42 protein-coding genes and 2 tRNA genes (1 of these 44 running past the window's edge) are annotated in these 57,671 nt (G+C 71.6%); 14 read left to right on the forward strand and 30 right to left on the reverse strand.

The features are described from left to right. Positions 1-199 precede the first annotated feature (199 nt). The 4 genes from ACZ7LY_RS27125 to ACZ7LY_RS27140 all read right to left on the reverse strand — a co-directional run bounded on the left by ACZ7LY_RS27125 (position 200) and on the right by ACZ7LY_RS27140 (position 8,209). Positions 200-1,528: a phospholipase D-like domain-containing protein gene (locus tag ACZ7LY_RS27125; RefSeq protein ID WP_471627339.1), complete on the reverse strand. Its 1,329-nt coding sequence runs from the start codon at positions 1,526-1,528 to the stop codon at positions 200-202. Between the two features lie 219 nt (positions 1,529-1,747). Next, positions 1,748-6,088: an Rne/Rng family ribonuclease gene (locus ACZ7LY_RS27130; protein ID WP_471627340.1), complete on the reverse strand. Its 4,341-nt coding sequence runs from the start codon at positions 6,086-6,088 to the stop codon at positions 1,748-1,750. Positions 6,089-6,345: 257 nt separating this feature from the next. After that, positions 6,346-7,131 (reverse strand): TIGR03936 family radical SAM-associated protein, encoded by a 786-nt coding sequence (locus ACZ7LY_RS27135; RefSeq protein WP_471627341.1) that lies wholly within the window; start codon positions 7,129-7,131, stop codon positions 6,346-6,348. 154 nt (positions 7,132-7,285) lie between these two features. Continuing rightward, positions 7,286-8,209 carry a hypothetical protein gene (locus ACZ7LY_RS27140; RefSeq protein WP_471627342.1) on the reverse strand — a complete coding sequence of 308 codons (924 nt, stop codon included), beginning with the start codon at positions 8,207-8,209 and terminating at the stop codon, positions 7,286-7,288. A 156-nt stretch (positions 8,210-8,365) separates the two neighbouring features. On the opposite strand from ACZ7LY_RS27140, the gene ACZ7LY_RS27145 reads away from it, so the two are divergent. Next, positions 8,366-8,950 carry a TerD family protein gene (locus tag ACZ7LY_RS27145; RefSeq protein WP_471627343.1) on the forward strand — a complete coding sequence of 195 codons (585 nt, stop codon included), beginning with the start codon at positions 8,366-8,368 and terminating at the stop codon, positions 8,948-8,950. Positions 8,951-9,029: 79 nt separating this feature from the next. Here the strand turns inward: ACZ7LY_RS27145 and ACZ7LY_RS27150 are convergent, their stop codons facing one another. The 10 genes from ACZ7LY_RS27150 to folC all read right to left on the reverse strand — a co-directional run bounded on the left by ACZ7LY_RS27150 (position 9,030) and on the right by folC (position 21,887). Continuing rightward, the gene (locus tag ACZ7LY_RS27150; RefSeq protein WP_471627344.1) at positions 9,030-10,991 is read right to left on the reverse strand and encodes a TIGR03960 family B12-binding radical SAM protein; all 1,962 of its coding nucleotides are present in this window, start codon (positions 10,989-10,991) and stop codon (positions 9,030-9,032) included. A gap of 41 nt (positions 10,992-11,032) precedes the next feature. Continuing rightward, positions 11,033-12,628, reverse strand: a complete 1,596-nt coding sequence (locus tag ACZ7LY_RS27155; protein ID WP_471627345.1) for a CYTH and CHAD domain-containing protein — start codon at positions 12,626-12,628, stop codon at positions 11,033-11,035. 53 nt (positions 12,629-12,681) lie between these two features. After that, positions 12,682-13,827, reverse strand: a complete 1,146-nt coding sequence (gene rodA / locus ACZ7LY_RS27160) for a rod shape-determining protein RodA (protein WP_471627408.1) — start codon at positions 13,825-13,827, stop codon at positions 12,682-12,684. Between the two features lie 63 nt (positions 13,828-13,890). Next, entirely contained in the window at positions 13,891-16,074 is a 2,184-nt protein-coding gene (mrdA, locus tag ACZ7LY_RS27165) for a penicillin-binding protein 2 (protein ID WP_471627346.1), read from the reverse strand. A gap of 99 nt (positions 16,075-16,173) precedes the next feature. Then, positions 16,174-16,848 (reverse strand): rod shape-determining protein MreD, encoded by a 675-nt coding sequence (gene mreD, locus ACZ7LY_RS27170; RefSeq protein ID WP_471627347.1) that lies wholly within the window; start codon positions 16,846-16,848, stop codon positions 16,174-16,176. 17 nt (positions 16,849-16,865) lie between these two features. Beyond that, the gene (gene mreC / locus ACZ7LY_RS27175) at positions 16,866-17,804 is read right to left on the reverse strand and encodes a rod shape-determining protein MreC (protein WP_471627348.1); all 939 of its coding nucleotides are present in this window, start codon (positions 17,802-17,804) and stop codon (positions 16,866-16,868) included. Between the two features lie 131 nt (positions 17,805-17,935). Beyond that, a complete protein-coding gene (locus tag ACZ7LY_RS27180; RefSeq protein ID WP_471627349.1) occupies positions 17,936-18,955 on the reverse strand; it encodes a rod shape-determining protein in 1,020 nt (339 codons plus the stop codon). A gap of 333 nt (positions 18,956-19,288) precedes the next feature. After that, positions 19,289-19,702 carry a nucleoside-diphosphate kinase gene (gene ndk / locus ACZ7LY_RS27185; RefSeq protein WP_471627350.1) on the reverse strand — a complete coding sequence of 138 codons (414 nt, stop codon included), beginning with the start codon at positions 19,700-19,702 and terminating at the stop codon, positions 19,289-19,291. A 326-nt stretch (positions 19,703-20,028) separates the two neighbouring features. Then, positions 20,029-20,352, reverse strand: a complete 324-nt coding sequence (locus tag ACZ7LY_RS27190; protein WP_471627351.1) for a DUF4233 domain-containing protein — start codon at positions 20,350-20,352, stop codon at positions 20,029-20,031. 5 nt (positions 20,353-20,357) lie between these two features. Beyond that, the gene (folC, locus tag ACZ7LY_RS27195; RefSeq protein WP_471627352.1) at positions 20,358-21,887 is read right to left on the reverse strand and encodes a bifunctional tetrahydrofolate synthase/dihydrofolate synthase; all 1,530 of its coding nucleotides are present in this window, start codon (positions 21,885-21,887) and stop codon (positions 20,358-20,360) included. Positions 21,888-22,021: 134 nt separating this feature from the next. Here folC and ACZ7LY_RS27200 point away from each other — a divergent pair, with 134 nt between their 5' ends. Further along, a complete protein-coding gene (locus ACZ7LY_RS27200) occupies positions 22,022-23,032 on the forward strand; it encodes a rod shape-determining protein (RefSeq protein WP_471627353.1) in 1,011 nt (336 codons plus the stop codon). 411 nt (positions 23,033-23,443) lie between these two features. Here the strand turns inward: ACZ7LY_RS27200 and ACZ7LY_RS27205 are convergent, their stop codons facing one another. After that, entirely contained in the window at positions 23,444-26,074 is a 2,631-nt protein-coding gene (locus ACZ7LY_RS27205) for a valine--tRNA ligase (RefSeq protein WP_471627354.1), read from the reverse strand. A 115-nt stretch (positions 26,075-26,189) separates the two neighbouring features. Here ACZ7LY_RS27205 and ACZ7LY_RS27210 point away from each other — a divergent pair, with 115 nt between their 5' ends. Next, positions 26,190-27,137: a hypothetical protein gene (locus ACZ7LY_RS27210; protein WP_471627355.1), complete on the forward strand. Its 948-nt coding sequence runs from the start codon at positions 26,190-26,192 to the stop codon at positions 27,135-27,137. A gap of 72 nt (positions 27,138-27,209) precedes the next feature. Here ACZ7LY_RS27210 and clpX read toward each other — a convergent pair whose 3' ends face one another. The 5 genes from clpX to ACZ7LY_RS27235 all read right to left on the reverse strand — a co-directional run bounded on the left by clpX (position 27,210) and on the right by ACZ7LY_RS27235 (position 32,210). Continuing rightward, a complete protein-coding gene (gene clpX / locus ACZ7LY_RS27215; protein WP_471627356.1) occupies positions 27,210-28,496 on the reverse strand; it encodes an ATP-dependent Clp protease ATP-binding subunit ClpX in 1,287 nt (428 codons plus the stop codon). A 194-nt stretch (positions 28,497-28,690) separates the two neighbouring features. Continuing rightward, positions 28,691-29,350 carry an ATP-dependent Clp protease proteolytic subunit gene (locus ACZ7LY_RS27220; RefSeq protein ID WP_471627357.1) on the reverse strand — a complete coding sequence of 220 codons (660 nt, stop codon included), beginning with the start codon at positions 29,348-29,350 and terminating at the stop codon, positions 28,691-28,693. Positions 29,351-29,414: 64 nt separating this feature from the next. After that, positions 29,415-30,020 carry an ATP-dependent Clp protease proteolytic subunit gene (locus ACZ7LY_RS27225; RefSeq protein WP_471627409.1) on the reverse strand — a complete coding sequence of 202 codons (606 nt, stop codon included), beginning with the start codon at positions 30,018-30,020 and terminating at the stop codon, positions 29,415-29,417. A 615-nt stretch (positions 30,021-30,635) separates the two neighbouring features. Next, positions 30,636-31,994: a trigger factor gene (tig, locus tag ACZ7LY_RS27230; protein WP_471627358.1), complete on the reverse strand. Its 1,359-nt coding sequence runs from the start codon at positions 31,992-31,994 to the stop codon at positions 30,636-30,638. A gap of 139 nt (positions 31,995-32,133) precedes the next feature. Next, positions 32,134-32,210: transfer RNA gene (locus ACZ7LY_RS27235), tRNA-Pro, on the reverse strand. A gap of 232 nt (positions 32,211-32,442) precedes the next feature. Here ACZ7LY_RS27235 and ACZ7LY_RS27240 point away from each other — a divergent pair. Then, positions 32,443-32,513, forward strand: a tRNA-Gly gene (locus tag ACZ7LY_RS27240). A gap of 175 nt (positions 32,514-32,688) precedes the next feature. Here ACZ7LY_RS27240 and ACZ7LY_RS27245 read toward each other — a convergent pair. Beyond that, a complete protein-coding gene (locus ACZ7LY_RS27245; RefSeq protein WP_471627359.1) occupies positions 32,689-32,883 on the reverse strand; it encodes a hypothetical protein in 195 nt (64 codons plus the stop codon). Between the two features lie 579 nt (positions 32,884-33,462). Here ACZ7LY_RS27245 and ACZ7LY_RS27250 point away from each other — a divergent pair. Continuing rightward, the gene (locus ACZ7LY_RS27250; RefSeq protein ID WP_471627360.1) at positions 33,463-34,584 is read left to right on the forward strand and encodes an acyltransferase family protein; all 1,122 of its coding nucleotides are present in this window, start codon (positions 33,463-33,465) and stop codon (positions 34,582-34,584) included. Positions 34,585-34,741: 157 nt separating this feature from the next. Here the strand turns inward: ACZ7LY_RS27250 and ACZ7LY_RS27255 are convergent, their stop codons facing one another. Continuing rightward, complete coding sequence (locus tag ACZ7LY_RS27255; protein WP_471627361.1) at positions 34,742-37,201, reverse strand: ABC transporter permease; 2,460 nt, start codon at positions 37,199-37,201, stop codon at positions 34,742-34,744. After that, on the reverse strand, positions 37,201-38,022 hold the full coding sequence (locus ACZ7LY_RS27260) for an ABC transporter ATP-binding protein (protein ID WP_471627362.1): 822 nt from the start codon (positions 38,020-38,022) through the stop codon (positions 37,201-37,203). The genes ACZ7LY_RS27255 and ACZ7LY_RS27260 overlap by 1 nt, the downstream gene beginning before the upstream one ends. 276 nt (positions 38,023-38,298) lie before the next feature. On the opposite strand from ACZ7LY_RS27260, the gene ACZ7LY_RS27265 reads away from it, so the two are divergent. Beyond that, positions 38,299-39,480, forward strand: coding sequence for a cation:proton antiporter (locus ACZ7LY_RS27265; RefSeq protein WP_471627363.1), 1,182 nt, complete (start codon positions 38,299-38,301; stop codon positions 39,478-39,480). A 436-nt stretch (positions 39,481-39,916) separates the two neighbouring features. Here the strand turns inward: ACZ7LY_RS27265 and ACZ7LY_RS27270 are convergent, their stop codons facing one another. Then, the gene (locus tag ACZ7LY_RS27270; protein WP_471627364.1) at positions 39,917-41,089 is read right to left on the reverse strand and encodes a SpoIIE family protein phosphatase; all 1,173 of its coding nucleotides are present in this window, start codon (positions 41,087-41,089) and stop codon (positions 39,917-39,919) included. Positions 41,090-41,229: 140 nt separating this feature from the next. Here ACZ7LY_RS27270 and ACZ7LY_RS27275 point away from each other — a divergent pair, with 140 nt between their 5' ends. Beyond that, positions 41,230-42,459, forward strand: a complete 1,230-nt coding sequence (locus ACZ7LY_RS27275; RefSeq protein ID WP_471627365.1) for a GNAT family N-acetyltransferase — start codon at positions 41,230-41,232, stop codon at positions 42,457-42,459. A gap of 45 nt (positions 42,460-42,504) precedes the next feature. Here ACZ7LY_RS27275 and ACZ7LY_RS27280 read toward each other — a convergent pair whose 3' ends face one another. Together ACZ7LY_RS27280 and ACZ7LY_RS27285 are read right to left on the reverse strand one after the other, a co-directional pair. Next, positions 42,505-43,323, reverse strand: coding sequence for an Fpg/Nei family DNA glycosylase (locus ACZ7LY_RS27280; protein ID WP_471627366.1), 819 nt, complete (start codon positions 43,321-43,323; stop codon positions 42,505-42,507). A 215-nt stretch (positions 43,324-43,538) separates the two neighbouring features. Further along, entirely contained in the window at positions 43,539-44,027 is a 489-nt protein-coding gene (locus tag ACZ7LY_RS27285; RefSeq protein WP_471627367.1) for a ribose-5-phosphate isomerase, read from the reverse strand. Between the two features lie 159 nt (positions 44,028-44,186). On the opposite strand from ACZ7LY_RS27285, the gene ACZ7LY_RS27290 reads away from it, so the two are divergent. Then, positions 44,187-45,650, forward strand: a complete 1,464-nt coding sequence (locus tag ACZ7LY_RS27290) for an amino acid permease (protein WP_471627368.1) — start codon at positions 44,187-44,189, stop codon at positions 45,648-45,650. A gap of 89 nt (positions 45,651-45,739) precedes the next feature. Here ACZ7LY_RS27290 and ACZ7LY_RS27295 read toward each other — a convergent pair whose 3' ends face one another. Continuing rightward, positions 45,740-46,318, reverse strand: a complete 579-nt coding sequence (locus tag ACZ7LY_RS27295; RefSeq protein ID WP_471627369.1) for a biotin transporter BioY — start codon at positions 46,316-46,318, stop codon at positions 45,740-45,742. Positions 46,319-46,582: 264 nt separating this feature from the next. Here ACZ7LY_RS27295 and ACZ7LY_RS27300 point away from each other — a divergent pair, with 264 nt between their 5' ends. The 4 genes from ACZ7LY_RS27300 to ACZ7LY_RS27315 all read left to right on the forward strand — a co-directional run bounded on the left by ACZ7LY_RS27300 (position 46,583) and on the right by ACZ7LY_RS27315 (position 50,758). Then, positions 46,583-47,986: an amino acid permease gene (locus tag ACZ7LY_RS27300; RefSeq protein ID WP_471627370.1), complete on the forward strand. Its 1,404-nt coding sequence runs from the start codon at positions 46,583-46,585 to the stop codon at positions 47,984-47,986. Between the two features lie 191 nt (positions 47,987-48,177). After that, on the forward strand, positions 48,178-49,614 hold the full coding sequence (locus ACZ7LY_RS27305) for an amino acid permease (RefSeq protein WP_471627371.1): 1,437 nt from the start codon (positions 48,178-48,180) through the stop codon (positions 49,612-49,614). 137 nt (positions 49,615-49,751) lie between these two features. After that, positions 49,752-50,402: a superoxide dismutase gene (locus ACZ7LY_RS27310; RefSeq protein WP_471627372.1), complete on the forward strand. Its 651-nt coding sequence runs from the start codon at positions 49,752-49,754 to the stop codon at positions 50,400-50,402. A 134-nt stretch (positions 50,403-50,536) separates the two neighbouring features. After that, entirely contained in the window at positions 50,537-50,758 is a 222-nt protein-coding gene (locus ACZ7LY_RS27315; protein ID WP_471627373.1) for a hypothetical protein, read from the forward strand. A gap of 13 nt (positions 50,759-50,771) precedes the next feature. On the opposite strand, the gene ACZ7LY_RS27320 is transcribed toward ACZ7LY_RS27315, so the two are convergent. Beyond that, positions 50,772-51,404, reverse strand: coding sequence for a mycothiol-dependent nitroreductase Rv2466c family protein (locus ACZ7LY_RS27320; RefSeq protein WP_471627374.1), 633 nt, complete (start codon positions 51,402-51,404; stop codon positions 50,772-50,774). Between the two features lie 157 nt (positions 51,405-51,561). Here ACZ7LY_RS27320 and pepN point away from each other — a divergent pair, with 157 nt between their 5' ends. Then, entirely contained in the window at positions 51,562-54,141 is a 2,580-nt protein-coding gene (pepN, locus tag ACZ7LY_RS27325; RefSeq protein ID WP_471627375.1) for an aminopeptidase N, read from the forward strand. 260 nt (positions 54,142-54,401) lie between these two features. Continuing rightward, a complete protein-coding gene (locus tag ACZ7LY_RS27330; RefSeq protein WP_471627376.1) occupies positions 54,402-55,514 on the forward strand; it encodes a hypothetical protein in 1,113 nt (370 codons plus the stop codon). Between the two features lie 85 nt (positions 55,515-55,599). Here ACZ7LY_RS27330 and ACZ7LY_RS27335 read toward each other — a convergent pair whose 3' ends face one another. Both ACZ7LY_RS27335 and ACZ7LY_RS27340 read right to left on the reverse strand, forming a co-directional pair. Continuing rightward, the gene (locus ACZ7LY_RS27335; RefSeq protein WP_471627377.1) at positions 55,600-57,369 is read right to left on the reverse strand and encodes a TIGR03767 family metallophosphoesterase; all 1,770 of its coding nucleotides are present in this window, start codon (positions 57,367-57,369) and stop codon (positions 55,600-55,602) included. 190 nt (positions 57,370-57,559) lie between these two features. Next, positions 57,560-57,671, reverse strand: the final stretch of a protein-coding gene (locus ACZ7LY_RS27340) for an NUDIX hydrolase (RefSeq protein ID WP_471627410.1). The gene runs 356 nt beyond the window's last position; only the last 112 of its 468 coding nucleotides appear in the window; its start codon lies beyond the right edge, outside the window; it ends in the stop codon at positions 57,560-57,562.

A 57,671-nucleotide genomic window follows, 5' to 3' on the forward strand; every position in this document is an offset into this window, starting at 1 on the left:
TCAGAAGGGTCAAACCGGCCCCCTGACCTGGGTAGGTGGGTGGCTCCGGCCGCTGGATTTCCTCGACTCTCGTCGTGGCTGGTCGCGCAGTTCCCCGCGCCCCTGGAGGGGCGCGGGGAACTGCGCGGCCGGCCCGCCACCCGGCGAAAGGTGAACGACGACCCCAGGGGGCAGCCCGCAGACCGGTCCGCCCCGGCCGTCAGGGCGCCGGCTCACCGTCCGGCGGGAGCGTCTTGACGCCCTTGCACAGGTTGGTGTTGTCGTTGACCCCCGGGTACGCGACGCCCCACACCTGGTCGAAGTGCGCCCGATAGGTGTCGTGCACGGAGTCGTCGTCGATCTTGACGTACGCCTCGTCGTTCTCCCGCAGCGCCGGGCCCGAGGCGTTGTGCGAGCCGGTGAAGGTGATCTTGTTGCGGGCGCCGTCGTACATGCCGTCGATCGCCACGTACTTCGTGTGGATGATGTAGGGCGTCGCCAGCTTGGAGCCCGGCCGCAGCGGGTCGCGGTCGTCGTTGAGGCAGCGCACCGGCGGGGCGCCCGTGGCGTGCAGCGACTTCCATGTGCCGGCGTCCCCGGACGCGTACTCGACCTGGACCGTGCAGCCCGCCTTCTTCAGCGAGACGAGCTTGTCGGCGATGGCCTGCCGGGTGATCTGGAAGATCGCGGCGCGCACGATGGTCCTTTTCGTGGTGCCGGTCGCCGGGTCCTTGTAGGTGCACGCCACGTTGTTCAGGACGGAGTGGAGCGTGTCCGTGGAGTTGGTCGTGCCGGCGCGCGGGAAGAAGTACGCCTTGTAGCGGCCGTTGCTGACGGTGCGGTAGTCCCAGTTCGCCCAGTCGTGCTGGACGAGGTCGTCGAAGTAGTCCGCGTACGCGCCGTACAGGACGCGGTTGTTGGGCAGTTGGAGCGCGTCGTTGTAGAACTTCGTGCTCGCGGACGGCGTCGAGTTCGACGTGGTCTGCACGACGATGTTCGTGGCGCCCTCGACGGCGGAGAACAGCCAGAACTTGTTGTGCATGATCGACTTGCCGAACTTCGGGTCGCCCAGGCACGACTTGTCCGTCGGGCACATCGTCACGAACGACGAGGCCGCGCGGTTGGTGCCGAGCGCCGCCTTCAACTGGCCGTAGACCGGATTGGTCGGCCGGTCCTTGAGGCTGGACGAGTCGAGGACCACCTGCACGTGGACCCCGCGGTTCTTCGCGGCGACGAGCGCGTCGGAGACGGAGGTCTCCCACACGTGGTAGACGGCGACCTTGATGTACGAGCCGGGCAGGGCCGCGTTGGTCAGGTCGAGCAGGCGCGTGCGTATCGCGTACTGCTGGTCGACCGTGCCCTTCGGGTTGTTGAAGATCGGGCCCTCGGTCCACGCCTGCGGCGCTTCGGCCGACGCGGTGCTCGCGGACACCCCCGCCTGCACACCGGCGGCCGACAGGACGGTGGCGAGCGCGACGGCCTGCTTGCCGCCCTTGGCCGGTTTCACGGCGCGGTGACGCCCGGTCGCTCTGAGACGCACGTGCGCCATGTGGTTCCTCCCCCGGTGCGGCCCCGAATCTCCCCAGCGCGGACCGCACCTTTTACTTGTACGACTACATGAGTTTTACAGGTAGTTGACCTGGACCCAAGGGGCGGGGGCGGTTTTCAGCCGTACGAGGGAGCCGCACGGGCCCGGCCTTGACGCGCGACGCCCCGCACAGCGGGTGCTGTGCGGGGCGTCGCGGTGCCCGGTGACCGGGCCGGTGGCTCAGGACTCGTCGCTGCTGGAAGCCGCCGCGGTCTTCTTCGCGGTCGTCTTCTTGGCGGGAGCCTTCTTCGCCGTGGCGGCCTTCTTGGCCGTCGTCTTCTTCGCCGCCGTCTTCTTGGCGGCGGTCTTCTTGGTGGCCGCCTTCTTCGCCGTCGCCTTCTTGGCCGTCTTACGGGCCGTCTTCTTGGCGGCGGGCGCCTCCTCGGTCTCCGGGGCCTCGGCGCCCTCGGGAGCCTCCGTGGCGGCCTCGGGGGCCGTCTCCGCGGGCGCGGCGACGACCACGACGGCCGCCTCCTCGGACGCGGTGGGCGCGGTGGCCTTGCGGACCGCACGGCGGCGCGGGCGCGCCGGGGCGGCCGCCTCCGTCACGGCCTCGGCCTGCGGCGCGGGCTCCGCCTCGGCGGCGGGCGCCGCGACGGGCTCGGCCACGGGCTCCACGACGGTCACCACGGCGTCCTCGGAGGACGCCTTGGGCGAACCGGCGGGCGCCGTCGCCTTCCGCGTGGCCCGGCGGCGCTGACGCGGCGCGGGCGCCGCCTCAGGCTCGGCCTGCGCGGCGGCGGGCTCGGCCTGCTCCGGCGCCTCGGCGGCCGGCTCGGGCGCGGGCGTTTCGACGGCCTGCGGCTCCTCGGCCTCCTCCGCACGGGCGGCGGCCTCGGCGCGGGCGGTCTCGGCACGAGCGGCACGGCCGCCCCTGCCGCCCTTGCGGGACTTCTCGCCGCGCTCGGACCGGCCGCCCTTGTCGGCCGCTTCCACCTCGTCGGACCGGTCGGCCTGCTCAGCCTGCTCGAACCGCTCAGCGCGCTCGGCCTTGTCGGCCTTCGGCGACCCGGCGGGCGCCGTGGCCTTGCGGGTGGCGCGGCGGCGCGAACGCCCCCGGCCCGCGGCGGCCTCGGCCTCTGCGGCGCTGGAGTACAGCTCCTCGTCGGGCGTGAAGTCGGGCTCGGGCAGCGCCACCGGGGCGGCGGCCTCCGCGGCGACCTCGGCCTCGGTCTCCGGCTCGGTGTCGCTCTCCGCGCCGGTGTGCGCCGACTCGTGCTCGTGGTGGTCGTGGTCGTGCTCGTGCCCGTTGCCGCCGCGGCCGCGCTTCTTGCGCTTGCCGCCGCCGCCCGCGGACGACGCCTGCTCCATGTGCACGATGACCCCGCGGCCGTTGCAGTGCACGCAGGTCTCGGAGAACGACTCCAGCAGGCCCTGGCCGACGCGCTTACGGGTCATCTGGACGAGCCCGAGCGAGGTGACCTCGGCGACCTGGTGCTTCGTACGGTCGCGGCCCAGGCACTCCAGCAGGCGCCGCAGCACGAGGTCGCGGTTGGACTCCAGGACCATGTCGATGAAGTCGATGACGACGATGCCACCGAGGTCGCGCAGCCGGAGCTGGCGCACGATCTCCTCGGCCGCCTCCAGGTTGTTCCTGGTGACGGTCTCCTCGAGGTTGCCGCCCTGACCGGTGAACTTGCCGGTGTTGACGTCGATGACGATCATCGCCTCGGTCTTGTCGATCACGAGGGAGCCGCCCGAGGGCAGCCACACCTTGCGGTCGAGCGCCTTGGCGAGCTGCTCGTCGATCCGGTACGTGGCGAAGACGTCGACCTCGCTGGTCCACCGCTGGAGGCGGTCGGCCAGGTCGGGCGCGACGTGGTTGACGTAGCCGTGGATGGTCTCCCACGCCTCGTCACCGCTGACGATGACCTTGGAGAAGTCCTCGTTGAAGATGTCGCGTACGACACGGACGGTCATGTCCGGCTCGCCGTACAGCAGGCTCGGCGAGGACGTCGAGATCTGCTTGGACTTCTTCTGGATGTCCTCCCACTGGCCCTGCAGACGCTCGACGTCGCGGCGCAGCTCGTCCTCGCTCGCGCCCTCGGCGGCGGTGCGCACGATGACGCCCGCGTCCTCGGGGACGATCTTCTTGAGGATGGTCTTCAGGCGCGCGCGCTCGGTGTCGGGCAGCTTGCGGCTGATGCCGGTCATCGAGCCCTCGGGCACGTAGACCAGGTAGCGGCCGGGCAGCGAGACCTGGCTGGTCAGGCGGGCGCCCTTGTGGCCGATGGGGTCCTTGGTGACCTGGACGAGGACGGACTGGCCGGACTTCAGGGCGTGCTCGATGCGGCGCGGCCCGTTGGCCATGCCGAGCGCCTCGAAGTTGACCTCACCGGCGTAGAGCACGGCGTTGCGGCCCTTGCCGATGTCGATGAAGGCGGCCTCCATCGACGGGAGCACGTTCTGGACCTTGCCCAGGTAGACGTTGCCGACGTACGAGGTCGACTGCTCCTTGTTGACGTAGTGCTCGACGAGGATGTTGTCCTCAAGGACGCCGATCTGGGTGCGCTCGCCGCTCTGGCGGACGACCATCACGCGCTCGACGGCCTCGCGACGGGCGAGGAACTCGGCCTCGGTGATGATCGGCACGCGGCGCCGGCCCTGCTCGCGGCCCTCGCGGCGGCGCTGCTTCTTCGCTTCGAGGCGCGTGGAGCCCTTGATGGACTGCACCTCGTCGGCGGACGTCGACTTCTCGACGTCCTTCTTGCGCGGCTCGCGGACCTTGACGACGGTGCGCTCCGGGTCATCCCCGGCGACCGGCTCGGCCTCGCCGGAGGCGTCCCCGGCGCGCCGGCGGCGGCGACGGCGACGGCGGCTGCTGCTCGAACCCGAGCCGTTGCCCTCCTCGCGCTCGTCGGCGTGCGCCTCCTGCTCGTCGTCCGTGTCGGAGTCGGCGTCGGCGTGCGCGTCCTCGTCGGAGTCGGCGTCGGACTCGGCGTCGTGGTCCGTGTCGTTCTCGGCGTCGGGCGCGTCCCCGCGCCGGCGGCGACGGCCGCCCCGGCGACGGCGGCGGGACGGGCGGTCGCCCTGCTCGTCGTGGTCGTCGTGCTCGTCGTGCTGCTCGTCCAGGTCCTCGGCGTCCTCGGCCTCGGGCTCGGCGGCGCTCTCGGCGGGCTTGCGCGACTCGGCGGCCTGCCGCTGCGCGGGCGCCTGACGCTGCTCGGCCTGCTCGTCACCGGCGCGGCGACGACGGCGGCGGCGCGGCGACTGGTCCTCGGCGGCCGGCTCCTCGTCGGCGGGCGCGGAGGCCGCCGACGCGGAAGCGGGCCCGGAGGCGGCCTCGGCGGCGGCGATGGCGGCAGCGCGCTCGGGCGTCTGGAACATCGGCTCGCTGAACACGGGCGCCTGGAACACGGCGACGGACGGCCGCTTCGGGCGGTTGCCGTCCGCGTCGTCGCCGGACGCCGAGCGGGCGGAGCCGCGCCCGGAGGTCTTCGGCTCGGTGAAGCCGCCGGCGGCCTTACGGGTGGCGCGGCGGCGCGAGCGGCGCGGGCCCTCCTCGGCGGCGGCGTCCTGCTCCTCGGCGGCCTGCGGCGCGGGGGTCTCCCGCGCGGGCTGCTCGGCGGCGAGGGCGTCGGCGACCTCCGGCGGGGCCGGGGTGGACGTGCCACGGGTGGCGCGGCGGCGCGAACGGCGCGGGGCCTCGTCGGCGGGAGCGGGGTCCTGCTGCTCGACGGCGTCCTGGGCGGCGGTCTCGGGCGCTTCGGCGACGGCGGGCTCGGCGCCGGCCTCGGCGGAGGGCGCGGTGGTGGCGCGGGTCGCGCGGCGACGACGGCGCGGGGCCTCCGGCTCGGCGGCCTGGGTCTCGGCGACGGGGGCCTCGGCGGCCGGGGCGTCGGCGCTGTCGGCCACGGGCGTCTCGGCTGCGGCCTCGGCCTGCTCGGCGGCCGGCGCGGTCACGGACCGCGTGGCGCGGCGGCGCCGGCGCGGGGCCTCGGGCTCGGCGGCGGCCTGCGCGTCGGCGTCCTGGGGCTTTTCGGCGCGGGCGGGAGCCGTCTCGGCGGTCTCGCTCACGGCGGTCTCGGCGCTCGGCGCGTCGGCGGCCGGCGCGGTCACGGAGCGGGTCGCGCGGCGGCGACGGCGCGGCGCGGCGGCCTCGGCGGCCGGCTCGGCGCTCTCGGCGGCCGGGGCCGCGGGCTCGGCGGCGGCGGGCGCGGGCTCGCTGACGACGGTCCCGGCCTGCGCGGGCGCGCCGGAGGGCGTCCCGGCGGGCGCGGAGACGCGGCGCGTGGCGCGACGGCGCGGGCGGGCCGGGGCGGCGTTCTGCGCCTCGGCGGGCGCGGTCTCCTCGGCGGAGTCGACGGCGTCGGCGGTCTCGACGGCGTCGAGGTCGGTCTCGTCGGACTCGGTGTCCGTGGCGGCGTCGGCGCTGGCCGGTATGGCCGGCGCGGCCTGCTCCGCGGCGGTGGCCTGGGGCGGGCCCGCGGGGCGGGACGCGGCGCGGCGCCTGCGGCGCGGCGGCAGCGTGTCGCTGGGGCTGTCCAGCTCAGGCGTGTTCTGTTCGGTCGGCTCGGGCATGCGGGTGGATCTCCCGTCGGGCCCCCGGGCGCCGCGCCTGTTCCACGACCGGTGACGTCCGCGGCTCGCCGCGCCGGCCTGAAGGGCCGTGCGCGGTGCCGCCGGTCCGGGGCGCGGGCGCCGCACGGGGGCTTCTCTGTCTGTTCTCGCCGGTTCCGGTACGCGATGTACGTACGGCCTGGCGAAAGTCCTTGGGTGGGTGCGCTGCCCGACCCAGGTGGCTCCCGAGTACGAGGGCGGCGCTACGGCGACCGTCCTTACGCGGAACCTTCCACGGCAAGCGGCGTCGCGGCGGCGGTACCGGGGGCCTCCGTTTGTGGGGCGGCCTCGGCTGCCTCGCGGTCGGGCGCGAGCGGGTCGGTCACCGTGCCGGTCTCTTCATCGAAAGGCCCCTGCGCCAGCCTGGTCACCGCAGCGGGGACCGGCGGCGCCAGGTCGGCCACGGCGCGGAGACCGGACAGGACGTCGTCGGGTCGAACGGCGGGCGTCACGTGCCGAACAACCAGCCGCAGTATCGCACAAGCCCTGTCGCCGGGCCTATCAGCCGGGGCATCCGTGGCTTCGAGGCTGACGACGGCCTCGCGGGCGTCGAACGTGCGGATGCCGTTCTTCGTCCGGCGCTGGACCTCCACGCTCCCGGCCGCGCGGAACGCCTCGGCGGCGCGCGCGGCCTCCTCGACGCTCACTCCGTCGAGCCGCAGCTCCCACACGGAGGCGGTGAGCCGGTCGGCGAGGCCGGAGGTACGGGCCTCGACGGCGTCGACGATGTCGAGGCCGAGGGGCATCGACTCGTCGAGCAGGGCGCGCAGGGTCTCGGGGTCGCGCTGTGCGGTCAGCGCGATCTCCAGGTACTCGGCCTCGCTGCCCGTGCCGGTGGGTGCGGCATTGGCGTAGGAGACCTTGGGGTGCGGCGTGAACCCCGCCGAGTACGCCATCGGCACCTCGGCGCGGCGCAGGGCCCGCTCGAAGGCGCGCTGGAAGTCTCGGTGGCTGGTGAACCGGAGGCGGCCGCGCTTGGTGTAGCGCAGGCGGATGCGCTGCACCGCGGGTGCGGGCGGCGGGCCTACGGGCTGTCGCTTGCCCAGGGGAACTTCTCCTCGTGTACACGTCCCCGGTACCGGGTCCGCGCGGGCGGGAGCATGCTCCGGACCCACGTCCGACCGGTGCCTTGGGGAACCATCCCCGTGTCGGCGGCGATCATCGCGCCTGACTCTTCTCCTCCAGGGTACGCGCTCCGCGTGTCGCGCCCGCCCGCCGGTCCCGCTCCCCCGGCGCGTACGCGGCCCGCAGCACCCCGCGTACGGCCGTGAGGGCGCGGCGTGTCTCGTCGCGCAGGGCACGGGCGGCGCGGGCGGCGGGCCGCCACAGCAGGTCCCGTACGAGGTGCCCGAGCGGGCGCAGCAGGGTGCGGTACGCCCAGCGGGCGGGCTCCACGAGCAGCAGGACCAGCGCCCGTACGAGGAAGCGCCCCACGGCCCTGGACACGTACCCGGCGATCCGCCAGGCGTGCCCGAGCGCGGCGCCGGCCTCCCGACCGACCGGCACGAGCACGCGCCTCCAGAGCCACAGCACCGGCACCCCGACCAGATTCCGCCCCACCCACACCACCGGCAGGACGACGAGCACGCCCACGACCCACAGAAGCCCCCGCCCGACGGGCACCAGCACATAGCGCCCCACCCACACCACCGGCACGACGACCAGATTCCGCCCCGCCCAGACGAGCCCCCGCCCCACCCACACCACCGGCACCACCACAAACACCCGCCCCAGCCACACCAGCCCCCGCCCGGCCGGAACGAGCACGTACGTCCCGAACCACACCACCGGCACCACGACCAACGTCCGCCCCAGCCACCCCAAGCCCCGCCCCACCGGCACCAGCACGTACGCGCACACCCACACCACCGGCACCACGACCAGCACCCGCCCGAGCCACCCCAGCCCCCGGCCGAGGGGGACGAGGGCGGTGCGCCACAGGAGGCGGGTGCCCGCGGTGAGGGCGTCCCAGGCGAGGCGGACGGGGAGCACGAGGACGAGGGCGATGATCCGCAGCGGCAGCCGTACGGCCGTCACGAGGCAGCCTTCGGCGCGTGCGGGCGGCTGTGCGTCGAGGTCCATATACCGCAGGACGCGGGAGAGCGCCGCGCGGATGCGGGTGCCGGTGCCTCATTTCCGGCCGCTGAACGCCCTGTTCCGACCCCGCGTGGACGAAAACCCTCGCGTATAGGCACACTTTGCGCAGCACACGCCAGCCACCAGGAGGGGGAGCCAGTCATGATCACGCTCACGAAGGAAGACGGCCCGGCGGACCTGGACGGGGTGACGCACCTGTCCATCGGGGTCTCGTGGGACCCGACCTCCGGCGCGAGCGGCGGCGTTCTCGGCGCGCTGCGCCGCAAGCAGGGCACCGACCTCGACCTGATCGCCATCGCGATGCAGGGCGGGGACCCGGTCCGGCTCGCCGGTCTGGACTCCCTGGACCCGATGGGCAACGGTTCGCTGATCCACAGCGGTGACAACCAGACCGGCAAGGGCGCGGGCGACGACGAGACGGTCACCGTCGAGTTCGCGCGCGTCCCGCAGAACATCACGTCGATCGTGTTCGTCGCCGCCGCCTACAAGAAGGGCAGTTCCTTCCAGAAGGCCCGCAACATCAGCTTCAAGGTGTACGACGCGACGGGCGGCAGCAGCCAGCAGGTCGCCGACATCTGGCCGAGCCTGCTGACCGCCGACAACGGCTGCGCGGTCGCCAAGGCCCTGCGCGTGGGCGGCGCGTGGAAGCTGGAGGTCATCAACCAGACCGGCAAGATCAAGCAGGGCGACGAGCACGCCCTGATGCGCTTCGCCGCGAGCAAGTAGCGGCCGCCGACAGGCGCGGGGTACGGCGAAGGCGCCCGGAGCGGGGATGCTCCGGGCGCCTTCGGCTGGTCGGGCGCGGTCAGGAAGGCTGCTTGACCGTCAGCGGGAGCAGCTTCTTGCCGGTGGGGCCGATCTGGATGGTCGTGTCCATCGCCGGGCAGACACCGCAGTCGAAGCACGGCGTCCAGCGGCAGTCCTCGACCTCCGTCTCGTCGAGCGCGTCCTGCCAGTCCTCCCAGAGCCAGTCCTTGTCGAGACCCGAGTCCAGGTGGTCCCAGGGCAGGACCTCCTCGTAGGTGCGCTCACGCGTCGTGTACCAGTCGACGTCCACGCCGTGCGGCGCGAGCGCCTTGGCGGCGCAGCTCATCCACCGGTCGTACGAGAAGTGCTCGCGCCAGCCGTCGAACCGGCCGCCGTCCTCGTACACGGCGAGGATCACGTCACCGATGCGGCGGTCGCCGCGCGAGAGCAGGCCCTCGACGATGCCGGGCTTGCCGTCGTGGTAGCGGAAGCCGATCGAGCGGCCGTACTTCTTGTCGCCGCGGATCTTGTCGCGCAGCTTCTCCAGGCGCGCGTCGGTCTCCTCGGAGGAGAGCTGCGGCGCCCACTGGAACGGGGTGTGCGGCTTGGGCACGAACCCGCCGATGGAGACCGTGCAGCGGATGTCGTTGGAGCCGGAGACCTCGCGGCCCTTCTGGATCACGTTCATCGCCATGTCGGCGATCTGCAGGACGTCCTCGTCGGTCTCGGTGGGCAGGCCGCACATGAAGTACAGCTTCACCTGCCGCCAGCCGTTGCCGTAGGCGGTGGCGACCGTACGGATGAGGTCTTCCTCGCTGACCATCTTGTTGATGACCTTGCGCATGCGCTCACTGCCGCCCTCGGGGGCGAAGGTGAGGCCGGAGCGGCGGCCGTTGCGGGTCAGCTCGTTGGCCAGGTCCACGTTGAACGCGTCGACGCGGGTCGAGGGGAGGGACAGGCCGATCTTGTCCTCCTCGTAGCGGTCCGCGAGACCCTTGGCGATGTCGCCGATCTCGGAGTGGTCCGCCGAGGAGAGCGAGAGCAGGCCGACCTCTTCGAAGCCGGTCGCCTTGAGGCCCTTCTCCACCATGTCGCCGATGCCGGTGATGCTTCGCTCCCGCACGGGGCGCGTGATCATGCCGGCCTGGCAGAAGCGGCAGCCCCGGGTGCAGCCGCGGAAGATCTCCACGGACATCCGCTCGTGGACGGTCTCCGCGAGCGGCACGAGCGGCTGCTTGGGGTAGGGCCACTCGTCGAGGTCCATGACGGTGTGCTTCGACACCCGCCACGGCACGCCCGACTTGTTCGGTACGACACGGCCGATGCGCCCGTCGGGCAGGTACTCCACGTCGTAGAACGCGGGAATGTACACATTGCCCGTCCTGGCGAGGCGGAACAGCACCTCCTCGCGCCCGCCCGGGCGGCCCTCGGCCTTCCACGCGCGGATGATCTCCGTCATGTCGAGCACGGCCTGCTCGCCGTCGCCGATGATCGCCGCGTCGATGAAGTCCGCGATCGGCTCCGGGTTGAAGGCCGCGTGGCCGCCCGCGAGGACGATCGGGTCCTCCAGGGTGCGGTCCGCCGACTTCAGCGGGATGCCCGCGAGGTCGAGCGCGGTCAGCATGTTCGTATAGCCAAGCTCGGTGGAGAAGCTGAGGCCGAACACGTCGAACGCCTTGACCGGGCGGTGGCTGTCCACGGTGAACTGCGGCACACCGTGCTCGCGCATCAGCGCTTCCAGGTCGGGCCAGACGCTGTAGGTGCGCTCGGCGAGCACACCCTCACGCTCGTTCAGGACCTCGTAGAGGATCATGACGCCCTGGTTGGGCAGCCCGACCTCGTACGCGTCCGGGTACATCAGCGCCCAGCGGACGTCGCAGGACTCCCACGGCTTGACCGTGGAGTTGAGCTCTCCGCCGACATACTGGATCGGCTTCTGCACATGCGGGAGCAGCGCTTCGAGCTGCGGAAACACAGACTCGACCGCTTGGGGCGCCGCGGCGACGGCATCGGCAGGCATAACCGTGGACCTTTGTGAGCTGACAGGGGTGACCCTCAAGCCTAACCCCCCGCGAGGCCCCTCTTCGCCGCCCGGTGCCACACCCCGGGCAGGGCCCGCTCCCCCGCCTCGGCGCGCGCCTGCTCCCTCCCGTACAGCAACCCCCAGGTGAAGGCGCTCTCCCCGGCCGCCTGCGCCTGTACGGCGATCTCGCGCAGCGCCTGCCGGGCGACCACGGAGTCCTGGTGGTCGCCGAGCAGCGACTGCACCTTCTTCACGCGCCGCGCGAACTTCTTCGCCGGTTTGCCGAGCGCGCCCTTGGCCGTCTCCCCCGCGTACCGGGCGCGCTTGGCGGCCTTGCGGGCCTCGTGCAGCGCCCGGTCCCGCTCCGGCCCGGGGTCGAGCGCGAGGGCGTGGTCGACGCGGGCGGCGAGGCGGGCCAGGTCCTTGCGGGCGGCGCGGGCCAGGACCCGGGGCGCGGGCTCGGCGGCCTTGTCGGTGAGCGGCGGGGCGGCGAGCAGCGCGTCGAGGGCGTCGAGCAGGTCCACGTAGCGGGCCGTGTCGAGCGCGGCGACCGTCACCCGGCGGGCGCCCACGCGCCGGGCCACGCTCCAGGCGTCGAGGCGGGCCCGCACCGGCCCGAGCAGCAGGGTGTCGGGCAGGTCGTCGAGGTGGGCGGTGAGCCGCGCGGTCAGCACCTCGCGGTCGCGCTCCACGCCCAGCTCCCCGCCGAGCCACTTCAGCTCCCGCCCGAGCGGCCCGGTGACGTCCGGGTCGAGGAGCTTCTTGTACGTCTTGAACGCGCAGCGCAGGCGGCGGGTGGCGACCCGCATCCGGTGCACGGAGTCGGGCAGGTCGCGGCGGACGGCGGGGTCGAGGGCGACGAGGACGTCCCGCTGGGCGCGCACCCGGGCCAGCACGTGCGCCCCGGCGCTGTCCTTCGGCTGCGGCTCCGGTCCGCCCCCGACCGCGCCGGGCCCCGGCCTGTCCTCCCCGGCGACCGCGCCCCCGGGCTCGGCGGGAGCGGCCCCCGCCCCGGCGACCGCGGCCCCCGTCTCCGCGAGGGCGCGGGCCAGCTTGGAGGGGGACGCGGCACGCTCGACGCCCGCTTCCCGCAGCCGCTCCTCGACCGCGTCCAGCAGGGCCCGCTCGCCGCCCCGGGCCAGTTCGACCTCGATCTCCGTCCAGTGCGCGCGGCGGCCCCCGTCGGCGGACTCGGCGCGCACCTCGTCGGCGCTGACCTCGGCGAGGGGTGTGCCGTCGGCGCAGGTCAGCCGGTGGACGCGGCGGCGGGAGAGGATTCGTACGACGGGCACGAGGGCGGCGCCGCGCACCCGGGAGCGGACGAGCGCGGCCAGTTCACCGGGAACGCCCGGCGCGCTCAGCGGGGCGCGGATCTCGTCGCGGGCGTCGGCGTCCGCGTCGACCGGCAGCTTCAGGTGCCAGCCCTCGTCGGGGCCGCCGGTGCGGCGGCGCAGGGTGATCCGGTCGGCGGCGAGGCGCTGGTCGGCGGTGTCGAAGTAGACGGCGTCGAGGTCGCTGACGCCCTCGTCGGTGACGTCCGCGACCCCGGGCACGCCCCGCAGCAGGTCCGGCAGGTCGAAGGGGCCCGCCGGGGCGTCGTACTTCCGCTCGATCTCGCGCTCGGTGTCCGCCATGACCCGAATCTAGGGCCTCGGACGGCACCCCGGAAGGACGCGCGGCGCGCCCCTCACGCCGACATCGGCCGCTGCACTCTGATCGACTGCAACAGGCCCACCGCGACCCACACGGCGAACATCGACGATCCTCCGTAGGAGACGAACGGCAGCGGCAGACCGGCGACGGGCATGATGCCGAGGGTCATGCCGATGTTCTCGAACGCCTGGAAGGAGAACCAGGCGATGATGCCGGCGGCGACGATCGTGCCGTACAGCTCGCTGGTCTCGCGGGCGATGCGGCACGCCCGCCACAGCAGCACGCCGAGCAGCAGCACGATCGCGCCGGCGCCGACGAAGCCCAGCTCCTCGCCCGCCACCGTGAACACGAAGTCCGTCTGCTGCTCGGGCACGAACTGGCCGGTGGTCTGCGAGCCGTGGAAGAGGCCCGCGCCGGTCAGTCCGCCGGAGCCGATGGCGATGCGGGCCTGGTTGGTGTTGTAGCCGACGCCGGCCGGGTCGAGCGCCGGGTTGGCGAAGGCCGCGAACCGGGCGATCTGGTAGTCGTCGAGCACCCCGAGCTTCCACACCGCGACCGCGCCCGCCGCGCCCACGCCGATCAGTCCGAGTACCCAGCGGTTGGAGGCGCCCGAGGAGAGCAGCACCCCGAGCACGATCATCACCATGACCATGACGGACCCGAGGTCCGGCATCAGCATGACGACCATCATCGGGACGGCGGCGAGACCGAGGGCCTGCATGACCGTGCGGTGGTCGGGGTGTTCACGGTCGCCCGCGTCGACGCGCGCCGCGAGCAGCATCGCCATGCCGATGATGATCGTGATCTTGACGAACTCGGAGGGCTGGAGCGAGAAGCCGCCGCCGATGATGATCCAGGCGTGCGCGCCGTTGACCGTGGCGCCGAGCGGGGTGAGCACCAGCAGCACCAGGAAGACGGAGATGCCGTACAGGATCGGCACGGCCGTGCGCAGGGTGCGGTGCCCGAGCCAGATCGTGCCGACCATCAGGCCGATGCCGATGCCGGTGTTGAGCAGGTGCCGGAAGAGGAAGTAGTACGGGTCGCCCTGGTTCAGCTCGGTGCGGTTGCGGGTCGCGGAGTACACGAGCGCGGCGCCGATCAGGGAGAGCGCGATGGCGGACAGGAGTATCGGCCAGTCGAGCCGGCGCAGCATCGAGTCGCGGGCCATGAGCCGCGACATCGTGGACCGCTGTTGGGGCCCGTATCCGGAGACGGAGAAGCCGTTGTTGCCGGCGACCACGGGTCAGTCCCTCCTCGAACCGAACGCGGAGGCGGGCAGCGCCGCCGCCAGCTCCTGCTGCGCGGGCGGTTCCTGCTTGTTCGGCTCGTACGGCTTGATCTGCGGCGACTCGATGGAGCCGTCCTTCTCGATCTTCGGCAGGGCCTGCTGGGGCGTGGGCAGGAGGGCCTTCTTGCGGTCCTGCTTGCCGGAGCTGTCGAGGCCGTAGATCGCGTCGTAGATCTTGCGGACGGCGGGGCCCGACGCGCCGGAGCCCGTACCGCCCTGGGAGATCGTCATGACGACCGAGTAGTCCTTGGTGTAGGTGGCGAACCACGAGGTGGTCTGCTTGCCGTAGACCTCGGCCGTACCGGTCTTCGCGTGCATCGGGATCTTGTCCTGGGGCCAGCCGCCGAAGCGCCAGGCCGCCGTGCCGCGGGTCGCCACTCCCGCCAGTGCCTGGTCTATCTGGTCGCGGGTCCTGGCGGACATGGGCAGCTTGCCGTTGACCTTGGGCTCGATCGCGGAGACCTGCTTGCCGTCGGGGCTGATGATGGCCTTGCCGACCTCGGGCCGGTGCAGGGTGCCGCCGTTGGAGATCGCCGCGTAGATGGACGCCATCTGGATCGGCGTGACGAGGGTGTCGCCCTGGCCGATGGAGTAGTTGACGGCGTCACCGGCGCGCATCAGGTTGCCTTCCAGGCAGTTCTCGTACGAGAGCCGCTGGACGTAGTCGCCGTTCTTCTTGCCGACCTTGCACCAGGCGTCCTTGTTCGCCTTCCAGAACCGCTGCTTCCACTGGCGGTCGGGGACGCGGCCGGAGACCTCGTTGGGCAGGTCGACGCCGGTCTCCTTGCCGAGGCCGAACTGGCGGGCGGTCTTGTAGAACCAGTCGTGCGGGCCCTTGCCGGGGTGCAGGCCGCCGTCCTTCTTCCACTCCTCGTGCGCGAGGCGGTAGAAGACGGTGTCGCAGGAGACCTCGAGGGCGCGGCCGAGGCTGATCGGGCCGTACCCCTTGGTCTCGAAGTTCTTGAAGACCTGGCTGCCGATGGAGTACGAGCTGGAGCAGTCGTAGTTCCCGTTGAACGGGTAGCCGGCGTTGACCGCGGCCGTCGTCGGGATGACCTTGAAGATGGAGCCGGGGGCCGCCTGGCCCTGGATCGCGCGGTTGAGCAGCGGGTAGTTGGAGTTCTTCCCGGTGAGCTTCGCGTAGTCCTTGCCGGAGATGCCGCCGACCCATGCGTTCGGGTCGTAGGTCGGGTTGGAGGCCATGGCCACGACACGGCCGGTCTTGGCCTCCATGACGACGACGGCCCCCGAGTCGGCCTTGTAGTTGCGGCCGGTGTTCTTGTCGAACTCGTGCCGGGCGGCCTTCATCGCCTGGTCGAGTTCGTGCTCGGCGACGGCCTGCACGCGCGCGTCGATCGAGGTGACGACGTTGGCGCCGGGCTCGGCCTTGTCGGCCTTGGCGCGGCCGATGACACGGCCGAGGTTGTCGACCTCGTAGCGGGTGACACCGGCCTTGCCGCGCAGCTCCTTGTCGTACGTGCGTTCAAGTCCGGAGCGGCCGACCTGGTCGGAGCGCAGGTACGGCGAGTCGGTGTCCTTCGCCTTCTCGATCTCCGCGTCGGTGACCGGCGAGAGGTAGCCGAGGACCTGCGCGGTGTTGGAGTTGCCGGGGCCCGCGTAGCGGCGGACGGCGGTGGGTTCGGCGGTGACGCCGGGGAAGTCCTCGCCGCGTTCGCGGATCTGGAGGGCCTGCTTGGGCGTGGCCTCGTCGGTGATCGGGATGGGCTGGTAGGGCGAGCCGTTCCAGCAGGGCTGCGGGGTCTTCGCGTCGCAGAGCCGGACCTTCTCCTCGACGTCCTTGGGCTTCATGTGCAGGACACCGGCGAGCTTGGTGAGGACGGCCTTGCCCTTGTCGGGCATCTTCATCAGGTCGGTGCGCGAGGCGGAGACGACGAGCCGGGTCTCGTTGTCGGCGAGGGGCACACCGCGCGCGTCGAGGATCGAGCCGCGTACGGCCGGGGTGACGACCTGCTGGACGTGGTTGCCCGACGCCTCCTTGGCGTACTCGTCGCCGTTGCGGATCTGGAGGTACCAGAGCCGGCCGCCGAGCGTGAGCAGCAGGGACAGGACGAGGATCTGCAGGACGACGAGCCGGATGCGGACGCGTGGGGTCCGGCCCGTCTCGGGGATGTTGGTCACGGTTCTCCCCCTGTCAGTGCGCGCGCCGGGACGCGCACGGGCGCCGGTGCGGGTACGCGTAGGTGTACACGCCGAAGCTGTGCGTCGACTGCCGTGGCGTCACAGGCGCTTGACCCCCTTGATGCGGCCGGCGCGGGCCGCGCGGGCCTTCGCCGTCTTCACGCGCAGGCCGCCGCGCTGGCCGCCGATGCGCAGGCCGGTGCCCGAGGAGAGCCAGCCGGCGGAGACGTCGGCGCCGCTCGGGCCGCCGCCGGAGCTCTCGGACAGCGGGTCGTTCTCCGCGCGTCTGGCGAGGGCCATGACGCCGGGCACGACGAACGGGGCGAGCAGCAGGTCGTAGAGCGCCGCCGTGAACAGCAGGCTGCCGAGGCCGACATGGCGGGCCGCGGTGTCGCCGACGAGCGCGCCGACGCCCGCGTACAGCAGGGTCGTGCCGATGGCCGCGCCGACGACGACGAGCATCGGGCCCGCGGCCGAGCGCAGCCGCCCGGTCTCCGGCTTGGCGAGGCCCGCGAGGTAGCCGATGAGGCAGAGCACCAGCGCGTAGCGGCCGGCGGCGTGGTCGGCGGGCGGGGCGAGGTCGGCGAGGAGGCCCGCGCCGAACCCGATGAGGGCGCCGCCGACGTGTCCGTACACGAGGGCGAGGCCCAGCACGGTCAGCAGCAGCAGGTCGGGGACCGCGCCGGGCAGTTGGAGCCGGGCGAGGACGCACACCTGGATCACCAGGGCGACGACGACGAGGACGGTGGACAGCAGCATCCGGTTGAAGCGCATGGTCGTTGCTCCTCCTGCTACTGCTGCGGGGTCGTGCCGGCGCCGGCCGACGGGGTGACGGTGACGGTCACCGTGGGCGCGGGCTTCGGCTTGGCGGGCTTGGCGGGCAGCACCTCGTCGCGCGGATCGGTGCGCGGGGCCTGCACGACGACACCGACGATGTCGAGCTTGGTGAACCCGACGTACGGCTCGACGTAGACCGTACGGGTCAGGTCGCCGCCGGACGGATCGACGCGGACGACGCGGCCCACGGGCACGCCGGGCACGAACGGCTTGTCGGACTGCGAGCCGAAGGTGACCAGCCGCTCGCCCTTGCGGACCTTGGCCTTGCCGTTGAGCAGTTGGACGCGCAGCGGCCGGTCGCCCTGGCCGGAGGCGAAGCCGAGTTCGTCGGTCTTCTCCATGCGGGTGCCGACGGTGAAGTCCGGGTCGTTGGCCAGCAGCACGGTCGCGGTGTCGGGCCCGACGGTGGTGACGCGGCCGACCAGCCCGTCCCCGTTGAGTACGGTCATGTCGCGCTGGATGCCGTCGTGGGCGCCGGCGTCGATGGTGACCGTCCAGGAGAAGCCCTGCGCGGACCCTATGGCGATGACCTGGGCGCCCTTGATGCCGTACTGACCGGCGCCCGCCGTCTTCAGCATGGAGTCGAGCTGGCGGACCTTGCTGCGGTTGCGGTCGTCGCTGCCGAGCTTCGCCTTCAGCGCGGCGTTCTCCCGCTCCAGGGTGCTGATCCGGTCGTGGCGGCGGCCCGAGTCGCGGACCGCGCTTATGGCGTTGCCGACGGGGTCGACCGCGCCCGAGACGCCGTTCTCCACCGGGCCGAAGACCTTGGCGGCGGCGACGCGGGCACCGTCGACCGGGGAGTCCTCTCCGCCGCGGATGTCCACCGTGATCAATGCGAACGCGATGGCGATCAGCAGCACCAGGAGCAGCCGGCTCTCTCGTGTGTCCCTCACGTGCGGCGGCCGTGCCTTCCTCAATCGTTACTGCGGAGGATTACTTGTGCCTTGCCTCTATATCAACGATCCGCCGTACGAAGTGGCAGGCACTCGTACGGCGGACCCACCTTTTCAGGTGTGAGCCTCGCTCATCTGCGCGGCTGGGAGTCCAGCACCTGCTGGAGCGCCTCGAACTCCTCGACGCACTTGCCGGAGCCCAGCGCCACGGAGTCCAGCGGGTCCTCCGCGATGTGGATCGGCATGCCGGTCTCCCGGCGCAGCCGCTCGTCGAGGCCGCGCAGCAGGGCGCCGCCACCCGTGAGAACGATGCCGCGGTCCATCACGTCACCGGACAGCTCCGGCGGGCACTTGTCGAGGGTGGTCTTGACCGCGTCCACGATCGCGTTGACCGGTTCCTCGATGGCCTTGCGGACCTCGGCGGCGGAGATGACGACGGTCTTGGGCAGGCCGGACACGAGGTCGCGGCCGCGGATCTCGGTGTGCTCGTCGGAGTCGAGGTCGTACGCGGAGCCAATGGTGATCTTGATCTGTTCGGCCGTCCGCTCACCGAGGAGGAGCGAGTACTCCTTCTTGATGTGCTGGATGATCGCGTTGTCCAGCTCGTCGCCGGCCACGCGGATGGACTGTGCCGTGACGATTCCGCCGAGCGAGATCACCGCGACCTCGGTCGTGCCGCCGCCGATGTCCACCACCATGTTGCCCGTGGCCTCGTGGACCGGGAGGCCGGAGCCGATGGCGGCCGCCATGGGCTCCTCGATGATGTGCACCTGGCGGGCACCGGCCTGCGAGGAGGCCTCGATGACCGCGCGGCGCTCGACGCCGGTGATGCCCGAGGGCACGCAGACGACGACGCGGGGGCGGGCGAGGTAGCGCCGCTTGTGGATCTTCAGGATGAAGTAGCGGAGCATGCGCTCGGTGATCTCGAAGTCGGCGATCACGCCGTCCTTCAGCGGGCGCACCGCGACGATGTTGCCGGGGGTGCGACCGATCATCTTCTTGGCTTCGGCGCCGACCGCGAGGATGCCACCGGTGTTGGTGTTGATAGCGACCACGGACGGCTCGTTGAGTACGATCCCGCGGCCCCTGACGTACACCAGCGTGTTGGCGGTCCCGAGGTCGACAGCCATGTCACGGCCGATGAACGACATTGAGTTCCCCATCAGGATTCGTCTGGCCTTCCCAAGTGGAGCGTTTGATTGCTTGTCAGGTAGGCGAGAGGTGGACGCGGTGCGCGTGGAGGCTTCCATCGTAGTCTCGCCTGCACGATCACGGCGCGAGGGTCTTCGCCATTGTCAGCAGATGATTCCCCGCCCCGCTAATGGGGACGGGCAGACGGAGGGTCGCGTTCCCCCGATCGGGGCGCATATGCCAAAGAGCGGCCCGTTTCATCGGGCCGCCCCTGGTCACTGACGCGGCGTGACTGACATGGCGTCAGAAAAAACCGCCGGTGTGTCTCACGCGCTGAGACGGACGGGTGAGGCTCAGGCGGCGTCCGGGAAGAACAGCTTCAGCTCGCGCTCGGCGGACTCCTCGGAGTCGGAGGCGTGGATCAGGTTCTCGCGGACGATGACGCCGAAGTCGCCGCGGATGGAGCCGGGGGCGGCGGCGATCGGGTCCGTGGGACCGGCCAGCTGACGTACGCCCTCGATCACGCGCTCGCCCTCGACGACCAGGGCGACGACCGGGCCGGACGACATGAACGCGACCAGCGGCTCGTAGAACGGCTTGCCCTTGTGCTCGCCGTAGTGCTGCTCCAGCGTGTCCTGGGTCAGCGTGCGCTGCTCCAGGGCGGTGATCGTCCAGCCGGCCTTGCGCTCGATACGGCCGATGATCTCGCCGATCAGGCCGCGGCGGACCGCGTCGGGCTTGAGCAGGACGAGCGTGCGCTGGGTCATGTTGGCGGAACTCCTTGTGCGGCCTGTTTGTGCGGTGGGCCCGAGATTACAGGGGCCCCGCCCCCTATGGACCCCGGGGCCCCGGGCGCGGGCGGGGTCCGGGTGAGCGGGCGGCTCCGGCCGGAGGTCTTCCCCGACTCGCGTCTGGCTCTGCCGGTGGGTCTCCTCGACTTTCGTCGTGGCTGGTCGCGCAGTTCCCCGCGCCCCTGGAGGGGCGACTGCGTCGCACCCTCCCCCTGGGGAGCTGGGGCGGAGCCCCGCTCCCTCAGGGGCGCGGGGAACTGCGCAGGCGCGGTCACTTCAAGGTGCCGGCACTGGAGAACCCGTTACGCCCAGCTCGCCTTCGCCACGTCGATCTTCCGCCCGAAATGCACGGACGCCCACCAAAGCCCCCCGAAACACACCCCGAGGAAAAACATCAACGGCACCCAGAACCCGCTCAAAATCAACGCGATCTGCAACGCCCACCCGAGCTGAACACCCCCGGGCCGCGTCACCATCCCGCACAACAAAACGCACAGCGCCATAGCGACCCCGCACACCGCCCACACCACACCCCCGGAAAGATCCGGGTCCTTCATGGCGACGAGCCCGGCGAACCCGATGATGAAGAACTCCCCGATCAGCGTCGAGGCACACAACGTCCGCACAGTCCTCAGCCCTTCCCCAGCAGCAGCCGGGCCTCGCCGACCGTGATCACCGACCCGGTCACCAGCACCCCGGCCCCGGCGTACTCCCCCTCTTCCTCCGCGAGGGTGATCGCCGCCTCCAGCGCGTCATCGAGCCGCGGCTCGACCTGCACCCGGTCCTCCCCGAACACCTCGACGGCCACAGCGGCCAGCGCGTCCGCGTCCATCGCCCGATGGCTGGAGTTCTGCGTGACGACGATCTCCGTGAAGATCGGCTCGAACGCTTCGAGGAGCCCCCGTACGTCCTTGTCGCCGCTCGCGCCGACGACCCCGACGAGCCGGCTGAAGTCGAAGACCTCGCTGATCGCCTCGGCGGTGACCCGCGCCCCCGCCGGGTTGTGCGCGGCGTCCAGGACGATCGTCGGCGAGCGCCGCACGACCTCCAGCCGCCCCGGCGAGGTGACGGAGGCGAACGCGGTGCGGATCGTGTCGATGTCGAGCAGGCGCGCGTGCTGCGAGCCGATGCCGAAGAACGCCTCGACCGCGGCCAGGGCCACCGCCGCGTTGTGCGCCTGGTGGGCGCCGTGCAGGGGCAGGAAGACCTCTTCGTACTCGCCGCCGAGCCCGCGCAGCGTGACGAGCTGCCCGCCGACCGCGACCTGGCGGGAGACCACGCCGAACTCCAGGCCCTCGCGGGCCACGGTCGCGTCCCGCTCGACGGCCGCCTTCAGGATGACCTGCGCCGCGTCCACCGGCTGCTGCGCCATGATCACGGTCGCGTCCTGCTTGATGATCCCGGACTTCTCGCCCGCGATCTCGCCGGGCGTCGAGCCGAGCCGGTCGGTGTGGTCGAGGTCGATGGGGGTGATGACGGCGACCGACGCGTCGATCACGTTCGTCGCGTCCCAGCTTCCGCCCATGCCGACCTCGACGACCGCGACATCGACCGGCGCGTCGGCGAACGCCGCGTACGCCATGCCGGTGAGCACCTCGAAGAAGGAGAGCCGGAACTCCTCGCGGGCGTCGACCATCTCCACGTACGGCTTGATGTCGTGGAACGTCTCGATGAAGCGCTCGTGGTCGATCGGGCGGCCGTCGAGGCTGATGCGCTCGGTGATCGACTGGACGTGCGGCGACGTGTACCGCCCGGTGCGCAGCTCGAACGCGCCGAGCAGCGCCTCGATCATGCGGGCCGTGGACGTCTTCCCGTTCGTCCCCGTGATGTGGATCGAGGGGTACGCCTTCTGCGGCTCGCCCAGCACGTCCATCAGCGAGGCGATGCGCGCGACGGACGGCTCCAGCTTCGTCTCGCCCCAGCGCGTGGCGAGGTCCGCCTCGACCTCGCGCAGCGCCTGCTCCACCCGCGGGTCCTCGGGGCGCGCGGGGATGCCGTCGCCCTGCGGCGGGCCGCCCTGGGTCCGCAGGGTGCGGCTGCCCGCCTCGATGACCGCGAGGTCGGGGTCGCGGTCGGTCGCGGCGCCGACGATGTCCTCGAAGGCGTCGGCGTCGTCGGCGGGCTCGTGGTCGCTGCTGTCGCGCGGAGGGAGGTCACTCACGTACGCCAGTCTACGGAGCCCCACCGACAGCGGCGCCGACGCCACCCACCCCTCGTGTTCGGGACTTTCGGCCTGTCCGTTTCGGGACCTTGGTCCTGCCGCACGGGCCTCCCGCCCCTGCAAACTTGGCGATCATGGACATAGGCATCGATCTCGGCACCGCCAACACTCTTCTGTACGTACGCGGTCAGGGCATCGTGCTGAACGAGCCGTCGGTCGTCGCCGTCAAGGACGGCGGACGCGGCTCGGTGCTCGCCGTCGGCACCGAGGCGAAGGAGACCATCGGCCGCACGCCCGGTTCGATCACCGCGATCCGTCCGCTGCGCGACGGTGTGATCAGCGACTACGAGGCGGCCGAGGAGATGATCCGGCACTTCGTGCGCAAGGCCGTCTCCGGCCGCCGGCCGCGGACGCGGATGGTGGTGTGCGTACCGAGCGGCGTGACGCCCGTCGAGCGGCGGGCCATCGTGCACGCGGCGCAGCGGGCGGGGGCGCGGGCCGTCCATCTCATCGAGGAGCCGATGGCGGCGGCGATCGGGGCGGGGCTGCCGGTCGCGGAGCCGCGCGGCTCCATGGTCGTCGACATCGGCGGCGGCACGACGGAGGTCGCGGTGATCTCGCTCGGCGGGGTCGTCACCGCGCAGTCCCTGCGGGTGGGCGGCGACCGGCTCGACGAGGCGATCACCGACTACGTACGCAAGGAGCACGGGCTGCTCATCGGGGAGCGCACCGCGGAGGACCTGAAGGTCGCCATCGGGTCGGCGTGGCCGGTGCCCGGGGAGGACGCGTTCGAGATGCGGGCGTTCACCGTGCGGGGGCGGGAGAAGGTCGCGGGCCTGCCGAAGACCGTCGAGCTGACCGTACGGGAGATCAGGGCGGCGCTCGATGAACCCGTCGAGGCGATCATCACTGCCGTGAAGGCGACGCTGGAGGAGTGTCCTCCGGAGCTGTCCGGGGACGTCATGGAGCACGGGATCGTGCTGACGGGCGGGGGTGCGCTGCTGCCCGGGCTGGATCTGCGGATCGCTTCCGCGACGGGGATTCCGGTGTTCGTGGCGGAGGAGCCGTTGGACAGCGTGGCGCTGGGGTGCGGGAAGTGTGTGGAGGACTTTGATTCGCTTCAGCGGGTGATGTCAGCGGCGTGACCCTGGCGGGCTGCCCCGGGTTCTCAGGGTGAGCGGGGCTGCCCATGGGTTTGTCGTCTGACGGTCCGTCGTGGCTGGTCGCGCAGTTCCCCGCGCCCCTGGGTGGGTGGGCCTGCCTGTGGTTGTTCGTCCTCGACTCGCGTCGTGGCTGAGCGCGCAGTTCCCCGCGCCCCTGGGTGGGTGGGCCTGCCCGTGGTTGTTCGTCCTCGACTCGCGTCGTGGCTGAGCGCGCAGTTCCCCGCGCCCCTGGAGGGGCGACTGCGTCGCCGCCTCCCCCCAGGGAGTGGGGCGCAGCCCCACTCCCTCAGCCACCGCCCCTGGGAGCTGGGGCGAAGCCCCGCTCCTCAGGGGCGCGGGGAACTGCGCAACCTCAGCTGCAAGCAGCCCGCGCTGGGGAACTCCCCGGGGGTGTCAGGACTGCGGGAGGCGGGCCAGTTGGGACTGGAGGCGGGTGATGTCCTCGTCCGCCTTGGCCAGGCGGCCCTTGATCTTGTCGACGACATGATCGGGCGCCTTGGCGAGGAACGCCTCATTGTTCAGCTTGCCCTCGGCCGCCGCCTTGTCCTTCTCCGCCGCCGCCAGATCCTTGGCGAGCCGCTTCCGCTCGGCGGCGACATCGATCGCGCCGGACAGATCGAGCGCGACCTCCGCCCCGGCGACGGGCAGCGTGGCGCTGGCCGCGAACCCCTCGCCCTCCGGCTGGAGCTTGAGGAGCTGACGGATCGCCGGCTCGTGCGGGGCGAGCGCGGTGCCCTCCACGCTGAGCCGCGCGGGCACCCGCTGGCCCGCCTTGAGGCCCTGGTCGGCCTTGAAGCGGCGGACCTCGACGACGACCTGCTGGACCGTACGGATCTCCTGCTCGGCCGCCTCGTCGCGGAAGCCGGAGTCCTTCGGCCAGTCGGCGACGACGACGGACTCGCCGCCGGTCAGCGTCGTCCACAGCGTCTCCGTGACGAACGGCACGATCGGGTGCAGCAGCCGCAGCGTCACGTCCAGGACCTCACCGAGGACCCGGCCCGACACCTTCGCCGGCTCGCCGCCCGCCATGAACGTCGTCTTCGACAGCTCGACGTACCAGTCGAAGACCTCGTCCCACGCGAAGTGGTACAGCGTGTCGGAGAGCTTGGCGAACTGGTAGTCGTCGTAGAAGGCGTCGACCTCCGCCACCGTCTTGTTCAGACGGGAGAGGATCCAGCGGTCCGTCGCCGTCATCTCGGAGACGTCCGGCAGCGGGCCCTCGACCGTCGCCCCGTTCATCAGGGCGAAGCGGGTCGCGTTCCAGATCTTGTTGGCGAAGTTGCGGGATGCCTGGACCCAGTCCTCGCCGATCGGGACGTCCGTGCCCGGGTTGGCGCCGCGCGCCAGCGTGAAGCGCAGGGCGTCCGACCCGTAGGAGTCCATCCAGTCGAGCGGGTCCACCACGTTGCCGAAGGACTTCGACATCTTCTTGCCGTTCTCGTCGCGGACGAGACCGGTCAGGGCGACCGTCTTGAAGGGGACCTCGCCGTCCATCGCGTACAGGCCGAACATCATCATCCGGACGACCCAGAAGAAGATGATGTCGTGGCCGGTGAGCAGGACGTCGGTCGAGTAGAACTTCTCCAGGTCCGGCGTCCGCTCGGGCCAGCCGAGCGTGGAGAACGGCCACAGGCCCGACGAGAACCACGTGTCGAGGACGTCCTCGTCCTGCTTCCAGCCCTCGGCCTCGGTGCCCGGCGGCTCCTCGTCGGGGCCGACGCAGACGACCTCGCCGTTCGGCCCGTACCAGACGGGGATGCGGTGGCCCCACCAGAGCTGGCGCGAGATGCACCAGTCGTTGAGGTTGTCGACCCAGTCGAAGTACCGCTTCTCCATCTCCTTGGGGTGGAGCGTGACGCGGCCGTCGCGCACGGCGTCACCGGCGGCCTTGGCCAGCGTCTCGACCTTGACCCACCACTGGAGCGACAGGCGCGGCTCGATGGTCGTCTTGCAGCGCGAGCAGTGGCCCACGGCGTGGACGTACGGGCGCTTCTCGGCGACGATGCGGCCCTGCTCGCGCAGCGCCTCGACGATCGCCGAGCGCGCCTCGAAGCGGTCCAGGCCCTCGAACGGGCCGGGGACCGTGATGACCCCGCGCTCGTCCATGATCGTCAGCGTCTCCAGGTCGTGGCGCTGGCCGATCGCGAAGTCGTTCGGGTCGTGGGCGGGGGTCACCTTGACGGCGCCCGTGCCGAACTCCGGGTCGACGTGCGTGTCCGCGACGACCGGGATCGTACGGTCCGTCAGCGGCAGCTTGATGCGCTTGCCGATGAGGTGCGCGTACCGCTCGTCGTCGGGGTGGACGGCGACGGCCGTGTCACCGAGCATCGTCTCGACGCGGGTGGTCGCCACGACGACGCTCTCGGCGCCCTCGCCGTACTTGAGCGAGACCAGCTCGCCGTCGTCGTCCTGGTAGTCCACCTCGATGTCCGAGATGGCGGTCAGGCAGCGCGGGCACCAGTTGATGATGCGCTCGGCGCGGTAGATCAGCTCGTCGTCGTAGAGCCGCTTGAAGATGGTCTGGACGGCCTGCGAGAGGCCCTCGTCCATGGTGAACCGCTCGCGCGACCAGTCGACGCCGTCGCCGAGGCGGCGCATCTGGCCGAGAATCTTGCCGCCGTACTCGTTCTTCCACTGCCAGACGCGCTCGACGAACTCCTCGCGGCCCAGGTCGTGCCGCGACTTGCCCTCCTCGGCGAGCTGCTGCTCCACCTTGTTCTGCGTGGCGATGCCGGCGTGGTCCATGCCGGGCAGCCACAGCGCCTCGAAGCCCTGCATGCGCTTGCGGCGCGTGAGGGCGTCCATCAGCGTGTGCTGGAAGGCGTGGCCCAGGTGCAGCGAACCCGTCACGTTCGGCGGGGGGATGACGATCGTGTACGGAGGCTTCTCGCTCTTGGCGTCGGCGGTGAAGTAACCCCGGTCCACCCAGCGCTCGTACAGCGCCCCCTCTACCTCGGCCGGCGCGTACTGGGTCGGCAGTTCGGTGGTGGGCGCTGAGTGCTGCTGCTGAGAGTTCTCGGTCACGGGCCCAGTTTAGGGGGGTCACAAGGCTGTACTGAAACTGATTCCGGTGGCCCGATCCGCACGTGCGTACGTCAGGATGTCAAAAGCACATAAGCATCGGGAGGGAACCCCACCAATGAGCTACAACCAGCCGGGCCCGTACGGAGGCCAGCAGCCCCAGCAGCCCGGGCCGTACGGCCAGCAGCCGCAGCAGCCTGGCCCCTACGGTCAGCAGCCCCCGGCCCAGCCCGGCTACGGCTACCCGCAGCAGGCGCCGCAGGGCGTCCCGCCGCAGCAGCCGTACGGCCAGCCCGGCGGCTACAGCCAGCCGCAGCAGCCCGGCCCCTACGGTCAGCCGCAGCAGGCCCCCTACGGCCAGTACCCGGCGCAGCCCCCGTCCGGCGGCGGCAGCGGCAAGAAGACGGGCCTGATCATCGCCGGCGTCGCGGTCGTCGCGGCGATCGGCGTGGGCGCGTACTTCGTGTTCGGCGGGGGCGGCGGCGCCTCGGTCGCGGACGACGGCCCCCACAAGCTGACGAGCCCCGCCACGGTCCTCGGCGAGTACAAGAAGAACACGCAGAAGCCGGGCGACGGCTTCTCGGACGAGGACATGAAGGACGCCGAGAAGGACGGCCTCAAGAACGGCAAGGAGGCCCACGGCAACTACCAGGCCACCGACCCGTCGAACCCGATGGGCGGCAAGGGCCTCAACTTCCAGGGCGCGTACGGCGAGATCGACGACCCCGAGAAGCTCGTGGACGGCGTCTTCGACAAGGCCGCTCTGGACATGGCGGGCGGGAAGAACGGGGAGGGGAAGGCCAAGCTCGTGGGCGACCCGACCGACTTCAGCACCGATGACGTCATCCTGAAGTGCCAGGAGATGACGATGGAGATGAACGGGGCGGCCACGGGGTCCACGGCCAAGACGATGCATCTGCCGGTCTGCATCTGGAGCGACAACAGCACCATGGCCATGGTCAGCTACGTCGAGGCCACGGACATGCTCGCGGGCAAGTCCCCCGACCTGAAGCAGACGTCCGAGATCGTGGCGAAGCTGCGCAAGGAGATCCGCGTCAAGGCCTGACGCGCGGAGCACACGAAAGGGGCCCCGGCCGGTGTTCACCGGCCGGGGCCCCTTCGTAGGTGTGCTGCCCGGTTACGCGGACTTCTGCTCGCCGTTGCCCGTGCCGCGGGAGTCGCGGGGGATCAGCGTCGGGTTCACGTTCGAGTGGACGGCGTCGGCGGTGATGACGACGCGGGCGACGTCCTTGCGGGACGGGACCTCGTACATCACCGACTGGAGGACCTCCTCCATGATCGCGCGCAGGCCGCGGGCGCCGGTGCGGCGCAGGATGGCCTGGTCGGCGATGGCCTCCAGCGCCTCGCGCTCGAAGTCCAGCTCCACTCCGTCGAGTTCGAACAGGCGCTGGTACTGCTTCACCAGCGCGTTACGCGGCTCGACGAGGATCTGGAGCAGGGCCTCGCGGTCGAGGTTGTGGACCGAGGTGATCACGGGGAGGCGGCCGATGAACTCGGGGATCATCCCGAACTTCACCAGGTCCTCCGGCATGACCTCCTGGAACTGGTCCTTCTCCTCCAGCTCGCGCTTGGAGTGGATCGTCGCGCCGAAGCCGATGCCCTTCGCGCCGGCCCGCGCCTCGATGATCTTCTCCAGGCCGGCGAACGCGCCGCCCACGATGAACAGCACGTTCGTCGTGTCGATCTGGATGAACTCCTGGTGCGGGTGCTTGCGCCCGCCCTGCGGCGGCACGGAGGCCGTCGTGCCCTCCAGGATCTTGAGCAGCGCCTGCTGGACGCCCTCGCCGCTGACATCGCGGGTGATCGACGGGTTCTCGCTCTTGCGGGCGACCTTGTCGATCTCGTCGATGTAGATGATCCCGGTCTCGGCCTTCTTGACGTCGTAGTCGGCCGCCTGGATCAGTTTCAGCAGGATGTTCTCGACGTCCTCGCCGACATAGCCCGCCTCGGTGAGGGCGGTCGCGTCGGCGATGGCGAACGGCACGTTCAGCATGCGCGCCAGGGTCTGGGCGAGCAGCGTCTTGCCGGAGCCGGTGGGGCCGAGCAGGAGGATGTTGGACTTGGCGAGCTCGATCGCGTCCTCGCGGCCCTGCGCGCCGCCGTTCTCCCCGGCCTGGACGCGCTTGTAGTGGTTGTACACCGCCACGGAGAGCGCCTTCTTGGCGGCCTCCTGGCCCACGACGTAGCTCTCCAGGAACTCGTAGATCTCCCGAGGCTTGGGCAGTTCCTCCCAGCGGACCTCGCTGGTCTCGGCGAGCTCCTCCTCGATGATCTCGTTGCAGAGGTCGATGCACTCGTCGCAGATGTATACACCGGGGCCTGCGATGAGCTTCTTGACCTGCTTCTGGCTCTTTCCGCAGAACGAGCACTTCAGCAGATCGCCGCCGTCACCGATACGTGCCACGGTGTGCTTCCCCTTCGCCTGGGAGACGCCGGCATCTGGCCGGCGGCTCCTGGTGCCTTGTATCTGACGGTACCTTGCCGGGCCCCCCGTTCGGGCCCCCCTTGGCACGGTTCACTTTGACGGGATCGCGTCGAGTACGACGAAGACCCCTCGTGGCGGCCGTGCCAAGGGATGGCAGACCATACAGCGGGCGGTTACGCGATCGCCGAGTTGTTCATCTTGCGCGTCGAGACGATCTGGTCGACGAGGCCGTACGCCAGGGCGTCCTCGGCGGTCAGGATCTTGTCGCGCTCGATGTCGTCGCGGATCTTCTCGATCGGCGTGGAGGAGTGCTTGGCCAGCATCTCCTCAAGCTGCGTACGCATTCGCAGGATCTCGTTGGCCGCGATCTCCAGGTCGGAGAGCTGCTCGCGGCCGGTGCCGCCGGAGGGCTGGTGGATCAGCACGCGCGCGTTCGGCAGGGCCATGCGCTTGCCGGGGGTGCCCGCGGCGAGCAGCACGGCGGCGGCCGAGGACGCCTGGCCCATGCACACCGTCTGGATGTCCGGCTTCACGAACTGCATCGTGTCGTAGATCGCGGTGAGCGCGGTGAACGAGCCGCCGGGGCTGTTGATGTAGATGGAGATGTCGCGGTCCGGGTCCATCGACTCCAGGCACAGGAGCTGCGCCATGACGTCGTTGGCGGAGGCGTCGTCGATCTGCACGCCGAGGAAGATGACCCGCTCCTCGAACAGCTTCGCGTACGGGTCGTACTCACGCACGCCCTGCGAGGTGCGCTCGACGAAGCGCGGGACCACGTAACGGTTGTCGACCTGCGGGCCCGTGTAGAGGCCGCTGCCGGGGATGTTGTTCATGATGGCGGTGTTCCGTCCTGGTGAGGGAAGGCAGTGGGCTTGGGACCGGTGCTGATCGCGGGGATCAGGCGCCGGTGCCGCCGCCGCCCGGAACACCCGTAGCGGCAGTGATGATCTCGTCGATGAGGCCGTACTCCTTGGCCTCCTCGGTGGTGAACCAGCGGTCGCGGTCACCGTCACGGATGATCGTCTCGACGCTCTGGCCGGAGTGGCGGGCGGTGATCTCCGCCATGCGCTTCTTCGTACGCAGCAGGTACTCGGCCTGGATCTTGACGTCCGAGGCGGTACCGCCGATGCCCGCGGAGCCCTGGTGCATCAGGATGTCGGTGTGCGGGAGCGCGAAGCGCTTGCCCGCGGAGCCGCCGGTCAGCAGGAACTGGCCCATCGAGGCCGCCATGCCCATACCGATCGTGACCACGTCGTTCGGGATGTACTGCATGGTGTCGTAGATCGCCATGCCGGCCGTCACCGAGCCGCCGGGGCTGTTGATGTAGAGGTAGATGTCCTTGTCGGGGTCGGCCGCAAGGAGCAGCATCTGCGCGGTGATCTTGTTGGCGATGTCGTCGTCGACCTGCTGGCCGAGGAAGATGATCCGCTCGCCGAGCAGCCGGTTGTACACATGGTCGCCGAGGCCACCACCGATGGACGGCTCGCCGGCGGCGGAAGGCATCAGATTCGTCACGTATCCACCTGCTCGTCTCTGACGGCTACGCGCCGTCTCGCGTCTCTAACTGAGGCCGGGCCCCTCGTCGGGGACTCCCCTGCCCTCGTATTCATGGACCCTAACGCGCGGGCCCCTCCGGGGAATCCCGGGAACGGAACTGTTCGCTGTGAGCGCATGCGCTCCGCTCGGGGGCGGTTCCTTGTCGTACGGGTGTTGAACGGGCCCCGGCCCCTGGGCGAGTGGGCGGCTCCGGCCGGTGGGAAACCTCGACTCTCGTCGTGGCCGCTCGCGCCGTTCCCCGCGCCCCTGGAGGGGCGACTGCGTCGCCACCTCCATCGGGGGAGGCAGGGGCGAAGCCCCGCCTCCAGGGGCGCGGGGAACTGCGCGACCAGCCCACCACCCGGCGAAAGACGAACAACCACACCCGGGGGCAGCGCCCCGTCAGGGGCGCGGGGAACTGCGCGAGACGCCCCACCCACCGTTAGACAACGAACCACGGGCAGGCCCACCTACCCAGGGGCGCGGGGAACTGCGCGGGACGCCAGCCACGAACCGCGGATGCGGATGCGCGCAGGCCCCCGGGGCGGGTGCCTCGGGGGCCTGCGGGGAGGGCGGGGGCGATCAGGCCTCCGGGGTCTCCTCGGACTGCTCCTCAGCGGCAGCGTCCTCGTCGTCCTCCAGGTCCACGACCTCACCGTTCGTGTCCTTGACCGTGGCGGCCTCGACGACGACGGCCAGCGCCTTGCCGCGGGCGACCTCGCCGACGAGCATCGGCACCTGGCCACCCTCGACGACGGCCTGCGCGAACTGGTCGGGGGACATGCCGGAGGAAGCCGCGCGACGCATGAGGTGCTCGGTGAGCTCCTCCTGGCTGACGTTCAGCTTCTCCTTGTTGACCAGCTCGTCGAGGACGAACTGGGTCTTGATGCCCTTGATCGCGGCCTCGCGCGTCTCGGCGTCGAACTCCTCGGCCGACTTGCCCTGGATCTCCAGGTACTTCGCCAGGTCGAGGCCCATCTGGCCGAGCTGGTGGTGCTCGAGGTTGTGCTTACGGGTGTTGACCTCGTCCTCGAGGAGCTTCTCGGGGACGGGGACCTCGACCAGCTCCAGGAGCTTCTCCAGGACGCGCTCCTGGGCCTGCGTGGCCTGGTCGTACTGCTTCATGTTCTCGAGGCGCTTGCGGCTGTCGGCCTTCAGCTCGTCGAGGGTGTCGAACTCGGAGGCGAGCTGGGCGAACTCGTCGTCCAGGGCCGGGAGTTCGCGCGCGGCGACCTGGGTGACCTTGACGGTGACCTCGGCCTCCTTGCCCTCGGCGGAGCCGCCCTTCAGCTCGGAGGTGAAGGTGGCCTCGCCACCGGCCTCCAGGCCCTTCACGGCGTCATCGATACCGTCCAGCAGTTCACCGGAGCCGATGGTGTAGGACACACCGCTGGCGATGCCGTCCTCCAGCACCTCGCCGTCGACCTTGGCCTCCAGGTCGATCGTCACGACGTCGCCGTCCTCGGCGGCACGCTCGACCGGAGAGGTGGAGGCGAAGCGCTCGCGGAGCTGCTCGACGGACTTGTCGACGTCCTCGTCGGTGACCTCGACCGCGTCGACCTCGACCTCGATGCCGGAGTAGTCCGGGATCTCGATGGCCGGGCGGATGTCGACCTCGGCGGTGAAGTTCAGCGTCTCGCCGTCCTTCAGCTCCGTGATGTCGACCTCGGGCTGGCCGAGGACGTTGAGCTCCGCCTCGTTGACCGCCTCGGTGTAGAACTTCGGGAGGGCGTCGTTGACGGCCTCCTCCAGCACCGCACCGCGGCCGAAGCGCTGGTCGATGACGCGGGCCGGGATCTTGCCCTTGCGGAAGCCCTTCACCGTGACCTGCTGGTTGATCTTCTTGTACGCCGCGTCGAGGCTGTCCTTGAGCTCCTCGAAGGGCACCTCAATGCTGAGCCGAACCCGGGTCGGGTTCAGGGTCTCGACGGCGCTCTTCACGGTTCGGTCTCCTTGGGGCTGACTTCTGGGATCTGCCCGGTTGAGAGACACTCGGGCATGCAGCTTGCATAGTAACGGCACGCCGGAGCGCACCCACAACGCGATCTTGGAGACGACGCCCGCAGCGTGACGGAGCTGCTGGTCGGGGTGGCGGGATTTGAACCCACGGCCTTCCGCTCCCAAAGCGGACGCGCTACCAAGCTGCGCCACACCCCGTCGGTGCGACACGTAGGGTACATGCCCCGCGCCGCCCCGACGCCCGGGCTGCGCGCGTGTGGGGACGGCGCGCGGGAGCGGGTGCGAAGAGCGTGGTGAGCGGGCGTGTACCGGCGCGGGAGGCGGCGGACGGCGTACGCGAGCGCGGAGCCGGCCGCGGGGTGTGCGGAGGGGGCCGCGGACCCGCTACGATGCCTGCGTGCCGTGACCGGCGAACGGTCGGCGCGCATGTGCGGGCGTAGCTCAATGGTAGAGCCCTAGTCTTCCAAACTAGCTACGCGGGTTCGATTCCCGTCGCCCGCTCCGAATGATTCAAGGCCAGGTCAGAGGCGTTATCTCCTCGACCTGGCCTTGCGTCGTCCCCGGGCCCGGTGCGGAGGGGGCGCTCACCTTTTACGGGGAGGCCCCGCGGGCATGAGGAAGCGGTCCGGGAGCTTTTCGACTGCTCCCGGACGGGCGGACCCTGCGCGGCGCGGGGTCAGAATTTGATCGCGCTGATACTGCTGGCGACCGAGTTGAGGAAGTTGTGGATCGCGGGCGCCATTCCGGTCGAGGCCAGGAAGAAGCCGAAGAGAACCGCGACTATGGCGGGCCCCGCCTTCATCGAGCCGCCACGCATCAGCACGACGAGGACGATCGCCAACAACAGCACCACTGACAGCGAAATGGCCACTCTGATCACACCCTAGGTCGGTCCGCTCTCCCGGCCCGGAGGGTAGAGCCCCGCCCACCCCCCGCCAGAACCATCGTGCCACCAACCGGCCCTCTGTATGCGGTCGGTGACGCATCGTCGGCCACGCGCGCGCGAGGGCGCGCGAGGCGCGCACCCTTGGGGCGTATGGGCGGCGCGGGCCCGCGGGGCCCGGGACCGGTCGGCTTCCGGCCGCAATTCGGCTTGATCGCTTCCCTGGGGGCACATGCGGCCCTCACATGCCCCTCGCATGCCTCTCGCATATGGTTCGCGCTTTTCCCCACTTTCCCCCGACGATGCACACAGGAAAGTCACGAGGAATTCAGTGGCCGAATACGCGCGATCACCGGTTCGGATCAATGGGGCATATCGCCAGGATGGCCCGGTGGCGTTATGCACCCTTTCGGCGGGATGATCAGTGTGATAAGGGGCAGATCGGCCGTCCGGGCATCTCATCGGTATGGATACCGACTTCCCGCATTCCGGGCTGTCCGATAGCGACATGGCGGAATCGACTTGAGGGTTTTACGAAATCCCGGAGCCGCCACTAAGGTGCCTCAGATGTTCCCCGCTGCCATGTCCCCGACCGGCGCGGTGCGGTCCGCCCCGCTGCCCGAAGCCGCGCCCGCCGGGGCCCCCGCCGCCCCCGCCCCGGCCGCTCAGGAACGTCCCGCCGCGAGGCCCCGGCAGCGGGACGCGTTCTTCGACAACGCCAAGTACCTCGCCATCGTCTTCGTGGCGATGGGCCATTCATGGGAACCGCTGACGGACGGCAGCCGGGCCGCCGAGGCGCTCTACATGATCGTCTACAGCTTCCACATGCCGGCGTTCATCATCATCTCCGGCTACTTCTCCCGCTCCTTCGACGCGAGCCCCGCGCGGCTGCGGCGGCTCATCACGGGCGTGGCGGTCCCGTACGTCGTCTTCGAAGTCGCGTACAGCCTCTTCAAGCGGTACGCGGACGACGACCCGGGGCATCCGATCAGCCTGCTCGATCCCTGGTACCTGACGTGGTTCCTGGTCGCGCTGTTCGTGTGGCGGCTGACCACACCGCTGTGGAAGGTCGTGCGGTGGCCGCTGCCGCTCGCGGTGCTCATCGCCGTTCTCGCGTCCGTCTCCCCCGACATCGGGGACGACCTCGATCTCCAGCGGGTGCTGCAGTTCCTGCCGTTCTTCGTGCTGGGGCTCGTGATGAAGCCCGAGCACTTCAAGCTCGTACGGCGGCGTGAGGTGCGGATGCTGTCCGTGCCGGTCGTGTGCGCCGCGCTCGTCGTCGCCTACTGGGCCGCTCCTCGGATGACGTCCGCCTGGTTCTATCACCGGGACAGTGCGCAGGAGTTGGGGGCGCCGTGGTGGGCCGGGGTCGTCATGACGCTCGCGCTGCTGGGGTGTTCGCTGGTGCTGACGGCGTGCTTCTTCGCGTGGGTGCCGGGGAGGCGGATGTGGTTCACCGTGCTGGGGGCGGGGACGTTGTACGGGTATCTGCTGCACGGGTTTCTTGCGAAGGGGGCGCGGTTCTGGGGGTGGTTCGATGCGGGGTGGGTGCATACGCCGTATGGGGAGGTGCTGGTGACTGTCGTCGCCGGGGTTGTCGTCACGGGGTTGTGTATGCCTGGTGTTCGGCGGGTTTTTCGGGGGGTTGTGGAGCCGGAGATGGGGTGGGCGTTTCGCGGGCGGGAGTGAAGGGGGCGGGGTTTTGGTGTGCGGGGTTTGAGGGTGCGGGGTGTTGGGGGTTTGCGCAGTTCCCCGCGCCCCTGGGTAGGTGGGTGGCTCGGCCCGTGGAGATCTTCGACTTGCGTCGTGGTTGCTCGCGCAGTTCCTCGCGCCCCTGGCGGGGCGTTTAGCGGCGTAGGGAGAGGCGGGCGGGGAGGGTGGTGGCTGTGAGGCCCAGGGTGAGGGTGGTGGCCGCGAAGGCCGCGTAGACGAGCGGGGGGATGTGGGGGTTCTCGCCGGTCAGGCCGTTCGTCATGGGGAAGAGCGTGGCCAGGGCGATGAGCGTGCCGAGGGCGAGGCCCGCGCCCGCGACCAGCAGGGCCTCCCAGTGGATCATCCGCAGGACCTGGCGGCGGGTGGAGCCGATCAGGCGCAGTGTGCCGAGTTCGCGGCGGCGGTCGAGGACGGTCATGACCAGGGTGTTGGCGGCGGCGACGGCCGCGAAGCCGCCGAGGACCGCGGCCATGGTGGTGTTGGCCCAGGCGTTGAGTTCGCGGTCGAGGGAGCGCGCGCCGGTGTAGTCGGCGGGGGTCAGCACGGTGCCGTGGGCGGCCAGGGCCTTGGCGGAGCCGCCCTTCGTCCACAGTTCGGTGTCGTAGGGGCTGGTGAGGTGGCCGTCGAGGGCGGCGCGGGGCAGCGTGATCTGGGAGAGGCCGAGGCCGCGGGCGTAGACCGCCGTGACCTTGAGCGAGGCGTGCGTGCCGTCGGGCAGGCGCAGGGCGAGGCGGTCGCCGACCGAGACATGGGCCGAGCGCGCGAGGTTCGCGTCGAGGGCGAGGGAGCGCGGGTCGGAGAGGTCGAGGCGGCCGGCGGTGACCTTCAGGTCCTGCACGGCGGCGAGCTGCTTGGCACTGCCCGTGATCGCCTGCGTGGTGGCGGAGGCCAGATAGGCGTCGGCGCCGGAGCCGGACGGCACGAGGAGCGCGGTGTGCAGCAGGCCGACGGCCGAGGTCACGCCGTCGGTGGTGGCGGCGCGGGCGGCGGTGCCGGGCGCGAGGCCGGTGTCGGAGACGACGATGTGGTCGGCGGTGACGCCCGCCTTCTGCTGGCCGGCGGTGGCGTGTTCCTGGCTGGTCTGGAGGAAGACGAGGACGGACGAGAACGCCATGGCGAGGACGATCGGGGTGATCGCGGAGGCCAGACGGCGCGCGTTCGTACGGGAGTTCGCCGCGGCCAGTGACGCGGACGCGCCGGCGCCGCGCAGCGGCAGGCCGAACAGGGCGGCGCAGCCCCGGGCGACGAGCGGGCCGAGCAGGGCGACGGCCAGCATGAACAGCATGACGACGCCGAGTGCCGCGTTGGCGGAGTCCTCGCCGCTGAGGCTCGCGGCGAGCCCGGCGAAGGCGCAGCCGCCGACCGCGGCGGCGATGCCGAGCGGGGTGCGGACGCGGCCGGGGCGCAGCCGTTCGACGGACGCCTCGGCGAGCGCCTGACCGGGCTTGATCCGGGCGGGCCTGCGCGCGGCGAACCAGCCGGCGAGCAGCGCGGTGACGACGGTGGTGGCGACGGCGACGAGCAGCGGCAGGGGTGAGAGGGTCAGTTCGACGCCGGGCGGGAGGGCGCCCTTGTCCTGGAGCTGTCCGAACCACCAGCGCGCGAGCGCGACGCCGGGCAGGCAGCCGAGGGCGCCGGCGAGCGGGGCGACGAGCAGGGCCTCGGTGGCGATGGCGCGGCGGACCTGGCGCGGGGTGGTGCCGAGGGCGCGCAGCAGGGCGTACTCGCGGGCGCGCTGGCCGACGGAGAGGGCGACCGTGCCGGCGGCGGTGAACATGGCGACGAGCGTGGCGGTGCCGCCGAACGAGCCGCCGAGCCCGATCAGGGTCTCCTCGGCCGAGGCGAGTGCCCGGTGTTCGGCGGCGCCCCGGTCGACGCCGGTGTGCACGCGCACGGAGCGGGCGTCCTTGAGGGCGTGCGCGACCTGGGACTTGAGGGCGGCGGCGGTGACACCCGGCTTCGCGAGGACGGCGATGGCGTCGACGCGGGCGCCGTAGCCACTGGTGCGCAGGGCGTCAGAGTCCGCGAGCCAGACGCCGGCCGGGCCGTGGGCGGGGCGGGCGGTGCCGGAGACGCGGTAGGCGCGGTCGCCCTCGGGGGTGGTGAGGGTGACCCGGTCGCCGACGCGGGCGCCGGAGGCGACGACGATCTCGCCGGGGCGCGGGGCGCTGCCGGAGGTGAGGCGGTCGCCGGTGACGGCGGTGGAGCCCCAGTTGTGGGCGTCGAGGGCGGCGCCCGCGCGCTGGACGGGGAAGGTCAGGTCGGCGACGGCCTTACGGGCGCCGGGCGCGGCGGCCGCCTCGGCGACGAGGTCGGCGGGCAGGCGGGCCTTGTCCGGGAGGGGGGCGCCGTTGTCGGTGCGTTCGTCGCCGGAGCCGGTGATGAACGGCGAGCGCTGGTCGGCGTCGACGACGACGGGCGCGGCGGCGTAGCGCTCGGGCGGGATCGAGGCCCGTAGGCCCGTCTCCAGGAGGATGCCGCAGGCGGAGACGATGAACGCGGCCATCAGCAGGGCGACGAAGGTGCCGGCGAACGCGGAGGGGCGGAAGCGGACGGCGGCGCGGGCGAGCCCGTTGGGGCGGAGCAGGGACATCAGGCCGCGGCCCCCATCGGCGTACGGGCGGTCAGGGCGGTGAGGCGGGCCGCGATGCGGGAGGCGTCGGCGCCCGCGAGGTGGTCGACGAGGGTGCCGTCGGCGAGGAAGAGGACGCGGTCGGCGTGGGCGGCGGCGGCCGGGTCGTGGGTGACCATGACGACGGTGGCGCCGAGGCGGTCCACGGCCGAGCGGAGCAGGTGCAGGATCTCGGCGGCGGTCGTGGTGTCGAGGGCGCCGGTCGGCTCGTCGGCGAAGATCACGTCGGGGCGGGTGACGAGGGCGCGGGCGATGGCGACGCGCTGCTGCTGGCCGCCGGAGAGTTCGCCGGGCCTGCGCCTGCCCTTGTCGCCGAGGCCGACCTGCGCGAGTACTTCGGCGGCGCGGCGGTGGTCGGGGCGTTCGCCCGCGAGGCGCATCGGGAGCAGGACGTTCTGCTCGACGGTGAGCGAGGGCAGCAGGTTGAACGCCTGGAAGACGAAGCCGAGGCGGCTGCGGCGCAGTTCGGTGAGCCGGTTCTCGCTCATGCCGTTCAGGGTGGTGCCGCCGAGGCTGGCGGTGCCCGCGGTGGGCCGGTCGAGTCCGGCGGCGCACTGGAGGAACGTCGACTTGCCGGACCCGGAGGGGCCCATCACGGCGGTGAACGTGCCGCGGGGCAGGGTGAGGTCGATGCCGCGCAGCGCGTGCACCGCGCCGGTCCCGCGCCCGTACTGGCGGCGCACACCGCGCAGTTCGACGGCCCACTCCCCCGCGCCGGTCGGCGTCGGCGTGCCGCTGTGCGGTGCCTCCGGCTGGTCGTGCCGCTTCTTGCGCAGGCTCATGCTCGCCCCTCGTACGGATGTCGTCGTGCGGATGGTTCGAACGTACGGATCCGGGGGGTGCGCGGACCATGAGGGCGCCTGGCGGATACGGGGTGGGGAGAACCCCCCGACGGACGATCGGGCCGGCCCCCACAGGTCGTTTGGTAAGCTAAGTATTGACGCTTTCTTGACGAAGCCTTGACCAAAGTCTCTTGTCAGTCTCCGGCCGGCCGGCGCGCCGGCCGCGCAAGACCAAGGAGGAACGGGCCCATCGGACACGCAGACACCTTGATCGCCATGGGTGGCGCCTTTCTCGCCGCCGCCGTTCTCGCCCGCCTCGGCGGCCGGATCGGACTGCCCACCATTCCGCTGTTCATCCTGGCCGGGATACTCCTCGGCCCCCACACACCCGGCGTCGTGCTCATCGCCGACCCGCACGACCTGGAGATGCTCTCCGCGCTCGGCCTGGTCCTGCTGCTGTTCTATCTCGGCCTGGAGTTCCACCTCGACGACCTCAAAGCGGGCGGCCGCAAGATGGCCGTCGCCGGCGGGACGTACCTCGCGCTGAACGTCGGCGCCGGCCTCGGCTTCGGATTCGCCCTCGGCTGGGGCACCTCCGAGGCTCTGGTCCTCGCCGGGGTGCTCGGCATCTCGTCGTCCGCCATCGTGACGAAGGTCCTCGTGGACACCGGGCGGCTCGGCAACCCCGAGACCAAGCCCATCCTCGGCATCATCGTGGTCGAGGACATCTTCCTCGCGCTCTACCTCGCGGCGTTGCAGCCGATCCTGTCCGGCGCGGACTCGCTCTCGGCGGCGGTCGTCGACGGCGGGAAGGCGTTCGGCTTCCTGGTGCTGCTGGCGCTCGCGGCGCGGTACGGCACGCGGATCGTGGGGCGGCTGTTCCACACCAAGGACGACGAACTCCTCGTCATCTCCTTCCTCGGCGTGGCCGTGTTCGTCGCCGGGGTCTCGGAGTGGTTCGGGGTCGCGGACGCGATCGGGGCGTTCATGGTGGGCCTGATGCTCGGCTCCACGACCTCCGGGGATCGCATCCGTACGCTGGTGCATCCGCTGCGGGACGCCTTCGGCGCGATCTTCTTCTTCGCGTTCGGGCTGTCCATCGATCCCGGGGATCTGGCGAGTGTGGTGTGGCCCGTGCTGGCGGCTGTCGCCGTGACGCTGGTGATGAATGTGCTGGCGGGGGTGGGGGCGGCGCGGGTGTACGGGTTCGGGAGCGGGCCCGCGGCCAATATCGCTACGACGTTGCTGGCGCGGGGGGAGTTCGCGTTGATCCTTGCGACCATGGCGGCGGGGGCCGGGTTGGATGCGCGGCTCTCTCCGTTCATCGCGGGGTATGTGTTGGTGTTGGCCGTGCTGGGGCCGTTGGCGGCGGGGCGGGCGGTTTGGCTGGCCCGGATTCTTCCCGGGGACGCCCCGGAACCGGCGTCCACGCCCGCTCCCCAGAAAACCGGGGTCTGACTCCCCGAGCCCCTGGGTTGTCGTTCACCTGCGGCCCGGTGGGTGGCTGATCGCGCAGTTCCCCGCGCCCCCGGAGGGGCGGACCTGGTGCGTGGTCACCTGCGGGCCGGTGGGGGCTGATCGCGCAGATCCCCGCGCCCCTTCGGGGCACGACCGTGCGTTGTTTTCTGCGGGTGCGTGGGGCTTCTCGCGCAGTTCCCCGCGCCCCTGAAGCATGCACTTCGTGCAGCTTCCCCTCAGGGGGAAGCGGGGCTTCGCCCCAGCTCCCCGGCGGGGGCGGGCGACGAAGTCGCCCCTCCCGCTTCCCCCAGGGGGGAGGTGGCGACGCAGTCGCCCCTCCAGGGGCGCGGGGAACTGCGCGGCCAGCCACGACGAGAGTCGAGGAAACCCACCGGCCGGAGCCACCCACCCACCCCTCACCGCAGAACCGACGGAGTCAGGCGTCTCGGCAGATCAAGAGGAGCGCCCTGTCGTCGTTGACGTCCTTGGCGACCGCCTCGATGAGATGCCACGCGGCACCCCGGAACCCGCCCTGCACATACCGGTCGGCCTCCCCGGTCAACCGGTCCATCCCCTCGGAGATGTCCCGCTCGGACGTCTCCACCAGCCCGTCCGTGAACAGCATGAGCACGTCCCCGGGCCGCAACGTCCCCTTCGTCGCGTCGAACTCCGCCCCGTCGTACACCCCGAGCAGCGGCCCCTCCGCCGCCTTCTCCTCCCAGCGCCCGGTGCCCGCGCTGAGCTGGAGCCCCGGCGGATGCCCGGCCGAGTACAGCTCGTAGTCCCCGGACTCCAGGTCCAGGACGAGATGGATGGACGTGGCGAACCCCTCGTCCCAGTCCTGGCGCAGCAGATACCCGTTGGCCGCGGGCAGGAACGCGTGCGGCGGCAGCGACCCGAGCAGCCCGCTGAACGCCCCCGCGAGCAGCAGCGCCCGGGACGCCGCGTCCATGCCCTTGCCGGAGACGTCGGTGAGGACGACCTCCAGCGTGCGCCCGTTGTTCGTGCGGGCCGCGACGACGAAGTCACCGGAGAAGGACTGCCCGCCCGCGGGCCGCAGCGCCATCTCCCGGTGCCAGCCCCGCGGCAGTTGCGGCAGCCGCGACTGCGTACGGATGCGCTCGCGCAGGTCGAACAGCATCGTGCCGCCCCGCCGCCACGGCACCCCGACCCGGCTGCGGAACTGCGCGATGAGCAGCCCCACGAACCCGCACGCGGCGACCGTGAGCACCGTGCCCGGCGTGACCCCGGCCGCCCGCTGGGAGTACGGCCCGAGGTGCACGGACTCCACGATCAGGGCGGCGGCGGCAGCGGCGTACAGGCCGAGCAGGCTCGCCGGGCGCAGCAGCAGGCCGCCCGCGACGATGGGCAGCACCAGCGCGGACGGCGAGCACCACACGGGGTTGAGGACGGTGCCGGTGGCGATCAGCGGAACGGTCAGCAGTAGCCCGGCGAGGACGATCCAGTCGGAACCGTCGCCCCGGAAGTAGTCGACCCCGGATTTGCGCACGGCTGTGCGGGCCCGGTGCATCCGCATCTTCATCCGGGCCGGAAACGTCTCGGCCTCCGCGCGCTGTCCGCGCCGGCGCCTGTCTCCTCGTACAGCCATTGTCGTGGACCTTATCCAGCGGGCGGGGGGCAGCGCACGGGAGGTCCCACTTGTCCCCCTTTCCGGGACCGCCGCCGCGCCCGCTCCCGTCAGCGGAAATCCCCTCGCGCGGCGGGAACGCGCCTTGATAGGGATGCCGTATGACGACGGAGCTGCGCGTACTGCGCGAGGACGAGTGGGACCGCTGGTACGCACGGCTCGAGCTGGCCTTCGGCGGGATCGCCGAGGATCCGCGGGAGCGGGCGCTGTGGCGGGACCTCACGGAGTTCGACCGCTCGTACGGGGTGTGGGACGGCGAGGAGTGCGTGGGCACGTCGGGCTCGTTCGCGTTCGATCTCGCGCTGCCGGGCGGTACGTACGCGCCGGCCGCCGGAGTCACGATGGTGACGGTCGCCGCCACCCACCGCAGACGCGGCATCCTGACCCGGATGAAGCGCCGCATGCTCGACGACCTGCGCGAACGCGGTGAGCCGCTGTCCGTCCTGACCGCGTCGGACCCCGCGATCTACGGACGCTTCGGGTACGGGACCGCCTCCCGGCAGGTGTCGGTGGCGATCGAGTCGGCCCGCGTGGGCATCGAGGCGCCGCCCGGCACCGACGGCGTACGGCTGCGGCTCGTGGACGTGGCGGAGGCGGCCGAGCGGTGCGAGGCGGTGTACCGGGAGACCGTCGGTACGCGGCCCGGCATGGTGGCCCGCAAGCCCGGCTGGGAGCGGCTGCCGCTGCTCGACCCGGAGGCGGAGCGGTCGGGGGCCTCGCCCTTGCAGTGCGTGGTCGCGGAGCGGGACGGGGTGACGGTCGGGTTCGCGCGCTACCGCATCCGGCCGGCGTCGGAGCACGCCGTGGCCAGGAGCGTGGTCGTGGCCCGCGAGGTGACCTCCACGGACCCGGCCGCGTACGCCGCGCTGTGGCGGTACCTGTGCTCCATCGACCTGACGGAGACGGTCACCCTGCGGAACCTGCCCGTGGACGACCCGCTGTTCTCGCTGGTCACCGACATACGGCGGTGCGCGGTCCGGGTACGGGACACGCTGCATCTGCGGCCGGTGGACGTGGGCGCGGCGCTGGAGGCGCGGCGGTATCTGGCGCCGGTGGACGTGGTGTTCGAGGTCGAGGACGCGTTCTGCCCGTGGAACGAGGGGCGCTGGCGGCTGTCCGGCGACAGCAAGGGCGCGAGCTGTTCGCGGACCACCGACGCGGCCGATCTGGCGCTCTCGGTACGGGAGTTGGGCGCCGCGTACCTCGGCGACGTGTCGCTGCTCGGGCTGGCCGGCGCCGGGCGGGTGCGCGAGCTTCGGGCGGGGGCGCTGGCACCGGCGTCGGTGGCGTTCGGGTCCGCGGTGACGCCCTGGCTGCCGCACGGGTTCTAGCGGGGGGCGCGTTCAGCGAGGGCCGGGTTCAGTGGGCGGCCGGGCTCAATGGGTGGCCGGGGGCTGGCAGGTGGGGCACCAGAAGAGGTTGCGGGCGGCCAGTTCCGCCGTACGGACCGGGGTGCCGCACAGCAGGCAGGGCTGCGGCGCGCGGCGGTAGACGTAGACCTCGCCGCCGTGGTCGTCGACGCGGGGCGGGCGGTTCATCGCCTCGGGGGTGTGCTCGGGGCGGACCGTGTCGATGCGGTTGGCGCGTACGCCGTCGTGCATGAGGTCCACGAGGTCGGCCCACAGGGCGTCGAAGACGGCGCGGGTGAGCTGCCGGCCCGGGGTGTACGGGTCGATGCCGTGCCGGAAGAGGACCTCGGCGCGGTAGACGTTGCCGACGCCCGAGATGACCTTCTGGTCCATCAGCAGCGCGGCGATCGAGGTGCGGCTGCGGGAGACGCGCTCCCAGGCGCGGGTGGGGTCCTCGCCGGGGCGCAGCGGGTCCGGGCCGAGCCGCTCGTGTATCGCCTGCTTCTCGGCGTCCGTGATCAGGGCGCAGGCGGTCGGGCCGCGCAGGTCCGCGTAGTGCGTGGGCGCCAGCAGGCGGAGGCGGACGGTGTCCGTGGGGGGCGGGGCGGGGGTCTCGCCGAGGGTGTACTTGCCGAACAGGCCCAGGTGTACGTGGACCCAGGTCGCTTCCCCGAAGCCCAGGAAGAGGTGTTTGCCGTGGGCTTCCGTGCGGGTGAGTTCTTGGCCGGTGAGGAGGGCCGCGGCGTCGGAGAACTTGCCTTGGGGGCTGGTGACCTGGGGTTTCGTACCCCGGAAGAGGGTGGCGTGGTCCTGGGCCAGGCGGTGGATCGTGTGGCCCTCTGGCACGGGGGTTCCTCTCGGGGGCGGTCTTCTTGTGCGGGCCTGCTGTTCTCGACGTCGCGGGGCTCCGCCCCGGGCCCCGCTCCTCAAACGCCGGAGGGGCTTGATTTGGGCGTTCTCAGGGCCCCGGGCCCTGGGGGTACCGTCTCGGGCCCCGCTCCTCAAGCGCCGGAGGGGCTTGATTTGGGCCGATCGAGCCCCTGCGGCGATTGAGCAGGGTGTCAGGCGTGCTGGGGGTGGTGGGGCGGGATGGGGGGGAGGGTGCCTGTTTCCTCGTAGGCCGTCAGCATCTCGATGCGGCGCGTGTGGCGCTCCTCGCCGGAGTACGGCGTCGCCAGGAAGATCTCGACGAACTTCGTCGCCTCTTCCCGCGTGTGCATCCGGCCCCCGATGGAGATCACGTTCGCGTTGTTGTGCTCACGCCCGAGCGCGGCGGTCTGCTCGCTCCAGGCGAGGGCCGCACGGACGCCCTTGACCTTGTTCGCGGCGATCTGCTCGCCGTTGCCGGAGCCGCCGATGACGATGCCGAGGGCGTCCGGGTCCGCCGCCGTCTTCTCCGCGGCGCGGAGGCAGAAGGGGGGGTAGTCGTCCTGGGCGTCGTAGATGTGGGGCCCGCAGTCGACGGGCTCGTGGCCGTGGGCCTTGAGCCATTCGACCAGGTGGTTCTTGAGTTCGTAGCCGGCATGATCCGAGCCGAGGTACACGCGCATGGGTCCGAGTGTGGCACGAGGGCGACCGGGTAGCAGCGTCCGGGTACGGCGTCGGGGGGCGCGTGAGGACGACAACGATCCGGACTCAACCCTTCCGCAAAGGCCGCGAACGTGCTTTCAATGCGAACGCACGTTTACATCACACGTAAGGACCCGTGCATGACCACGCAGTCATCTCCCCCCACGGAATCCGTCCCGGGCACCCCTCCGGCCGGCGGTCACGGCGAAAGCGACGGTCTCCAGGCAGGGCTGAAGAACCGGCACCTGTCCATGATCGCCATCGGCGGCGTGATCGGCGCCGGCCTGTTCGTGGGGTCCGGTTCCGGCATCGCGGCGGCGGGGCCCGCGATCCTCGTCTCGTACGCGCTGGTCGGCGCGATGGTCGTCTTCGTGATGCGGATGCTCGGCGAGATGGCCGCGGCCCGGCCCTCGTCGGGCTCGTTCTCCGCCTACGCCGACCAGGCGCTCGGCCGCTGGGCGGGGTTCTCCATCGGCTGGCTCTACTGGTTCTTCTGGGTCGTCGTGCTGGCCGTCGAGGCGACCGCGGGCGCGAAGATCCTCAACGGCTGGATACCGGCCGTGCCGCAGTGGGGCTGGGCGCTGATCGTGATGCTCGTGCTGACGGCCGTGAACCTGGCGGCGGTCGGCTCCTACGGCGAGTTCGAGTTCTGGTTCGCCGGGATCAAGGTCGTCGCCATCGGCGTGTTCGTGATCGTCGGCCTGCTCGCCGTGTTCGGGGCGCTGCCCGGCTCGGACAACCCGGGCAACGGCTTCGGGCATCTGACGGACTCGGGCGGGTTCTTCCCCGAGGGGCCGGGCGCGATCCTGACCGGTGTGCTGATGGTCGTCTTCTCGTTCATGGGCTCCGAGATCGTCACGCTCGCCGCCGGTGAGTCGGAGGACCCGCAGAAGGCCGTCACCAAGGCCACCAACTCGGTGATCTGGCGCATCGGCATCTTCTACCTGGGCTCGATCTTCGTCGTCCTGACCCTGCTGCCCTGGAACGACAAGTCGATCGTCGAGGACGGCTCGTACGTCGCCGCCCTGAACTCCATCGGCATCCCGCACGCCGGCCAGGTCATGGACGTCATCGTGCTCACGGCCGTCCTGTCCTGCCTCAACTCGGGCCTGTACACGGCCTCCCGCATGGCGTTCTCGCTGGGGCAGCGCGGGGACGCGCCGAAGGCGTTCGCCCGGACCACCGCGCGGGGTGTGCCGCGCACCGCGATCCTCGGCTCGGTTGTCTTCGGCTTCCTCGCCGTGTGGTTCAACTACCAGTGGCCCGACACCGTCTTCAACTTCCTCCTGAACTCCTCGGGCGCGGTCGCCCTGTTCGTCTGGCTCGTCATCTGCTTCACGCAGTTGAAGATGCGCGGCATGATCCTGCGCGAGCAGCCCGAGAAGCTCGTCGTGAAGATGTGGCTGTTCCCGTATCTGACGTGGGCGACGATCGCCATGATCTCGTTCGTCCTCGTCTACATGCTGACCGACGACGCCGGGCGCGAGCAGGTGGTCCTGTCCCTGCTTGTCGCCGCGTTCGTCGTGGCCTTCTCCCTCGTACGGGAACGGGTGCGGCCCCGCCAGGAGCCCGCGGCCGAGCCCGCGGCGGCCGGGAAGGACTGATCCCCCGGTACGAGCGCTCCCGTACGACGGCGAAGGCCGCCCCCGCTGCTCAAGCGGGGGCGGCCTTCGTCCGTACGGGGGGGGGTGATCTAGCGGTCCGCGAGCTTCCAGGCTGCGGGCAGGACGCCCATCGCCAGGACCATCTTGAGGACGTCGCCGATCAGGAACGGCGTCAGGCCCGCCGCGACCGCCGCCGTCAGGCTGATGTGCGCCGACAGGGCGAGGTAGGGCACGCCGATCGCGTAGACGATGGCCTCGCCGACGAGGAACGCGCGGGCCGTGCGCCACACCGAGCGGTCGTCGCCCCGGCGGGCCAGCGCGCCGACCGCCGCGGAGGCGAGCATCAGTCCGATCACGTAGCCGAAGGACGGCATCGTCCAGCCCGAGCCGCCCTCGGCGAACCAGGGCATGCCGGCCATGCCCGCGAGGGCGTACACGGCGAGGGCGAGCAGGCCGCGGCGGGCGCCGAGCGCGGTGCCGACGAGCAGCGCGGCGAAGGTCTGGCCGGTGACCGGGACCGGCGAACCGGGGACCGGCACGGCGATCTGCGCGGCGATGCCGGTGAGGGCGGCGCCGCCGAGGACCAGGGCGATGTCCTTGGTGCGGGAGGCGGGCAGGAGGTCGGCCAGGACCTTGCCCGGGCGGGCGCTGACGGCGGCGGTGCTCATGGGGACTCCGCGATCTCTGAGAACGGGCAGGGTGGGACATCGTGACGCTATCCCAGCGGGGGCACGCCGCTCACGGTCTCCGCCCGACAAAGGGGCGCGGCCCGGCTTGGTGGGCTCCACACAAAGAAGGGGTCTTACACACGGTTCGGCGTGATGCTCGTCACGGGCGGCGCGCGAGCTTACAGGCGGTTTTGCGGTGGGGGTCGGCCGACGGGGAGACTGTAGGTTCCCACCAAGCTCCTGTCTGTCCCAGATCGGCTCTCCATGCACGACGCCCCCACGCCCCCAGCGGCCCCTTCCCCCTCCACCGCCCCGGCGGCCGAGCCGCTCGCCGGGGGCCTCAAGCAGCGCCATCTGACGATGCTCGGGCTCGGCGGGGTGATCGGCGCCGGTCTCTTCGTCGGTTCGGGCGCGGGCATCGCCGTGGCCGGCCCGGGGATCGTGGTGTCGTATCTGATCGCCGGGGCGCTCGCCATGTGCGTGATGCGGATGCTCGGCGAGATGTCGGCGGCGATGCCGGCGTCCGGCGCGTTCTCCGTGCACGCGGAGCGGGCGCTCGGGCGGTGGGCCGGGTTCAGCGTGGGCTGGCTGTACTGGTTCCTGCTGGTCGTCGTCCTCGCGGTGGAGGCGACGGGCGCGGCGCAGATCGCGAACGGCTGGGTGCCGTCGGTGCCGCAGTGGGCGTGGGTGCTGCTGTTCATGCTGGTGTTCACCGGGGCGAACCTGGCGGCGGTGAAGAACTTCGGCGAGTTCGAGTTCTGGTTCGCCACGCTGAAGGTCTTCGCCATCGTCGCGTTCCTGGTGCTGGGCGTGCTGGCGATCTTCGGGCTGCTGCCGGACACGGACCCGGTGGGGCTGACCCATCTGACCGGCGACGGCGGCTTCCTGCCGCACGGCTGGCAGGGCGTGGTCTCCGGGGTGCTCGCGGTGGTGTTCGCGTTCGGCGGCCTGGAGGTCGTGACGATCGCCGCCGCCGAGTCCGACGACCCGGTGCGCTCGGTGGCGCGGGCGGTGCGCAGCGCGGTCTTCCGCATCCTGTTCTTCTACGTCGGTTCGATGCTGGTCATCGTGACCGTGCTGCCGTGGACGGCGCAGAAGGCGGGCATCAGTCCGTACGTCACGGTCCTGGACGCGATCGGGGTGCCGTCGGCGGGCCAGATCATGAACATCGTGGTGTTCGTGGCGCTCCTCTCGGCGCTTAACGCCAACCTCTACGGCGCGTCGCGGATGGTGTTCTCGCTGGCCGAGCGGGGTGAGGCGCCGCGCTCGCTGCTGACGGTGTCGGGGGGCGGGGTGCCGCGCCGGGCGGTGCTGGCGTCGGTGGCGTTCGGGTTCGTGTCGGTGCTGCTGAACCTCGAGTGGCCGGACTCGGTGTTCCTGTACATGCTCAACTCGGTCGGCGCGGTGCTGCTGTTCGTGTGGGCGCTGATCGCGGTGTCGCAACTGCGGCTGCGGCGCCGGATCGAGGCGGAGGCGCCGGAGCGGCTCGTGCTGCGGATGTGGGCGTTCCCGTGGCTGACGTGGGCGGCGCTCGCGGCGATGGCGGCGGTGTTCGTGCTGATGCTGACCGACGACTCGGCGCGCCCGCAGTTGCTGTGGTCGACGGGGGCGACGGCGGCGGTGCTGGCGGTCGCGGGTGTGCGGGAGTTGCGCGCGCGGCGTGCGTGAGCGTTCACGCAATGTCGACATGATCGTTGCCGGGTGTGAGCGTCGTGTCCGTATAGCGGAAACGTATTCCCTGTGAGCGGGGTGCCGCCTCAGACTGTGGGCCGTTTTAGCCATAGCTTCACGCGGCGCGAACGGCACCCCGTCAGCCACCCCCTCAGCCACCCCGTCTCAGCTACCGAACAGGGCTATCCATGTCTCGGACGTCAGCGCAGTCATCCGCGGAGAGCACTCCCGCGCGTCCGGCCGGCGAGGCGCCGGCCGAGCCGCCGCTCTCGGGCGGCCTGAAGCAGCGTCACCTGTCCATGATCGCCCTCGGTGGCGTGATCGGGGCGGGCCTCTTCGTCGGCTCCGGCACGGCCATCGCGGCGGCCGGCCCCTCGATCGTCCTCGCCTACGCGATATCCGGCGCCCTCGTCATGCTCGTGATGCGCATGCTGGGTGAGATGGCGGCGGCGTACCCGGCGTCGGGCTCGTTCTCCGTGCACGCGGAGCGGGGCATCGGGCCGTGGGCCGGGTTCACGGCCGGCTGGTCGTTCTGGTTCCTGCTCTGCGTGGCCGTGGGCCTGGAGGGCATCGGCGCGGCGGGCATCGTGCACGGCTGGGTGCCCGGGGTGCCGGAGTGGGCCTGGGTCGCCCTGTTCATGCTGCTGTTCACCGGCACGAACCTGGCCGCGGTGAAGAACTTCGGCGAGTTCGAGTTCTGGTTCGCCACGCTGAAGGTCGGCGCGATCGTCCTCTTCCTGATCATCTGCGTGCTGGCGATCCTCGGCGTGCTGCCCGACGTGGACGCGCCCGGCATGTCGAACCTGACCGGTCACGGGGGCTTCATGCCCAACGGCACGGAGGGCCTGATCGTCGGCCTGCTCGCGTCGGTCTTCGCGTACGGCGGTCTGGAGACCGTCACCATCGCCGCCGCCGAGTCGGAGCACCCGATCCAGGGCGTGGCCAAGGCGGTCCGCACGGCCATGTGGCGCATCGCCCTGTTCTACGTGGGCTCGATGGCGGTCGTCGTCGTGCTGCTGCCGTGGACGGCGAAGGAGATCCCGGCCAAGGGCCCCTACGTCGCCACCCTCGACCACCTGGGCATCCCGGGCGCCGGCCAGATCATGAACGTGGTCGTCCTGATCGCGCTGCTGTCCGCGATGAACGCCAACATCTACGGCGCCTCCCGCATGGCCGGCTCCCTGGTCGCCCGGGGCATGGGCCCGAAGGTCGTCGGCAGGATCTCGGGCGGGGTGCCGCGCGTGGCGGTGCTGCTGTCGGCGGTGTTCGGCTTCGTGTGCGTGCTGCTGAGCTACTGGCGGCCGGACGACGTGTTCGCGTGGCTGCTGAACACGATCGGCGCGATCATCCTCGTCGTCTGGTTCTTCATCGCCTTCTCCCAGTTGGTACTGCGCCGCAAGCTGGAGCGCGAGGCGCCGGAGAAGCTCGTCGTGAAGATGTGGGCGTACCCCTACCTCACGGTCCTCGCGCTGCTCGGCATGGTCGCCGTCTTCGTCCTGATGGCCCGGGAGCACGACACGCGCGTCCAGTTGCTCTACACGGGCGGCCTGACCGTCGTCCTCGCGGTCATCGGCTTCACGCGGCAGAAGCTGGCCGAGCGCAAGGCCGCCGGACCGGCCGCCTGACGCCCGCTCCCGTCCCCCGAAGGACCCCCGCCCGGTGCGAACCGGCGCGGGGGTCCTTCGCGTTGCGCCCGAACCTCTTGCTGCTAGCCTGCACTTGCGAATAAGTTGCAATAAGCAGTCGGAGGGCACGGACGGACATGGCGATCTACACACTCCCGGAACTTCCGTACGACTACGCGGCGCTGGAACCGGTGATCAACCCGCAGATCATCGAGCTGCACCACGACAAGCACCACGCGGCCTACGTGAAGGGCGCGAACGACACGCTCGAACAGCTCGCGGAGGCCCGCGACAAGGAGCAGTGGGGCTCGATCAACGGCCTGGAGAAGAACCTGGCCTTCCACCTCTCCGGCCACATCCTGCACAGCATCTACTGGCACAACATGAACAGCCCGAAGGACGGCGGCGGCGGTGAGCCGAGCGCGGCGGACGGGGTCGGCGACCTCGCGGACGCGATCACCGAGTCCTTCGGCTCGTTCGCCGGTTTCAAGGCCCAGCTCACGAAGGCGGCGGCGACCACGCAGGGCTCCGGCTGGGGCGTCCTCGCGTACGAGCCGGTCAGCGGGCGGCTCATCGTCGAACAGATCTACGACCACCAGGGCAACGTAGGCCAGGGCTCGACCCCGATCCTCGTCTTCGACGCCTGGGAGCACGCCTTCTACCTCCAGTACAAGAACCAGAAGGTCGACTTCATCGAGGCGATGTGGGCGGTCGTCAACTGGCAGGACGTGGCGAAGCGGTACGCGGCCGCGAAGGAGCGCGCCTACAACCTGCTGCTGGCTCCCTGAGCGCGCTGAAGCGTCCCGCCTCGTGATCGTCTTCTCAACCTTCACGCCGGCGGGCGGATGAAAGACGGACCCCCGTGAGGACGTGACTCACGGGGGTCTGTCCGTTCTGCGGCACAGCGCGGCACGATGTCCGGATGACAGCGGAGTTCCTGAACCTGCACTGCGACACCTGCGGCGGCGGCCCCCGCAGGTTCCGCCGGCTCAAGCCGCACGAGAAGGCCCATCTGGCGGGCACCGGCATGAGCGAGGCCGACCTCCACGCCCTCTGGCGCTGCGACGCCGAAGGGTGCCTGACCTACCGGCAGCACGGGCAGCCCTGGCAGGGGCAGCGCTTCCCTGCGAGCATCGACGACTGACGGGGGCCGGGGCTCAGTCGAAGATCGGCCCCTGCGTGCGGGTGCGCTTGATCTCGTAGAAGCCGGGGACCGACGCCACCAGCAGCGTGCCGTCCCACAGCTTCGCCGCCTCCTCGCCCTTGGGCGCGGGCGTGACGACCGGGCCGAAGAACGCGATCTGCTCGCCGTCCGCGCCGGGCACCGCGATGACGGGCGTGCCGACGTCCTGGCCGACCTTGTCGATGCCCTCCTTGTGGGAGGCGCGCAGTTCGGCCTCGTACGGCGTGTCGTCCCAGTGGTCCATCAGGGACGCGGGCAGGCCCACCTCGTCCAGGGCGGCGGCGACGGCCTCCTTGGTCGGGCCCTGGCCCTGGTTGTGGATGCGGGTGCCGAGCGCGGTGTACAGGCCGCCGAGGACCTCGGGGCCGTGCTCCTGCTGCGCGGCGATGACGACGCGGACCGGGCCCCACGCCTGCGTGGCGAGCATCTCCCGGTACTCCTCCGGCAGCTCGTCGAGGCGGTTCTCGTTGAGCACGGCGAGGCTCATCAGGTGCCAGCGGACCTCGACGTCGCGGACCTTCTCCACTTCGAGCATCCAGCGCGACGTCATCCAGGCCCACGGGCACAGGGGGTCGAACCAGAAGTCGACGGGGGTCTTCTCGGTCATGGCTCTCCTCGGAAGTCACCGGGTGCTTGCGCCTGCGGCAACGCGGCCCGGGTCCCGGGCATTCCCGGATGTCCCGGTGGGGGGCCGCGTGCGAGGATCGTAGGCGTTCGAACAAGTCCCACAAGGACGCGTCCCACGTCACGAAGGAGTGCCGCCCGTGCCCGGTGAGAATCTGTCCCGAGACGAGGCCCGCGAGCGGGCGGGTCTGCTGTCCGTCGACGGGTACGAGATCGAGCTCGACCTGCGCTCCGCCGTGGGCGACGCCCCCACCGCCGGGCCGCGCACGTTCCGCTCGGTGACCACGATCCGCTTCCGGGCCGCCGAGCCGGGCGCGAGCACGTTCGCCGACCTGATCGCGCCGTCCGTCACGGCCGTCACGCTGAACGGCACGGCCCTCGACCCGGCCGAGGTCTTCGACGGCAGCCGCGTCCACCTCACGGGTCTCGCCGAACAGAACGTGCTGGTGGTCGACGCCCAGTGCGCCTACTCCCGCACCGGCGAGGGCATGCACCGCTTCGTCGACCCGGAGGACGGCGAGGTCTATCTCTACACGCAGTACGAACCGGCCGACGCGCGCCGCGTGTTCGCCAACTTCGAGCAGCCCGACCTGAAGGCGCCCTACCGGTTCGCGGTGCGCGCCCCCGAGGGCTGGACGGTGTGGTCCAACGGCGCGGGCGAACTCGCCGACGGCGTCTGGACGTTCGCCGAGACCGAGCCGATCTCCACGTACATCACGGCCGTCGTCGCCGGCCCCTACCACTACGTCACCGACACCTACGAGCGCGCGCTGCCGGACGGCTCCACGCTCGTCGTGCCGCTCGGCGCGATGTGCCGCAAGGGGCTCGCGCCCTACTTCGACGCCGACGACGTGTTCACGGTGACCAAGCAGGGCCTGGACTTCTTCCACGACCACTTCGACTACCCGTACCCGTTCGGCAAGTACGACCAGGCGTTCGTGCCCGAGTACAACCTCGGCGCGATGGAGAACCCGGGGATGGTCACCTTCCGCGAGGAGTTCATCTTCCGCGGCAAGGTCACGCAGGCGTCCTACGAGCGGCGCGCCAACGTCATCCTGCACGAGATGGCCCACATGTGGTTCGGCGACCTCGTCACCATGCGCTGGTGGGACGACCTGTGGCTGAAGGAGTCCTTCGCGGACTTCATGGGCTCCTTCTCGATGGTCGAGGCGACCCGCTTCACCGACGGCTGGATCACCTTCGCCAACAACCGCAAGTCCTGGGCGTACCGCGCCGACCAGCTGCCGAGCACGCACCCGGTCACCGCCGACATCCGGGACCTGGAGGACGCGAAGCTCAACTTCGACGGCATCACCTACGCCAAGGGCGCCTCGGTGCTCAAGCAGCTCGTGGCGTACGTGGGCCGCGACGCGTTCCTCGAAGGCGCCCGCCGCTACTTCAAGCGGCACGCGTACGGCAACACCACGCTCGGCGACCTGCTCTCCGTCCTGGAGGAGACCAGCGGGCGCGACATGGCGTCCTGGTCGCGCTCCTGGCTCCAGACGGCCGGCGTCAACTCGCTGACCCCGCAGGTCACGTTGAGCGGCGAGGGGCGCGTCACCGAGCTGGCCGTGCTCCAGGAGGCCCCCGCCTCGCACCCCGAACTGCGCCCGCACCGCGTCGCCGTGGGCCTGTACCGGCGTACGCCCGAGGGCACCCTTGAGCGGTACGCGCGCGCCGAGGCCGACGTGGACGGCCCGCGCACCGTCGTCACCGAGCTGGCCGGGGCCGAGGCGCCCGAGCTGGTACTCGTCAACGACGACGACCTGACGTACTGCAAGATCCGCTTCGACGCGACCTCGCTGGCGACGCTGCGCGAGCGGCTCGGCGACCTCACCGACCCGCTGGCCCGCGCGCTGTGCTGGTCGGCGCTGTGGAACCTGACGCGGGACGCGCTGATGCCGGCCCGTGACTTCGTGGACCTCGTGCTGCGCTTCGCCGGGCGCGAGTCGGACATCGGCGTGCTCCAGATGCTGCACGCGTGGGCGCGGTCCGCGCTGGTGCACTACGCGGCGCCGGGGTGGCGCGAGACGGGCGGGCGGCTGCTCGCCGAGGGCGCCCTGCGCGAGCTGCGGATCGCGGAGCCGGGCAGCCAGCACCAGCTCACCTGGGCGCGGTTCTTCGCGTCGGTGGCGTCCGACGCGGCCGATCTGCAACTGCTGCGGGGCCTGCTCGACGGCACCGGCAAGATCGACGGCCTGGACGTCGACCAGGAGCTGCGCTGGGCGTTCCTGGAGACGCTCGCCACGTACGGGGCGGCCGACGAGGCGGCGCTCGCGGCGGAACTGGCCCGCGACGACACGGCGTCCGGCAAGCGGCACCAGGTGCGGTGCCTGGCGGCGCGGCCCAGCGAGGCCGTCAAGGCGCAGGCGTGGGCGCAGGTCGTGGAGTCCGACGCCCTGAGCAACGCGCTGGTGGAGGCGACCATCTCCGGCTTCCAGCAGCCCTCGCAGCGCGCGCTGACGGCTCCGTACGCGGACAAGTACTTCGCCGCGATCGAGCGGGTGTGGCAGGAGCGGTCCATCCAGATCGGCATGGACGTGGTGCGCGGGCTGTTCCCCGGGCTCCAGGACTCCCAGGAGACGCTGGACGCGACGGACGCGTGGCTCGACGGGCACAAGGACGCGGCCCCGGCGCTGCGACGGCTCGTGCTCGAAGCGCGGGACGACCTGGCGCGCGGACTGCGCGGCCAGGCGTGCGACGAGGCGGCGGCCGGCTAGGTCCCTGTGACTGCCTTGCCCCTGGGGCCCGCTCCCCCGCCGTCGTGCGGGAGGGCGGGCCCCGGCCGTGGTGGGACGAACCGGCCCCGGCGTACGTGGTGCGGGCTGTTACCCGATCCGGGCATGCCGGGCCGTAACCCCCGGGCCGCCTGCGCTTTTCGGCATGCGGTGGGGAGGACTTTAGGGCGGGCTTGTCCGGGTTCGTCGACGGGACTGTAACAGCGGTTAGCGGGGGTGTTCCGGGCGGGAATGGCCGGGACATGAACCACGAGATCCCCGCCCCGCTCTCCCCCCGCCCCCTGCGTCACCTCGTCGACACCCTGCCCCGCGTGCTGAGCGCCGCCCAGTTGAAGGCGCACGGGGTCGGCGCCGCCGCCGTCCAGGAGCAGTGCCGCCCCGGCGGGTCCTGGCGTCAACTGCTGCCCGGCGTCTACCTGTTGCACCCCGGCCCGCCCACCGCCGAGGAGCGGCTGCACGCGGCGCTGCTGTACGCGGGACGCCCGGGCCGGCGGCCCGCACCGGCGCGTGCGGTACCGGCCCAGCCCGGGACGGAGCGGCCCGGGACGGAGCGGCCCGGGACGGACCGGCCGCAGGTCCCGGCGCGGGCGGCGCGCGGCGGGGCGCCCTGGGCCGAGGCGATGCTGACGGGGCCCGCCGCGCTGGCGCTGCACGGCTTCGCGGGCCCGTCCGGTCCCGCGTCCGGCGCGGAGGTGGACGTCCTCGTGGCCCGCACCCGGCGCCTGCGCTCGACGGGCTTCGCCCGCCTCGTGCGCGCCTCGGCGCTGCCCGCGCCGGTCGAGGTGGACGGGCTGCCGGTCGCGCCGGTGGCCCGCGCGGTCGCGGACACGGTCGCGCGGCTCACGGACGCGGGCGCGGTCCGGCGGCTGCTGACGGAGGCGGTGCGCGGCGGGCACTGCGAACCGGCGGTGCTCGTACGGGAGTTGACACAGGCGCGGCTGCTGTCGCGGCCGTACGTGGTGGACGCGGTGGACTCGCTGCTCGCGGAGGGCCGCGCCCTCGCCGAGGACCGGCTGTACACGATGGTGCGCGCCTACGGTCTGCCTGATCCGCTGTGGAACGTGGACCTGCGGCTGCCGGGCGGCCCGCATCTGGGCGGCCTGGACGCGTTCTGGCCGGACCAGGCGGTGGCGGTGGAGCTGGACACGCGGGTCCCGCGCCAGGACGAGGACGCGCTGTGGGGCGAGTACGTGCGCAAGCGCGAGCTGCTGGAGCGGCTCGGGATCACGGTCGTGCACATCACGCCGAGGAAGCTGCGCGAGTCCGTCGAGCAGCAGGCGGCGGTGGTGCGTACGGCCCTGATGGCGGCCGGGGACCGCGACCCGGCCGCGTACGTCGTGGTGCTGCCGAGGTAGGGATCGGGCCGTGGCCTCGCAGCGGAGTGGTCGCGCGGGGCGGGCAGATTGAGCGGGCGGATCCAGCGGGCGGGGTGAGCGGTGATCAGCCCTTTCGCAGGACGAGTTCGGTGTTGCGGTCGGCGGGGGTGCCGCTGAGGGTGGTGCGGGCGCCGGGGGCGTTGAAGGCCAGTTCGCGGTAGAGGGCGGCGAGTCCTGTGGGGGTGCGGGCGGCGAGGTCGGTGCGGTGCGGGGCGGCGGACTCGATGAGCGTGGTGAACAGCGAGAGCGTGCCGTCGTGGTTGTCGGCGATCTCGATGACCCGGGCGAGCTGCGGGAAGTCGACGTGGGAGGCGGTGGAGACCTCCCAGAAGCCGCCGCTGCCGCGCTCGCCCGCGTGGGCGGTGACGGCGTTCTTGTGGCTGTGCCCGTTGACCCAGGCGAGGACCGGGCGGTGGCGGCCGAGGAGCGCGGCGAGTTCGGCGCCGCCGTGCCGGCGCTCGCCCCGGCGGCCGGGGTCGGGGCGCAGGTTGTTCATGGTGGCGCTGGTGTGGTGGGAGAAGACGACGACGTGGTCCTTGTCGCGGGCGGCCTTCTTCAGCCGGGCCGTCAGCCAGTCGAGCTGGGCGGTGCCGACCGAGCCCTCGTAGTGGCCGCCGGGGTCGGTGGTGTCCAGGGAGATCCCGACGACGTCGTCGCTGACGCGGAAGGCGTAGTACTGGGTGCCGGCGTCGAGGTTGGCGCGGGTGTAGCCGTGTCCGACCGGGCCCGCGCCGGTGTACTTCGGGTCGAGGTGCGCGGCGAGGTACTGGGCCGGGGTGAAGGGCGCGCGGGCCGGGTCGGGGGTGACGGTGCGCATGTGGCGGGCCTGCGAGCGCAGCAGGTCCTTGAAGGCGCGGCCCGTGGGGTCGCCGCCGCGTTTGACGTTGTCCCAGACGGCCTTGGCCTGCGCGGCGGGCAGCTCCATGAGCTTGCGCCCGCCGACGGCGAACTCGGCGAAGAACGGGTCGTGCGGGGCGTAGCAGCCACCGGGCAGGGCGTCGTGGTTGCCGACGGTCGAGTACCAGGGCAGGCGCAGGCCGGGGCTGCGCAGCGGGGCGATGGCGGCGGCGAGGAAGCCGTTCAGGCGCGGGAAGCCGTGGCGGGCCTTGTCGTTGTCGCGCAGGGCGCTGTCGGGGTGCCAGTACAGGGGCAGCCCGCTGTCCTGGACGCCCTCGTAGTGGCGGGCGTCGCCGGTGTTGGGGGTGAGGCGGCCGCCGCTCATCGTGGTGAGGAACCAGTCGAGTTCGCAGCGGGCGTTGTTGTCGGTGTTGTCGCCGGTCGTCATGACGAAGCCGAGCGGGGCGGCGGTGACGGGCGCGCCGCGCAGCGCGTTGACCCGCTCGACGAGCGAGATCGCCCCGACGACCGACAGGGCCTCCTGCGGGCGCCAGGCGCTGGCGGTCTCGGTGCGCAGGTACTCGTAGCGCAGCGGGTTCTGTACGTCGACCAGGTGCAGGTCGGTGAACTGGACGAACGCGGCGAGCGCGGTACGGCGCCGGTCGCGGCCCGCGCGGGCGGCGGCGAGGTCGGAGCGCACGACGCGCGACCAGCCGGGCGCGTCGCCCAGGCGCCGGTAGCCGGACCCGGCGGGGGCGCCGGCGACGGAGGCGAGGGTGGTGCCCCGGGTGTAGGGGGCGAGCGGGGCGGCGGGCGCGGGCCGGGACACCGTACGGGCGTCGGCGGCGCCGGAGGCGGCGGGCGCGGCGGCGGCGGAGTCGCCGGGGCGCAGGGCGTAGCCGAGGCCGGCGCTGAGGGTGAGGGCGCCGGTGGCGGCGAGGAACGTACGTCGGTCGAGGTCTGCGGCGGCTTTGGTGACAGAGCGTAGGCGCGACATGGCGCGGTCTCCCCGAGTGCGAACGCGTCGGCAGTGCCGGAGGACCGGGACGGCCCTTCCGTACTGGATCGTTGGCAGCGGGGGTGGCCTGTGCGTGAACGGCGCCGCAACGCGTGACGCCCATCGCCGGACGTGGATCACCGGCGGCGGTGTCCCGCCACGCGCCCGTGGGCGCGCGGCGAGACGGCTGTCACTCCATGTTCATCTCGCGGGGAAGGAGGTGCCCGGCGGGCGGCCGGTCGCGCCACAGGGCGAGGCCCACGTCGACGAGTTCGACGCGGGGCAGGGCGTCGACCGCGCCG

The sequence above is a fragment of the Streptomyces sp. NPDC107550 genome, assembly GCF_055639095.1.

What these genes read in the sequence shown, in the direction of transcription:
- ACZ7LY_RS27225 (WP_471627409.1), bottom strand. Translation starts at nt 30,020, where the DNA reads ATGCCTTCCGCCGCCGGCGAGCCGTCCATCGGTGGTGGCCTCGGCGAC.
- ACZ7LY_RS27320 (WP_471627374.1), bottom strand. Translation starts at nt 51,404, where the DNA reads ATGACCGAGAAGACCCCCGTCGACTTCTGGTTCGACCCCCTGTGCCCG.
- mreD (WP_471627347.1), bottom strand. Translation starts at nt 16,848, where the DNA reads ATGCGCTTCAACCGGATGCTGCTGTCCACCGTCCTCGTCGTCGTCGCC.
- ACZ7LY_RS27260 (WP_471627362.1), bottom strand. Translation starts at nt 38,022, where the DNA reads ATGAGCCTGCGCAAGAAGCGGCACGACCAGCCGGAGGCACCGCACAGC.
- ACZ7LY_RS27330 (WP_471627376.1), top strand. Translation starts at nt 54,402, where the DNA reads ATGAACCACGAGATCCCCGCCCCGCTCTCCCCCCGCCCCCTGCGTCAC.
- ACZ7LY_RS27180 (WP_471627349.1), bottom strand. Translation starts at nt 18,955, where the DNA reads ATGTCGTTCATCGGCCGTGACATGGCTGTCGACCTCGGGACCGCCAAC.
- ACZ7LY_RS27290 (WP_471627368.1), top strand. Translation starts at nt 44,187, where the DNA reads ATGACCACGCAGTCATCTCCCCCCACGGAATCCGTCCCGGGCACCCCT.
- ACZ7LY_RS27285 (WP_471627367.1), bottom strand. Translation starts at nt 44,027, where the DNA reads ATGCGCGTGTACCTCGGCTCGGATCATGCCGGCTACGAACTCAAGAAC.
- ACZ7LY_RS27265 (WP_471627363.1), top strand. Translation starts at nt 38,299, where the DNA reads ATGGGTGGCGCCTTTCTCGCCGCCGCCGTTCTCGCCCGCCTCGGCGGC.
- ACZ7LY_RS27140 (WP_471627342.1), bottom strand. Translation starts at nt 8,209, where the DNA reads ATGGACCTCGACGCACAGCCGCCCGCACGCGCCGAAGGCTGCCTCGTG.
- ACZ7LY_RS27150 (WP_471627344.1), bottom strand. Translation starts at nt 10,991, where the DNA reads ATGCCTGCCGATGCCGTCGCCGCGGCGCCCCAAGCGGTCGAGTCTGTG.
- rodA (WP_471627408.1), bottom strand. Translation starts at nt 13,827, where the DNA reads ATGTCGCGGCTCATGGCCCGCGACTCGATGCTGCGCCGGCTCGACTGG.
- ACZ7LY_RS27300 (WP_471627370.1), top strand. Translation starts at nt 46,583, where the DNA reads ATGCACGACGCCCCCACGCCCCCAGCGGCCCCTTCCCCCTCCACCGCC.
- ACZ7LY_RS27295 (WP_471627369.1), bottom strand. Translation starts at nt 46,318, where the DNA reads ATGAGCACCGCCGCCGTCAGCGCCCGCCCGGGCAAGGTCCTGGCCGAC.
- ACZ7LY_RS27275 (WP_471627365.1), top strand. Translation starts at nt 41,230, where the DNA reads ATGACGACGGAGCTGCGCGTACTGCGCGAGGACGAGTGGGACCGCTGG.
- ACZ7LY_RS27130 (WP_471627340.1), bottom strand. Translation starts at nt 6,088, where the DNA reads ATGCCCGAGCCGACCGAACAGAACACGCCTGAGCTGGACAGCCCCAGC.
- ACZ7LY_RS27125 (WP_471627339.1), bottom strand. Translation starts at nt 1,528, where the DNA reads ATGGCGCACGTGCGTCTCAGAGCGACCGGGCGTCACCGCGCCGTGAAA.
- ndk (WP_471627350.1), bottom strand. Translation starts at nt 19,702, where the DNA reads ATGACCCAGCGCACGCTCGTCCTGCTCAAGCCCGACGCGGTCCGCCGC.
- ACZ7LY_RS27315 (WP_471627373.1), top strand. Translation starts at nt 50,537, where the DNA reads ATGACAGCGGAGTTCCTGAACCTGCACTGCGACACCTGCGGCGGCGGC.
- ACZ7LY_RS27155 (WP_471627345.1), bottom strand. Translation starts at nt 12,628, where the DNA reads ATGGCGGACACCGAGCGCGAGATCGAGCGGAAGTACGACGCCCCGGCG.
- ACZ7LY_RS27200 (WP_471627353.1), top strand. Translation starts at nt 22,022, where the DNA reads ATGGACATAGGCATCGATCTCGGCACCGCCAACACTCTTCTGTACGTA.
- ACZ7LY_RS27310 (WP_471627372.1), top strand. Translation starts at nt 49,752, where the DNA reads ATGGCGATCTACACACTCCCGGAACTTCCGTACGACTACGCGGCGCTG.
- ACZ7LY_RS27305 (WP_471627371.1), top strand. Translation starts at nt 48,178, where the DNA reads ATGTCTCGGACGTCAGCGCAGTCATCCGCGGAGAGCACTCCCGCGCGT.
- ACZ7LY_RS27220 (WP_471627357.1), bottom strand. Translation starts at nt 29,350, where the DNA reads ATGAACAACATCCCCGGCAGCGGCCTCTACACGGGCCCGCAGGTCGAC.
- ACZ7LY_RS27255 (WP_471627361.1), bottom strand. Translation starts at nt 37,201, where the DNA reads ATGTCCCTGCTCCGCCCCAACGGGCTCGCCCGCGCCGCCGTCCGCTTC.
- ACZ7LY_RS27335 (WP_471627377.1), bottom strand. Translation starts at nt 57,369, where the DNA reads ATGTCGCGCCTACGCTCTGTCACCAAAGCCGCCGCAGACCTCGACCGA.
- ACZ7LY_RS27250 (WP_471627360.1), top strand. Translation starts at nt 33,463, where the DNA reads ATGTTCCCCGCTGCCATGTCCCCGACCGGCGCGGTGCGGTCCGCCCCG.
- ACZ7LY_RS27145 (WP_471627343.1), top strand. Translation starts at nt 8,366, where the DNA reads ATGATCACGCTCACGAAGGAAGACGGCCCGGCGGACCTGGACGGGGTG.
- ACZ7LY_RS27270 (WP_471627364.1), bottom strand. Translation starts at nt 41,089, where the DNA reads ATGGCTGTACGAGGAGACAGGCGCCGGCGCGGACAGCGCGCGGAGGCC.
- ACZ7LY_RS27210 (WP_471627355.1), top strand. Translation starts at nt 26,190, where the DNA reads ATGAGCTACAACCAGCCGGGCCCGTACGGAGGCCAGCAGCCCCAGCAG.